Annotated in this window: 60 protein-coding genes, 1 other RNA gene and 3 riboswitches (2 of these 64 running past the window's edge); of the genes, 18 read left to right on the top strand and 43 right to left on the bottom strand. The window is 26.5% G+C overall.

What is annotated here, in order from left to right:
• Positions 1 to 37, top strand: partial view of an amino acid ABC transporter ATP-binding protein gene (locus AC4FQW_RS00870; protein ID WP_491146802.1) — the 3' end only. It extends 701 nt beyond the left edge of the window; 37 of the gene's 738 nt are visible here — the last part of the coding sequence; the start codon falls outside the window, past its left edge; the stop codon is at positions 35 to 37.
• A 42-nt stretch (positions 38 to 79) separates the two neighbouring features.
• Here AC4FQW_RS00870 and AC4FQW_RS00865 read toward each other — a convergent pair whose 3' ends face one another.
• Positions 80 to 895 (bottom strand): MerR family transcriptional regulator, encoded by an 816-nt coding sequence (locus tag AC4FQW_RS00865; RefSeq protein ID WP_491146801.1) that lies wholly within the window; start codon positions 893 to 895, stop codon positions 80 to 82.
• A gap of 100 nt (positions 896 to 995) precedes the next feature.
• On the opposite strand from AC4FQW_RS00865, the gene AC4FQW_RS00860 reads away from it, so the two are divergent.
• Complete coding sequence (locus AC4FQW_RS00860) at positions 996 to 2,339, top strand: MATE family efflux transporter (RefSeq protein ID WP_491146800.1); 1,344 nt, start codon at positions 996 to 998, stop codon at positions 2,337 to 2,339.
• Positions 2,340 to 2,433: 94 nt separating this feature from the next.
• Here the strand turns inward: AC4FQW_RS00860 and add are convergent, their stop codons facing one another.
• The 11 genes from add to hflX form a co-directional block, all read right to left on the bottom strand.
• Complete coding sequence (add, locus tag AC4FQW_RS00855; protein ID WP_491146799.1) at positions 2,434 to 3,432, bottom strand: adenosine deaminase; 999 nt, start codon at positions 3,430 to 3,432, stop codon at positions 2,434 to 2,436.
• A 99-nt stretch (positions 3,433 to 3,531) separates the two neighbouring features.
• A riboswitch (purine riboswitch) is annotated at positions 3,532 to 3,631 on the bottom strand.
• A gap of 289 nt (positions 3,632 to 3,920) precedes the next feature.
• Positions 3,921 to 4,088: a small, acid-soluble spore protein, alpha/beta type gene (locus AC4FQW_RS00850; RefSeq protein ID WP_303128656.1), complete on the bottom strand. Its 168-nt coding sequence runs from the start codon at positions 4,086 to 4,088 to the stop codon at positions 3,921 to 3,923.
• Between the two features lie 119 nt (positions 4,089 to 4,207).
• Positions 4,208 to 4,702 carry a hypothetical protein gene (locus tag AC4FQW_RS00845; RefSeq protein WP_303128659.1) on the bottom strand — a complete coding sequence of 165 codons (495 nt, stop codon included), beginning with the start codon at positions 4,700 to 4,702 and terminating at the stop codon, positions 4,208 to 4,210.
• Complete coding sequence (locus AC4FQW_RS00840) at positions 4,702 to 5,145, bottom strand: hypothetical protein (RefSeq protein WP_303128662.1); 444 nt, start codon at positions 5,143 to 5,145, stop codon at positions 4,702 to 4,704. Before AC4FQW_RS00840 ends, AC4FQW_RS00845 begins: the two co-directional genes overlap by 1 nt.
• Before the next feature lie 130 nt (positions 5,146 to 5,275).
• Entirely contained in the window at positions 5,276 to 5,755 is a 480-nt protein-coding gene (locus tag AC4FQW_RS00835) for a hypothetical protein (RefSeq protein WP_491146798.1), read from the bottom strand.
• Positions 5,756 to 6,410: 655 nt separating this feature from the next.
• Complete coding sequence (locus AC4FQW_RS00830) at positions 6,411 to 6,761, bottom strand: YjgN family protein (RefSeq protein WP_491148129.1); 351 nt, start codon at positions 6,759 to 6,761, stop codon at positions 6,411 to 6,413.
• Between the two features lie 499 nt (positions 6,762 to 7,260).
• Positions 7,261 to 7,998 carry a YebC/PmpR family DNA-binding transcriptional regulator gene (locus tag AC4FQW_RS00825; RefSeq protein ID WP_303128667.1) on the bottom strand — a complete coding sequence of 246 codons (738 nt, stop codon included), beginning with the start codon at positions 7,996 to 7,998 and terminating at the stop codon, positions 7,261 to 7,263.
• A 127-nt stretch (positions 7,999 to 8,125) separates the two neighbouring features.
• On the bottom strand, positions 8,126 to 8,773 hold the full coding sequence (locus AC4FQW_RS00820) for a YigZ family protein (RefSeq protein ID WP_303128670.1): 648 nt from the start codon (positions 8,771 to 8,773) through the stop codon (positions 8,126 to 8,128).
• Positions 8,761 to 10,176 (bottom strand): MocR-like pyridoxine biosynthesis transcription factor PdxR, encoded by a 1,416-nt coding sequence (gene pdxR, locus AC4FQW_RS00815; RefSeq protein ID WP_491146797.1) that lies wholly within the window; start codon positions 10,174 to 10,176, stop codon positions 8,761 to 8,763. The genes AC4FQW_RS00820 and pdxR overlap by 13 nt, the downstream gene beginning before the upstream one ends.
• A gap of 15 nt (positions 10,177 to 10,191) precedes the next feature.
• Positions 10,192 to 11,088 (bottom strand): nucleotidyltransferase domain-containing protein, encoded by an 897-nt coding sequence (locus AC4FQW_RS00810; protein WP_303128675.1) that lies wholly within the window; start codon positions 11,086 to 11,088, stop codon positions 10,192 to 10,194.
• A gap of 126 nt (positions 11,089 to 11,214) precedes the next feature.
• A complete protein-coding gene (gene hflX / locus AC4FQW_RS00805; RefSeq protein ID WP_303128678.1) occupies positions 11,215 to 13,014 on the bottom strand; it encodes a GTPase HflX in 1,800 nt (599 codons plus the stop codon).
• 167 nt (positions 13,015 to 13,181) lie between these two features.
• Between hflX and hpt the strand changes: the two genes are divergently transcribed.
• Positions 13,182 to 13,709 carry a hypoxanthine phosphoribosyltransferase gene (gene hpt, locus AC4FQW_RS00800; protein ID WP_303128681.1) on the top strand — a complete coding sequence of 176 codons (528 nt, stop codon included), beginning with the start codon at positions 13,182 to 13,184 and terminating at the stop codon, positions 13,707 to 13,709.
• Positions 13,710 to 13,753: 44 nt separating this feature from the next.
• Here hpt and yunB read toward each other — a convergent pair whose 3' ends face one another.
• Positions 13,754 to 14,395, bottom strand: coding sequence for a sporulation protein YunB (gene yunB / locus AC4FQW_RS00795; protein ID WP_491146796.1), 642 nt, complete (start codon positions 14,393 to 14,395; stop codon positions 13,754 to 13,756).
• Between the two features lie 100 nt (positions 14,396 to 14,495).
• Here yunB and AC4FQW_RS00790 point away from each other — a divergent pair, with 100 nt between their 5' ends.
• Both AC4FQW_RS00790 and AC4FQW_RS00785 read left to right on the top strand, forming a co-directional pair.
• Complete coding sequence (locus tag AC4FQW_RS00790; protein ID WP_491146795.1) at positions 14,496 to 17,009, top strand: transglycosylase domain-containing protein; 2,514 nt, start codon at positions 14,496 to 14,498, stop codon at positions 17,007 to 17,009.
• Positions 17,010 to 17,235: 226 nt separating this feature from the next.
• Entirely contained in the window at positions 17,236 to 18,639 is a 1,404-nt protein-coding gene (locus AC4FQW_RS00785) for an alanine/glycine:cation symporter family protein (RefSeq protein WP_303128688.1), read from the top strand.
• A gap of 26 nt (positions 18,640 to 18,665) precedes the next feature.
• On the opposite strand, the gene AC4FQW_RS00780 is transcribed toward AC4FQW_RS00785, so the two are convergent.
• On the bottom strand, positions 18,666 to 19,487 hold the full coding sequence (locus AC4FQW_RS00780) for a hypothetical protein (RefSeq protein WP_491146794.1): 822 nt from the start codon (positions 19,485 to 19,487) through the stop codon (positions 18,666 to 18,668).
• A 179-nt stretch (positions 19,488 to 19,666) separates the two neighbouring features.
• On the opposite strand from AC4FQW_RS00780, the gene AC4FQW_RS00775 reads away from it, so the two are divergent.
• Positions 19,667 to 20,041, top strand: coding sequence for a YtxH domain-containing protein (locus tag AC4FQW_RS00775; RefSeq protein ID WP_491146793.1), 375 nt, complete (start codon positions 19,667 to 19,669; stop codon positions 20,039 to 20,041).
• The gene (locus AC4FQW_RS00770) at positions 20,041 to 20,361 is read left to right on the top strand and encodes a hypothetical protein (protein WP_303128692.1); all 321 of its coding nucleotides are present in this window, start codon (positions 20,041 to 20,043) and stop codon (positions 20,359 to 20,361) included. Before AC4FQW_RS00775 ends, AC4FQW_RS00770 begins: the two co-directional genes overlap by 1 nt.
• A 13-nt stretch (positions 20,362 to 20,374) precedes the next feature.
• On the opposite strand, the gene AC4FQW_RS00765 is transcribed toward AC4FQW_RS00770, so the two are convergent.
• Entirely contained in the window at positions 20,375 to 21,460 is a 1,086-nt protein-coding gene (locus tag AC4FQW_RS00765; protein WP_491146792.1) for a GNAT family N-acetyltransferase, read from the bottom strand.
• Between the two features lie 420 nt (positions 21,461 to 21,880).
• Here AC4FQW_RS00765 and AC4FQW_RS00760 point away from each other — a divergent pair, with 420 nt between their 5' ends.
• The 6 genes from AC4FQW_RS00760 to AC4FQW_RS00735 all read left to right on the top strand — a co-directional run bounded on the left by AC4FQW_RS00760 (position 21,881) and on the right by AC4FQW_RS00735 (position 26,518).
• The gene (locus AC4FQW_RS00760) at positions 21,881 to 22,420 is read left to right on the top strand and encodes a helix-turn-helix domain-containing protein (protein WP_303128698.1); all 540 of its coding nucleotides are present in this window, start codon (positions 21,881 to 21,883) and stop codon (positions 22,418 to 22,420) included.
• 37 nt (positions 22,421 to 22,457) lie between these two features.
• A complete protein-coding gene (gene potA, locus AC4FQW_RS00755) occupies positions 22,458 to 23,513 on the top strand; it encodes a spermidine/putrescine ABC transporter ATP-binding protein (RefSeq protein ID WP_303128699.1) in 1,056 nt (351 codons plus the stop codon).
• Positions 23,506 to 24,342: an ABC transporter permease gene (locus tag AC4FQW_RS00750; RefSeq protein ID WP_303128700.1), complete on the top strand. Its 837-nt coding sequence runs from the start codon at positions 23,506 to 23,508 to the stop codon at positions 24,340 to 24,342. The genes potA and AC4FQW_RS00750 overlap by 8 nt, the downstream gene beginning before the upstream one ends.
• Positions 24,336 to 25,118 (top strand): ABC transporter permease, encoded by a 783-nt coding sequence (locus tag AC4FQW_RS00745; protein WP_303128701.1) that lies wholly within the window; start codon positions 24,336 to 24,338, stop codon positions 25,116 to 25,118. Before AC4FQW_RS00750 ends, AC4FQW_RS00745 begins: the two co-directional genes overlap by 7 nt.
• Positions 25,119 to 26,180, top strand: coding sequence for an ABC transporter substrate-binding protein (locus AC4FQW_RS00740; RefSeq protein WP_303128702.1), 1,062 nt, complete (start codon positions 25,119 to 25,121; stop codon positions 26,178 to 26,180).
• Between the two features lie 65 nt (positions 26,181 to 26,245).
• A complete protein-coding gene (locus tag AC4FQW_RS00735) occupies positions 26,246 to 26,518 on the top strand; it encodes an acylphosphatase (protein WP_303128703.1) in 273 nt (90 codons plus the stop codon).
• A gap of 189 nt (positions 26,519 to 26,707) precedes the next feature.
• Here AC4FQW_RS00735 and AC4FQW_RS00730 read toward each other — a convergent pair whose 3' ends face one another.
• On the bottom strand, positions 26,708 to 28,030 hold the full coding sequence (locus tag AC4FQW_RS00730) for an alanine/glycine:cation symporter family protein (protein WP_303128705.1): 1,323 nt from the start codon (positions 28,028 to 28,030) through the stop codon (positions 26,708 to 26,710).
• Between the two features lie 78 nt (positions 28,031 to 28,108).
• A riboswitch (glycine riboswitch) is annotated at positions 28,109 to 28,197 on the bottom strand.
• Positions 28,198 to 28,199: 2 nt separating this feature from the next.
• A riboswitch (glycine riboswitch) is annotated at positions 28,200 to 28,281 on the bottom strand.
• Between the two features lie 165 nt (positions 28,282 to 28,446).
• Between AC4FQW_RS00730 and AC4FQW_RS00725 the strand changes: the two genes are divergently transcribed.
• On the top strand, positions 28,447 to 29,241 hold the full coding sequence (locus AC4FQW_RS00725) for an HAD family hydrolase (protein WP_491146791.1): 795 nt from the start codon (positions 28,447 to 28,449) through the stop codon (positions 29,239 to 29,241).
• A 37-nt stretch (positions 29,242 to 29,278) separates the two neighbouring features.
• Here AC4FQW_RS00725 and AC4FQW_RS00720 read toward each other — a convergent pair whose 3' ends face one another.
• On the bottom strand, positions 29,279 to 30,238 hold the full coding sequence (locus tag AC4FQW_RS00720; RefSeq protein ID WP_491146790.1) for a D-2-hydroxyacid dehydrogenase: 960 nt from the start codon (positions 30,236 to 30,238) through the stop codon (positions 29,279 to 29,281).
• Positions 30,239 to 30,377: 139 nt separating this feature from the next.
• On the opposite strand from AC4FQW_RS00720, the gene AC4FQW_RS00715 reads away from it, so the two are divergent.
• Positions 30,378 to 30,746, top strand: coding sequence for a DUF1667 domain-containing protein (locus tag AC4FQW_RS00715; RefSeq protein WP_303128708.1), 369 nt, complete (start codon positions 30,378 to 30,380; stop codon positions 30,744 to 30,746).
• Positions 30,747 to 30,877: 131 nt separating this feature from the next.
• On the opposite strand, the gene AC4FQW_RS00710 is transcribed toward AC4FQW_RS00715, so the two are convergent.
• Positions 30,878 to 31,738, bottom strand: a complete 861-nt coding sequence (locus tag AC4FQW_RS00710; protein WP_491146789.1) for a TraX family protein — start codon at positions 31,736 to 31,738, stop codon at positions 30,878 to 30,880.
• Between the two features lie 111 nt (positions 31,739 to 31,849).
• Here AC4FQW_RS00710 and AC4FQW_RS00705 point away from each other — a divergent pair, with 111 nt between their 5' ends.
• Positions 31,850 to 32,716 (top strand): 50S ribosomal protein L11 methyltransferase, encoded by an 867-nt coding sequence (locus AC4FQW_RS00705; RefSeq protein WP_491148127.1) that lies wholly within the window; start codon positions 31,850 to 31,852, stop codon positions 32,714 to 32,716.
• Between the two features lie 83 nt (positions 32,717 to 32,799).
• Positions 32,800 to 33,984: a 3D domain-containing protein gene (locus tag AC4FQW_RS00700; RefSeq protein WP_303128710.1), complete on the top strand. Its 1,185-nt coding sequence runs from the start codon at positions 32,800 to 32,802 to the stop codon at positions 33,982 to 33,984.
• 35 nt (positions 33,985 to 34,019) lie between these two features.
• On the opposite strand, the gene AC4FQW_RS00695 is transcribed toward AC4FQW_RS00700, so the two are convergent.
• The 9 genes from AC4FQW_RS00695 to AC4FQW_RS00655 all read right to left on the bottom strand — a co-directional run bounded on the left by AC4FQW_RS00695 (position 34,020) and on the right by AC4FQW_RS00655 (position 42,319).
• Positions 34,020 to 34,919, bottom strand: coding sequence for an N-acetylmuramoyl-L-alanine amidase (locus AC4FQW_RS00695; RefSeq protein WP_491146788.1), 900 nt, complete (start codon positions 34,917 to 34,919; stop codon positions 34,020 to 34,022).
• A gap of 137 nt (positions 34,920 to 35,056) precedes the next feature.
• Positions 35,057 to 35,713, bottom strand: a complete 657-nt coding sequence (locus AC4FQW_RS00690; protein ID WP_491146787.1) for a putative ABC transporter permease — start codon at positions 35,711 to 35,713, stop codon at positions 35,057 to 35,059.
• Positions 35,714 to 35,848: 135 nt separating this feature from the next.
• Positions 35,849 to 36,189: RNase P RNA component class A (gene rnpB / locus AC4FQW_RS00685), an RNA gene on the bottom strand.
• Positions 36,190 to 36,236: 47 nt separating this feature from the next.
• Positions 36,237 to 36,500 carry a hypothetical protein gene (locus tag AC4FQW_RS00680; RefSeq protein ID WP_491146786.1) on the bottom strand — a complete coding sequence of 88 codons (264 nt, stop codon included), beginning with the start codon at positions 36,498 to 36,500 and terminating at the stop codon, positions 36,237 to 36,239.
• A 59-nt stretch (positions 36,501 to 36,559) separates the two neighbouring features.
• Complete coding sequence (locus tag AC4FQW_RS00675; protein WP_491146785.1) at positions 36,560 to 37,354, bottom strand: Nif3-like dinuclear metal center hexameric protein; 795 nt, start codon at positions 37,352 to 37,354, stop codon at positions 36,560 to 36,562.
• A gap of 18 nt (positions 37,355 to 37,372) precedes the next feature.
• A complete protein-coding gene (locus AC4FQW_RS00670; protein WP_491146784.1) occupies positions 37,373 to 38,071 on the bottom strand; it encodes a tRNA (adenine(22)-N(1))-methyltransferase in 699 nt (232 codons plus the stop codon).
• 108 nt (positions 38,072 to 38,179) lie between these two features.
• The gene (gene rpoD / locus AC4FQW_RS00665) at positions 38,180 to 39,283 is read right to left on the bottom strand and encodes an RNA polymerase sigma factor RpoD (RefSeq protein ID WP_303128578.1); all 1,104 of its coding nucleotides are present in this window, start codon (positions 39,281 to 39,283) and stop codon (positions 38,180 to 38,182) included.
• A 29-nt stretch (positions 39,284 to 39,312) separates the two neighbouring features.
• Positions 39,313 to 41,085 carry a DNA primase gene (gene dnaG / locus AC4FQW_RS00660; protein WP_491146783.1) on the bottom strand — a complete coding sequence of 591 codons (1,773 nt, stop codon included), beginning with the start codon at positions 41,083 to 41,085 and terminating at the stop codon, positions 39,313 to 39,315.
• A 202-nt stretch (positions 41,086 to 41,287) separates the two neighbouring features.
• Positions 41,288 to 42,319: a deoxyguanosinetriphosphate triphosphohydrolase gene (locus AC4FQW_RS00655; RefSeq protein ID WP_491146782.1), complete on the bottom strand. Its 1,032-nt coding sequence runs from the start codon at positions 42,317 to 42,319 to the stop codon at positions 41,288 to 41,290.
• A gap of 214 nt (positions 42,320 to 42,533) precedes the next feature.
• On the opposite strand from AC4FQW_RS00655, the gene AC4FQW_RS00650 reads away from it, so the two are divergent.
• Positions 42,534 to 43,598: a CotS family spore coat protein gene (locus tag AC4FQW_RS00650; RefSeq protein WP_303128571.1), complete on the top strand. Its 1,065-nt coding sequence runs from the start codon at positions 42,534 to 42,536 to the stop codon at positions 43,596 to 43,598.
• Between the two features lie 38 nt (positions 43,599 to 43,636).
• Here AC4FQW_RS00650 and ppdK read toward each other — a convergent pair whose 3' ends face one another.
• From ppdK to AC4FQW_RS00570, 16 genes are all read right to left on the bottom strand, one after another.
• Positions 43,637 to 46,264: a pyruvate, phosphate dikinase gene (gene ppdK, locus AC4FQW_RS00645; protein WP_491146781.1), complete on the bottom strand. Its 2,628-nt coding sequence runs from the start codon at positions 46,262 to 46,264 to the stop codon at positions 43,637 to 43,639.
• A gap of 72 nt (positions 46,265 to 46,336) precedes the next feature.
• A complete protein-coding gene (gene ccpN / locus AC4FQW_RS00640; RefSeq protein ID WP_303128565.1) occupies positions 46,337 to 46,969 on the bottom strand; it encodes a transcriptional regulator CcpN in 633 nt (210 codons plus the stop codon).
• A 189-nt stretch (positions 46,970 to 47,158) separates the two neighbouring features.
• Positions 47,159 to 47,755 (bottom strand): DUF4342 domain-containing protein, encoded by a 597-nt coding sequence (locus tag AC4FQW_RS00635; RefSeq protein ID WP_491146780.1) that lies wholly within the window; start codon positions 47,753 to 47,755, stop codon positions 47,159 to 47,161.
• A 6-nt stretch (positions 47,756 to 47,761) separates the two neighbouring features.
• Positions 47,762 to 48,502, bottom strand: coding sequence for a DNA repair protein RecO (gene recO / locus AC4FQW_RS00630; protein WP_491146779.1), 741 nt, complete (start codon positions 48,500 to 48,502; stop codon positions 47,762 to 47,764).
• A gap of 21 nt (positions 48,503 to 48,523) precedes the next feature.
• Positions 48,524 to 49,414, bottom strand: a complete 891-nt coding sequence (gene era / locus AC4FQW_RS00625; protein WP_303128558.1) for a GTPase Era — start codon at positions 49,412 to 49,414, stop codon at positions 48,524 to 48,526.
• Positions 49,415 to 49,425: 11 nt separating this feature from the next.
• Positions 49,426 to 49,824 carry a cytidine deaminase gene (locus tag AC4FQW_RS00620; RefSeq protein ID WP_303128556.1) on the bottom strand — a complete coding sequence of 133 codons (399 nt, stop codon included), beginning with the start codon at positions 49,822 to 49,824 and terminating at the stop codon, positions 49,426 to 49,428.
• 96 nt (positions 49,825 to 49,920) lie between these two features.
• Positions 49,921 to 50,622 (bottom strand): diacylglycerol kinase, encoded by a 702-nt coding sequence (locus tag AC4FQW_RS00615; RefSeq protein WP_491146778.1) that lies wholly within the window; start codon positions 50,620 to 50,622, stop codon positions 49,921 to 49,923.
• 17 nt (positions 50,623 to 50,639) lie between these two features.
• A complete protein-coding gene (gene ybeY / locus AC4FQW_RS00610) occupies positions 50,640 to 51,140 on the bottom strand; it encodes an rRNA maturation RNase YbeY (protein WP_303128551.1) in 501 nt (166 codons plus the stop codon).
• A gap of 77 nt (positions 51,141 to 51,217) precedes the next feature.
• Positions 51,218 to 53,302 carry an HD family phosphohydrolase gene (locus AC4FQW_RS00605; RefSeq protein ID WP_491146777.1) on the bottom strand — a complete coding sequence of 695 codons (2,085 nt, stop codon included), beginning with the start codon at positions 53,300 to 53,302 and terminating at the stop codon, positions 51,218 to 51,220.
• Positions 53,303 to 53,340: 38 nt separating this feature from the next.
• The gene (gene yqfD / locus AC4FQW_RS00600; protein ID WP_491146776.1) at positions 53,341 to 54,459 is read right to left on the bottom strand and encodes a sporulation protein YqfD; all 1,119 of its coding nucleotides are present in this window, start codon (positions 54,457 to 54,459) and stop codon (positions 53,341 to 53,343) included.
• The gene (gene yqfC, locus AC4FQW_RS00595; protein ID WP_491146775.1) at positions 54,456 to 54,743 is read right to left on the bottom strand and encodes a sporulation protein YqfC; all 288 of its coding nucleotides are present in this window, start codon (positions 54,741 to 54,743) and stop codon (positions 54,456 to 54,458) included. Before yqfC ends, yqfD begins: the two co-directional genes overlap by 4 nt.
• Before the next feature lie 142 nt (positions 54,744 to 54,885).
• The gene (locus tag AC4FQW_RS00590) at positions 54,886 to 55,338 is read right to left on the bottom strand and encodes a GatB/YqeY domain-containing protein (protein ID WP_303128541.1); all 453 of its coding nucleotides are present in this window, start codon (positions 55,336 to 55,338) and stop codon (positions 54,886 to 54,888) included.
• Positions 55,339 to 55,360: 22 nt separating this feature from the next.
• Positions 55,361 to 55,537, bottom strand: coding sequence for a 30S ribosomal protein S21 (rpsU, locus tag AC4FQW_RS00585; RefSeq protein ID WP_008429643.1), 177 nt, complete (start codon positions 55,535 to 55,537; stop codon positions 55,361 to 55,363).
• Positions 55,538 to 55,654: 117 nt separating this feature from the next.
• Positions 55,655 to 55,999 (bottom strand): histidine triad nucleotide-binding protein, encoded by a 345-nt coding sequence (locus AC4FQW_RS00580; protein WP_491146774.1) that lies wholly within the window; start codon positions 55,997 to 55,999, stop codon positions 55,655 to 55,657.
• A gap of 32 nt (positions 56,000 to 56,031) precedes the next feature.
• Entirely contained in the window at positions 56,032 to 57,339 is a 1,308-nt protein-coding gene (mtaB, locus tag AC4FQW_RS00575; protein ID WP_303128504.1) for a tRNA (N(6)-L-threonylcarbamoyladenosine(37)-C(2))-methylthiotransferase MtaB, read from the bottom strand.
• Positions 57,339 to 57,671 carry the final stretch of a 16S rRNA (uracil(1498)-N(3))-methyltransferase gene (locus AC4FQW_RS00570; protein WP_491146773.1) on the bottom strand. 417 nt of this gene lie beyond the right edge of the window, so the window shows 333 of its 750 coding nt (coding positions 418-750); its start codon lies beyond the right edge, outside the window — the gene reads right to left on this strand; the stop codon is at positions 57,339 to 57,341. The genes mtaB and AC4FQW_RS00570 overlap by 1 nt, the downstream gene beginning before the upstream one ends.

Here is a 57,671-nt window from a genome sequence, read left to right as displayed (position 1 = left end):
AACAAAACAGTTTTTAAAAAGATACATTAGTTCTTAAAATAAAACTAAAAACCGATATAAAAATTTATATCGGTTTTTTTTATTCCTTTTCTATTCCAATAGATATTTTTGTAATATAATTATTTGGATTTTTACTTGTTAGACTATCTAATACACAATATTCATAAGAATGACTTTTTATAATATATCCCCTTCTATTTATCTCATTTAATAATTTTTTATAGCTTGTACCTATATCTTCATATCTACCTTGATGATATATAATTGCATATAAACCTTCAGGTTTTATTATAACGTTTTTATCAGATATCTTATTATTTAAAGGTACAAAAGTATAATCTGCCGTAGTATAGTTTCCCTTTTTTAAATTTTTAGCTGAAATCATAACTCCTATTTGATAATTATATACATAACAATTTAAAGTCGCCTTTTTTAATAATGTCTTTATAGATATATTAGTTTTTATTAAATCGTATGGACTTTCTACCTCTTGTACTGCTAAAAATTCTTCTTTTAAGTATTTAAAATAAACTTTTTCTTCAAATTCACTTATATGCTCTATAGTTTCTATCTTTTTTTCAATTCTTTTAATTATTAAATTTAAATGTTCTTTTTGTTTTTCTAACTCTCTCTTTTGTTCAACCATCAAATTTAAAGTTGAATTTAAACTACGATGTCCTAAAAACTCTTTTATTTTTTTTAAAGGTACACCTATTTCCTTAAGTATTAAAATACTATCTAAAACTTCTAATTGTTCTGCAGTGTAATATCTATAATTATTAGAAGCATCAACTATTTTAGGTTTAAATAGACCTATTTTATCATAAAATATCAAAGTTTGTTTTGATAAATTATGAAACTTCGCCACTTCACCAATAGTAAATTTTATATCCATATTTCCTCCATAAAACTTTTAATATTCTCTTGACCATATAGTTACTATATCCTTTAAACTAATTATTGTAAATAATTATGTTAGATAAGGAGTACTATATATGAACAGCAATTTTACTAAACACCAAACTTATTTACAATTTATTAAGTATATTCTCCCTTCTGTTGTAGCTATGGTGTTTTTATCATTTTATACTACTATAGATGGATTTTTTGTTTCAAGATTTGTAGGATCTGATGCATTAGCATCAATAAATATTATTATTCCAATAACCTGTGTAATATTTGGGATAGCAGTAATGCTTGCAACTGGATCTGGCGCCTTAGTTTCTATAAAACTCGGTGAAGGTAAAAAAGATGATGCTAATAAGCTATTTTCTTTTATAACATTAACCCTACTTGTAATTTCTTTAATTTTAACTTTTATTGGATTAATTTTTTTAAAACCAATTCTATCATTACTTGGTGCAACTAAAGTTCTTATGCCCTACGCACTAAAGTATGGATTTATAACAATTTTAATGACTATACCTATGATGTTTAAATTGTATTTTGAGTATTATGCTCGTATAGATGGAAAGCCAAAGCTATCCCTTCTAATGTCATCAGTTGGCTTAATTTTAAATATAATATTAGATTATATTTTTATAGTAATTTTAAATCTAGGTATTTTAGGAGCTGCTTTTGGAACATTTTTATCAATAACTATATCTGCATTTATTGGATTATTTCATTTTTTAAGCAATGATTCTCTTTTATCTTTTAAAAAACCTAACATTTATTTAAGGGATTTATGGAATTCTTGTTTTAATGGAAGTTCTGAAATGTTTACTGAATTTTCAACTGGAATAACTACATTCTTATTTAATGTAAGTATACTTAAATTCCATGGTGAAAATGGTATCGCTGCTATGTCTATAATAACTTACATTTATTATTTTTTTATAGCCATGTTTTTTGGAATTTCAGTTGGAGTATCTCCTATTATAAGTTATAATTTTGGAGCAAAAAATAAAAATAAAATAAAAGAAAGCTTAAATTATAGTTTTATAACTATAGCTTGGTCATCGATTTTTATCTTTTTAGTTTCTTTTTTCCTTGGAAAATATATAATTTTATTCTTTACTAATGATTTAAATGTATATAATATAGCATACTTTGGTCTTAAATTGTTTTCTTTTGGATTCTTAATTATAGGTGTTAATGTATTTATGTCAAATCTATTCACTTCAATAGGAAACGGAAAAATATCAGCCATAATATCTATAAGTAGATCATTAGTGTTTGTTAGTATTTGTATAATAATATTACCTTATTTTATTGGTGTAAATGGAATTTGGCTTGCTATACCAATTGCAGAAGCTATAACTATTATATTTTCTTTAGCTTATTACTTTAAATATAAACAATATATATTATTAGAAAATTATGAATTAAAAACATGAAAGAAAATTTAAATTTATTAAAATATATGTTTTAATAAAAACATTTTAAAATACTATATTAGAAGTTAAATCTAATATAGTATTTTTTATAAAATTAACATTCAATAAATGTCTTTAACCACTTTTTTGTTTCCTTATCACAAAAAGCACCTTTTATACTATTTGTATATATTTTTTTACCATCATTTATACTTAATATATGATTTTCATCTACAGCATTAAGTTCTTCTGTAAGTGTTACATTAGATACTGTTCTATTATCTGTACTTAAATTTACTAAAAGGTTATCTTCTAAAAATCTTTTTATCGGATGTTTTTTATAATTTTCTACTGCTTTTGTTTGTACATTACTCTTTGGACACATTTCAAGTATTACTTCTTTTTCTTTAACTAAATTATATATATTAATATCCTTTTCTATTGCAACAGCATGTCCAATTCTTTCTGCTCCTAATAATTCTATAGCTTCTTTAACATTAATTGAATGCCCTGTCTCTCCAGCATGAATTGTAATTTTATATCCATATTCCCTAGCTAAATTAAATGCATCTTTAAACTTTTTACAAAAACCTTTTTCTTCATTTCCCGCTAAATCTACTGCTACAACCCCATTTCCTATAAATTCTTTTCCACTTTCAATTACTTCATAAGCAGTTTTAATATCCATATTTCTTAAAATACTAAGGATTAAATTGCTTTTAACACCAAAATCCTTTTCCCCTTCTTTTAGTCCTATTAAAACACTTTCAATTATTTCTTTAATCTCAAGACCTTTTTCTTTATGTAAAAGTGGTGCGAATCTTATTTCTATATATTTAACATTTTCTTTACTAACATCTTCTATAAGTTCATATGATATTCTTCTCAAATTTTCTTTACTTTGCATAACCTTTACTGGAATATCAAATCTTTTTAAATATACATTTAAGGATGAACAATTATCTGGAACTATTAACTCATTTTCTATATTATTAATATCATATAAATCTAAATTTAAATTTTCTTTAACTATTAATTCCTTTACTGTTTCTGGCCTTAAGCATCCATCTAAATGACAATGCAATTCTATTTTAGGTAAATTTTCAAATTTCATAACGTCCTCCTGTAATAAAAATTTTAAATTTTTAAATTTTCTACCTATAAAAAGATTTATTATAAAAAATTATAAAAAAAATTCTTGGTTACGAAGAAAATAATTAAATATCTTCTCCGTAATCAAGAATTATTGGTTCTTGGTAGAAACTCCTTAACCGTATTTTAAGGATTATACGAATTGTTTTTATTAAATTAAATATATTTTATCATAAAAATTTAATAAATCAATTATTATTTTTATTTATTATCTAATCTTCTAATTTTTCTATTAACCTTTGCTATTAATGCTGAATTATGGTTACCTTTGTTAATTAACGCTTCTTTTCTAGCTTCTAATTCTATTCTCTTATTCATTTTAAAACCCCTCTCACCCTTTATAATAAAAATATTTTCTCCTATATTTTAACATATTATTTATTTTTTTCAATAATATTTTATTATAAAACAACAAAAAACTACACTATAAAATTAGTGTAGTTTTACTAATTATTTTTTATGAGGAGAATTTCTTTCTTTGTCTTTTCCAAGTTTTCTTGATTCTTTTGAATATCCAACTTCATTTGCAGTTTCAATTTTCATTTTTTGAACTTCTTTTTTAGTTTTTTGTGAAACTTTTTTATTGTCTTTACTATTTTTGTTATTTTTATGAGACATTAAAACCTCTCCTTTTCTTTAAAATATCAATAATAGTATTAGACTTAATTAAAGTATGTATACTGTAAAATACTTACTATAAAAATAAAACCTTAGAAGAATTCTTCTAAGGTTTTATTTTACATAATAACTCTATTTAAAACTTTGCTCATAGTTTTATATAAAAATAAAGTAGCTATAAATGTACAGATAGCATTTCCTATTGAAACTTGAAATCCTAAAAGTAAAGTAATCCAAAGAGATTTTGCTCCAAGTCCAGCTGTTAAAAGATATGGAAGATCTATAATAGTTCCCATACAAAAAGATAAGATAGCTCCTACTATTCCATATATATACTCAGATTTTGTCACTCTTGATAAAAGATTATATATAAGTGCATACTGAGGAAGTACTAATAAATACATTATACTCCACGGAGCAATTCCTTTAGTTAACATTACTAAAATACAAAACACAACTATAGAAAACCATGATATTTTTTTAGGAAGTGTAGTTCCATATAACAAAATTACAAAACTTACAAGTTCAAAATACGTTACAAAAGAACCCATAAAGTAAACTATATATAATATAGCTGCTAGCAACGCACATTGAGTTAATTTTCTAGCATTCATTAAAATGTATTAGTAAATACAAATTCTACACTATCTCCATCATGCACATTTATTTTGTCCATAACAGGTGCACTACCTACTTTATAGTCTAAATTTTGTGATGGTGATTTATATCCATAAGTCCACCATGGTCCTTTATTTTTATCTTTTGTTTCTAAACCTTTAAGAGCTAATAAAAATGATCCATATTTACCATTTTCCATCTTTACTCCTAAAGTTTTTGTATTTTCATTTAAAAAATCAGCTAATGTATTTGCATCAGTTTTAAACTTTTCATTTTCAATAATAGTTTTATTATCTACTGCATCTTTTATTGTTACTGTTAAAGTTTTATTTCCTACAGAAGAATTATTTGTAGTTTTATTTATATAACTATAAGCAAATAAACCTACAACAACAATTGCTATAGCAATTATAACTTTTGTCCAAAATGATTTTTTCATCTTAAACTCACCTTTCTTTTTTTATATTGTAATTTTAAATTTAGTACAAACTTAATTATAATAATTTTCATACTATATGTAAAATGTTTTTACTTTATTAAATTAAGAATAAATTATATTCTTTAAAGATTTATTTAATATTTTTAACTATTCCAAAATAACATCCTACAAAAGCTCCCATTGAATAAAGATAAAAAATATGGTCACTTTCTAGTGATTTAAGCTTAACAAGATTTAATATAAAAAACTCCATTAATGCAAAAACTACTGTAAATAAAATTATTTTAAATATATTGTTTACCTCTTTTTGTTTATCTTCTTCATATTCTTCATAAATAATCTCAATTAAAATTGCTTTTAAAATATTTATAACATAACTTGACAAACATCCAATCCATAATATAGACATACATAGTAACCAAAATAAACCGTTAATAATGATTCTATTAAAATCTAATATTTTGTTTATATTATAATGTCCGAAGTAGGATATCACTCCTATATATATTAATATTACTAAATTAAACAAAAGAAAATATTTTTTAAATATCTTATTTCCAAATTTAATCATATTTCTAAACGATAGTTTGTATTTTCTATTTGACTCCAAGACTTCTCCCCCTTAGTATATATTCCTAATTATAATATTGATATCATATTCAGTTGTGTAATTTTTATTTTCAATCTTTAAACTCTTTACTTGATTGTTTTAATTTTTTTAAATATATATATTTATTCATTTTAATATCTATTTAAAAATAATATATTTACCATAAGTAACACATCTTTTATAATTATTTTTAAACTTCATATACATTTCTGTAACTTACTTTACATTCTTTACATAAATTATAATTATAATTTAAAAACATTTTAAAAATATCTATATTTTCTATTTTGTAAACTTATAATATTTTAAATTTATGTTTTATAAAATAAGATACTAAATAACTCACTCTCACATTATTATTTAATAAAAATTTACTTTTAGTTCTCACCTAAAAACATAGTATAAAAATAATCAGTAGGTCTTATTAAGACCTACTGATTATTTTCTGTTTTCATCTTTATTTAAATATAATTTTAATTAATTAACTTAAATAAATTATAATATAAAATAAATTCACTTTCTTTATTTTGTAAATTGAAATAATTATTAATATCTACTTAAATTACAATTGTAAATGTAATTTTTTATCATAAGCCTTTGTTTTATTTATTATTTTTTTATTTAATTTTCTAAAATTTCTATCTTTATAATTACTCTATAAGTATTGATCCTCAAAAATTGTATTAGCAATAGTCCATCGCTCAAATCTAAGTTTTACAACTAACCCATAAAACCCCAATGTTATAATTATTAAAAACCACCATAAAATCCAATAATTTATTAATTCCTTAGGTTTACCTATAAATTTTAATCTTTTACCGCAAATTACTGTATGTTTGCATCTTGCTTCATTTTTCATGCAAATAATCCAAGGATATGCTAATCCTAGTGTTATTACTCCAAGAAGTATTATTTTCAAATGAAATATTATATAATCTTTTAATTTTTTATCAAAAAATGAATTATACTTTTCTTTATTAATTATAATTGAAGATTTAACCATAATTTTAATATCCTTTCTATGTATTATTAATTATTTTATATTAAATTAAATAGCTTTCATCAATTAATTTATAATTTAATTTTTCTTCTTGATTTAATTCTTTTGACCTTCTTTACACATAATTATTTTATACTAATAACATATATATTCTATTTCATATTTTTATTTATACATAAATATTACATTCAAATTATAGCATATTTTAGGGAAATATTGTATATTAAAGTTTCCAAATACCTTATACTATGTTTTAAATAATTATCTAATATTTAATATTCTTCCTTTAACCAATTTAACTTTTTCATAGATTTTTTCTTTCCAAAATATGTTATTATTGCAAATAATACTTTAAAAATTCTTTAAGCATATCATCTAACAATAAAAAAATACACCTCCAATACCGATATAACGTTATTATGTATATCGAAATTAAAAGTGCATTATCTTAATTTTGTATGTCACAATCAATTATTTTTTAATTTTCAAAAATGCTTAAAATGCCCTATTCTTCCCATCCTTCAGGGAATTCAGCATTGTGGTAAACTTCTTGAACATCATCATCATCCTCAAGTAAGTCAAGCATTTTTTGGAATTTTTTAGCATTATCTTCATCTAATTCTGAAGTTGTATCTGGAATCATTTTAACTCCTGCTTCTAAAAATTCTATTCCATTTCCTTCTAAGGCTTCTCTTACTAATCCGAAGTCTTCTGGAGTTGTATAAACTACAAATACTTCATCTTCAGCTTGGAAATCTTCAGCACCAGCATCTAATGCCATCATCATTACTTCTTCTTCATCTAAATCGCCTTTTTCAATAACGATTTCTCCTTTTTCTTGGAACATGAATCCAACACAGCCTGATGTACCCATGTTACCTCCACCTTTAGTAAATGCACTTCTTACATTACCTGCTGATCTATTTTTATTATCTGTTAATGTTTCAACAATTACAGCAACTCCTGATGGACCATATCCTTCGTAGACTATTTTTTCAAAATCTACTGATCCTGATTCACCTGATGCTTTTTTTATTGATCTTTGTATAGTATCATTAGGCATATTTGCTGCCTTTGCTTTTGCTATTACGTCTCTAAGTTTTGCATTAGACTCAGGACTTGGACCACCGCTTTTTACTGCAACCATAATTTCTTTACCGATTTTTGTGAAAATCTTTCCTCTTTTTGCATCCATTTTGCCCTTTTTAGCTTGGATGTTATGCCATTTTGAGTGTCCTGACATGTCTATTCCTCCTTACATTGTGTTAAACTATAAATTTATAAATTATACTTTAAAATTATATCATACTAAATTAGTTTTATTCAATATAGTAACCATTTTATAATGCTTATTTATATTTTCTTTACAATTAAATAACTTTAAACAATCTATTATTTTCTTTAAAATATATTCCTTCTTCTGCTTTTGATATAATAGCTTTACCATTAGTAGCTTCTGTAACTTCTTTTTCTATTAAAGGAATTATACTATTTTCTGCATATATATGTAAAATAACTTTATCTGTATATTCTGAGTCCTCTATATACCAGTTATTTTGTCCACAAAGATACTGTATTTTTCCTATTAAATCATAATCTATTTCAATAGAAATTTTAAATCCATGTACCTTTTCAACAACTCCAGCTGCAGTAACTGCAATACTTGCCCCTTTAGTATATGCACGAGTTAATCCCCCTGCACCTAAAAGTATTCCTCCAAAATATCTAGTTACAACTACAGCACAATCTGTTATTCCTTGTTTTTTCATAACTTCAAGTATAGGAATTCCAGCTGTTCCTTGTGGCTCTCCATCATCTGAGTATCTTTGTATTCCATAATTTTCTCCAATAACATATGCCCAACAATTATGTCTAGCTTGTTTATGCATACTTTTTATTTCATTTACAAAGGCTTTAGCTTCTTCTTCATTTTCTACTCTTTTAGCATATCCTATAAACTCAGACTTTTTTTCTTCAAATCTATCTTCTCCTCTATCTCTAATAGTTATATATGCCATAACCTTAATTCCTCCTTAATTGCTTTAATTCCTTCTTCTATAGATTCACAATTTGTCTGTGAAAAGCCTATTCTAAAAAATCCGTCTCCCTCTCTACTATTTCTAAAAAACAAAACCCCAGGAGTAATATAAACATTTTTCTTTTTTAATTTTAAAAATAACTCTCTAGAAGAAATTTTCTTATTCTTAATTTCTAAATAATAATTAAGTCCACCTTTAGGTTTATTACAATAAACGTAATCTGAAAGTTCTTCTTCTATAAGCTTACCCATAATATCATATCTCTTTTTATATTCATTAGATAATTTTTTAATATTTTCTTTCCAATTTTTATTTGCAATATAATATTCTAAAGCTCTTTGCATTAAAGTTGAAGTTGTAATATCAGTATTTAATTTAGTACTTAAAAACCTCTCCCTAAATATTTCAGGAACTACCATGTATCCTAGTCTTATACCAGGTATAAATATTTTTGAGAAACTTTTAATGTATATTACTCTATCATCTTTATCTAAACTTTTAAATGGTGTATATTCAATATCTTCTTCATAAACAAGTTCTGATAAATAATCATCTTCTATTATATAGAAATCATATTTTTTAGATAATTCTATTAAACGCTTCTTTTTTTCTAAGCTATATGAAATTCCTGTTGGATTTTGAAAATAACTCATTGCATAAAATAAAGTTATTTTATTCTTTTTTAAAATTTCCTCAAACAATTCCATATTTATTCCATCTTTTTCTATTGGAACTTCAAATATATTAGCTCTTCTCCATTTAAAAACTGAAAGAGCACCACCATAAGTTGGTTTTTCAACTATAACATTATCATTTATATTTATCATTGCTTTAGATGCTATATCAATTCCCTGTTGTGCACCTGAAACAATTATTATATCTTCAACATTTAACCTATTATTCCAAAATTCTTTATTTATTGTTTCTCTTAAAGGGTTATACCCTAATGTATTTTGAGAAAGCAAAACTTCTTCTCCGTCTCTATCTAAAACAGTTGTTATTATATCTTTAAAATCTTTTATTGGGAAAAATACTTCCCTAGTTGTTTCACCAGAAAAATCAACATAATTATCTAAATTACAATTTTTAAGAAATTTAAAAGTATTAGAATAAATTTTCATGAAATTAGAGTGTAACTCTTTTTTCTTAGCAAAAGTTCCACTCCCTATTTTTTGATATGCAAACCCTTCATTATTTAATTTTTTATATGCATTTACTACGGTAATTTTATTTACATTAAGTATTTTTGTAAGTTCTCTAATTGGAGGTAATTTTTCGCCGTCCTTTATATTTCCACTATCTATAAGTTCTTTAAATTTATCTGCTATTTGAATATACTTAGGTTTATCTTCTAAATAAACTATATCTTTTATGTTTTCCAAAAAATATCATCACCTTTATAAAATACCATAAACATTTTGAGTAAGTATTAAATTACCTTTTTTATCATAAACGTTTCTTTTTTTATGTTTTATTATTCCTTGTTCTAAAAGCTTTTTAAGTATTTGTTCAACCTTTATATTATATCCTACAAGCATTTCATCTTTTTTAATTTCCGTTGAACTTAAATAATCTTTATTACTCTTTAATATATCAATTATAACTTTTGCTGATATAGCTATATGTTTATCTATGAAATTTTCTATATAGTTTATTATATAAGATATATCTTCTTTATTCATTTTACCAAATAACTTCTCATCAATAATTCTTTTAAATGAATCATCTAAATTTATAACCATTCTAATTGCATCTTTACTAACTGTATATCCATTTAAACTTAAATAAAGTTTTGAAAAACTGTCTAAACTTCTAACCATAACTTCATATGCTGTATACATTCTTCCTAAATTTATATATTTTTTTGCTATCTTTACATCTTTAATTACTTTACTTAAATATTCTAACTTTCCTATTCCTGCATACTCATCAATTCCATATATAATTTTATTATATATAACATTTATATCCTTATCTCTTGAAAATACTAACTTTGAAAAACTAAGTATACTTTTTACTATGCCCCTTTTGCCCTCATTTTCATATGAATACACAAAACTATCTTTGCTTAATAACTTAGTATGCACTGGAATATTATTCACCTCAGAATATACATCTCTTACCTTATTAAACTCATCTTTATATATAACAAAAAAATCTATATCTGATTCATTCCATATATCTCCTGAAACCATACTTCCAAAAGTAAAAACTGCTATAACATTTTCATTACTTTCAAAAGTCTCCATCATAATATTAAATGCTTTTTGATATTCTATTATTATATCTTTCATAAAACTTCGCCCCCACAATTTTATATTGCTATTTTTATTATAACAAAACTGTTTCATATGTTAAAATATTATTTATAATAAATAAAAATTCCTAGAACAAAAGCTATTCTAGGAATTTTAAAATAATTATTGTAATATATTTATCATATAATCTTTAGTTCTATTAAAACTTTCATCATCTACTTCAACTATCATTCTAGTACCTGTTTCTACATATTCTTCTTCTAAAACTCTACCACTTCTATGAAGTAACGATTGAATATCTCCTCTATTATAAGGTACTATATACTCTACTTTCTTTAATTTATATGGAAGTTTTTCTTCTATTTCTTCTAATAAATTATCTAAATTTATTTCTTCTTTAGCTGAAACTTTTATAATGTGGTCATAATAAGAAATTTTTTCTTCTATATTAGCTATTTGTTCTTCTGTTGCTTTATCTATTTTATTTAAAACTAATATTGTATCTTTATCTATAGATCCAAGTTCTGACAACACTTCTTCAACAGCTTTTATTTGCTCTAAAGCATCATCACTTGAAGCATCTACAACATGACATAAAAGATCTGAGTAAATAACTTCTTCTAAGGTTGACTTAAATGCTTCTACTAAATCATGAGGAAGCTTTCTTACAAATCCTACTGTATCAGTTAAAGTTATAAGACCTTTATTTTTAAGTATAATTGCTCTAGTTGTTATATCTAAAGTAGCAAAAAGCATATCTGCTTCAAAAACCTCTTCTTTATTTCTATTATCTTTTGATGCAGCTATTTTACATAGAGCATTTCTAAGTGTTGACTTACCTGCATTTGTATAACCAACTAAAGATACTTTAGGTATACTTTCTTTATTTCTTTTCTCTCTTTGAACTTCTCTTGTTTTCTTTATTTTTTTAAGTTCTCTATTTAAGTCATATATAGTTTCTCTTATATGTCTTCTATCTGTTTCTAATTTCTTTTCTCCAGGTCCCCTAGTACCAATACCACCACCTGTTCTTGAAAGAACTGTACCAAGACCTTGAAGTCTTCCTAATCTGTATTTAAGCTGAGCAAGCTCTACTTGTATTTTAGCTTCTTTACTTTTTGCTCTTCTTGCAAATATTTCAAGTATTAATGTAGTTCTATCAATTACCTTAGCCCCAATTGCATTTTCAAGATTTCTAACTTGTGAACCTGATAATTCATCATCAAATATAATAACATTAGCTCTTTCTGTTTGTCTTAAATGAGCAATTTCAAGAACTTTTCCTCTACCTATAAAAAATGCTGGATCTATTTTATTTCTACCTTGATATACTTTTGTAAGAACTGGTATGTCACAAGCTTTAGTAAGTTCTGCTAATTCATCTAAGCTTTCTCTAGTATCTGATCCTACTAATATAGCTTTTTCTTCATCATTTTCTATAACATCATTTTCTTTTATAAGTTTTTCAACATATCTTATTTTATCTAATATATCTATTCTCATTAACTCTTCAATATTAAGATTATTTTTTTCTTCATATACTAAATCTTTATCTAATACCATTAAATTTGCTATTGAAAAATCAACAATTTCACCATTATTTATTCCAATTGCAACTATTGCATCTAATTTAAGCTTTATAAGAGCCGTTAAATCAAGTGCTGATAAATTGCTGTATCCATTTGGATGTGTGTGAATAACTCTAACTCCTGAAAGTCTTTTTTCATATATATCTAAAATAGGAAGTTCTACTGATGTTGAATCGCCTATTGCTACAGATGTAACTTTTCCTTTTCTATCAATAGCAACACTTACTTCTCTCTCTATTTTTGAAGAAACATTAGTAATTATATCTATAATTTCTACATTACATACTTCTTGTTTTTGAGTTTTTATATTATATAAACTGTCTAATTCTGAAAGAATAGAATTTCTTATTCCTTCTGTATTTCCATGTATCATTAAATCACCCTTTTTATTATCTATATAATTAATTTTGAATATAATTCTATACTAATAAATACTTATTGTAAACTAAATCAATTAAATTTGCACTTGATTTTTCTTCTATAATAAAGTATTTTATTTATTAAGAAATTGATATTTAAAAATACTTGGAGGTTTTATTAATGGATGATAAGAAACGTAATATTTTATTTTCAGAAGAGCAAATTCAAAAAAGAATAGCTGAGCTTGGAAAGGTTATAACAGAAGATTATAAAGATAAAAATCTTTATGTTTTATCTTTATTAAGAGGAAGCTTTATATATGCAGCTGATTTAGTTAGATACATAGATACAAAAGCTAAAATAGGATTTATGACAACTTCAAGCTATGGACATGAAGAAACAAGTTCTGGAACAGTTAAAGTTGTAAATGATATTCCAGATAATATAGAAGGTTATGATGTTTTAATAGTTGATGATATAGTTGACAGTGGTATAACAATGGATTTCGTTGTAAATCACGCAAAAAAACTAGGAGCTAAATCAGTTAAAACTTGTGTTCTTCTAGATAAACCTTCAAGAAGAAAAGTTGATATAACTCCTGATTATTGTTGTTTTGAAATAGAAGATTTATTCGTTGTAGGTTATGGCTTAAATTATGGAGATCATTACAGAAACGTACCTTATGTTTTCAATTGGGAAACTAACTAAAACTATTTTCACTAAAAAGAGACAAGTTAGACTTGTCTCTTTTTTTAATCATTTAATTCTATTGCTGTATCTGGAATTTCACCAACTATTATAGATTCAGATAATGGTATTTGCGCATCAACATTCATTTCTTTGCTATACATAGGTATTATTATTTTTATTCTTGCTTTTACATTTAAATATATTTTATGTCTAGTTTGATTTATTCCAGCACTTTCAAATATAGAATCATAAGATGTTTCTATATTACCAAGTGGTTCCATTTGTATAGTTATCTTAGGGCCTAAATTATAATATATACTTTTATCAGTCATCCATCCAAGAGGAACTTCAATTCCTTTAACACCTAGTTGTTCTAATTTTTCATTACATCTAATTGCAATTTTGCCAGATACTTTATTTATAAGCTGAGTATTAGATTTAATTAGATTTATTCTATTTTTATCGTCCCTTTCTATAATCACTATATCTTCTGATCCAACTATTTCATCAAAAACGTCCATGCTAACTTCATTTATAGCTCTAACAGCTTCTGCTCTCATTAAAGTTTCCGAAATAGCTAATACAGAAGGCATGACTTTTTTATCAAATACTATAACCATAAGATTAAAAAATATAAAAATGGTGATACTAACTGCTATAACTGATTTACGCTTGTTTTTTCGTGTTCTTGTATAATATTTCATAAAACACCTTTTTATTGAGTTATTGGTTTAATAATATTATAATTATGCTATAATGGATAAGAATATTATTTATTAATTTTAAAATAATTGGGAGGATGAGATGGCAAATAAAAAAGACTTAAAAAAAGATAAAGATAATACTAATAGCCAAGCTCCACAAAAGAAAAAATCTACTAAAAAGAACATTTTTAAATGGGTAGGGCTTAGCATATTATTTTTAATATTAGCCGTAGCCGTAATAGGAGTTGGATATGTTGTAGCTGTTGTGAAAAACACTCCACCTATAGATATTAATAAAGTTGTTAATGTCGACCAAACCCTACAAGCATATGATAATAACGGAAAATTTATGGCCTCTTTACATGGAAAAGAAGATTATCAAAAAATAGAATCAAAAAATATACCTAAAAATCTTAAAAATGCATTAGTTGCTATAGAAGATGAAAGGTTTTATGAACATGATGGTATAGATGTTAAAAGAATACTTGGTGCTGCTGTTAATGACGTTGTTTATATAGTTACAGGAAAAGGCGGAATTCAAGGAGCATCTACTTTAACTCAACAATTAGTTAAAAATACTCTTTTGACCAACGAAAGATCAATTGAAAGAAAAGTTCGTGAAATTTATCTTTCACTTCAAATCGAAAAAATGCTATCAAAGGATGAAATACTAACAGCATATCTTAATCATTTCCCCGTAGGTGGTGTAGCATACGGCGCTCAAGCTGGTGCTAAAATGTATTTCAATAAAAATGCTAAAGATTTAAATCTTATAGAATGTGCTTACTTAGCTGGTGTTACTCAAGCACCAACAACTTACAGTGGTTATACACAAAAAAATCCTTCTGTTTATATTAACAGAACAAAACTTGTGTTATCTAAAATGCTTGAGCATAAATATATAACTCAACAAGAATATGATAAAGCAATAAAGGATTTAGATAATGGAAAACTTAAATTTAAGAAATCTAAAGTAGACTACAGATTACCATATGAAGATTTTATTTATGCTTCTGTAGATCAAGTAAAAAAAGATTTAAAGAAAAAATATAAATATAGTGATGAGCAAGTTGAAAGCTTAATTCAAGCTGGTGGACTTAAGGTTTATACAACAATGGATAGAAGCTTACAAGATTATACTCAAAAAGTACTAGATAATTATAATAATTACAATATTCCAGGTTATGATAAATTAAATAAAGATGGTGTTCCACTACTTCAATCATCTGCTACTATAACTGATTATAAAAATGGTGAAGTATTAGTTTTAGTTGGTGGAAGAGGTAGTCAAAGTGCTCGTTCATTAAATAGAGCTTATAGTTCATTAAGATCAATAGGTTCTACTACAAAACCATTTACTGTATATGGACCTGCAATTGACACAAAAAAAGCAACTGCAGCTACTACAATTGATGATTCACCAATTCCTGAATCAGTATCATCATATAGACCTAGTAATGCAGGTAAAACCTATAAAGGATTAATTCCTTTAAGAGAATCTTTAAGAATTTCAAGTAATGTAGGTTCTGCTTTAACTCAAAAAATGGTTGGAGATGAAACTTCACTTTCATATGGAGAAAAATTCGGAATTAAATATTCAAATGGTTCAAAATTCCCTTCCACTTATGCTTTAGGGCAATTTGATAATAGTTCTACTGACCCAGATGGAGCCAACACATTTATAATGGCATCTGCTGTTGGAACTTTTGGTAATGATGGAGTATATGTTGAACCTAGACTTTATACTAAAGTTGTTGATTCTAATGGAAATGTATTATTAGAAAGCAAAAAAGAAGATAAAAGAATATTATCCTCTCAAGCTGCCTATATAATCTATGATATGATGAAAGGACCTTTAACTTACAATGCTACATATGCTCAACTTGGAGCTATGCCTACTGCTGGTAAGACTGGTACTACTACTGATAATAAAGATTATTGGTTTGTTGGATTAACTCCTCATCTTAGTGGTGCAGTTTGGGTTGGTTATGATAATCAAGCTTCCATAAAAGGTGGTGGATCTGGTGCTACTGCATCAAATCTTTGGGGAAAAATTATGAGAAAAGCAAATGAAGGTTTAAGTACAAAAGATATTGATAAACCATCTGGAATTGTAGAAGTTTCTGTATGTAAAGATTCTGGATTACTTCCTACTGATCTTTGTAAAAATGATCCTAGAGGAAATCAAGTTTATACTGAATTATTTATTGAAGGAACTCAACCTTCAAGTTACTGTGAAACTCATGTAAGTGCTCAAATTAATAGTTCTAATGGTTTGTTAGCTACAAATAACACCCCTGCTGGTTTAGCAGCAAGTAGAATTTTTATAACAAAAGATTATAAAAATCCAGTTACTGCCGATTATAAATATATACTTCCAACTTCTTATGATAATTCAACCTATACACCTACGGAAGATAAAAAGGATAAAGATAAGAAAGATAAGGAAGACGAAAAAGATAAAAAACCAAATGAAAATAAAAAGCCTGATTCAAATGAAAATAATAATGAAACCACTAAACCAAATGAAGGAACTACTCCTGAGCAAAACAATAATCAAAATAATAATAAACCATCAAATACTCAAAATAACTCTAATAAACCTAACAATTAACAGTTTAAATAAGCATCTTTTTAAAGATGCTTATTTTTTATATACATATGAATAAAACATCTCTTTTTCTTGCAATACTGTTGTATTTTCAATGATTTTTACTTATTTTTACTGATTATTTTAATCTATATGAAATTTAGTTAATCACTTCTTGCATTTTATGTTTTTTTATTATATACTATAATCAATAATTATTTAGAATATTATTTTAGAAGGGAGATTTTTAATGAATTTACTTAATGATTTCATATTAAAATTCAATGATATTTTGTGGACATATATTTTAATAGCTATGCTATTAATTTTAGGTATTTATTTTTCTTTTAAAACAAAATTTGTACAATTTAGATATATAAAAGAAATGTTTAGACTTCTTGGAGATGGATTTTCAGCAGATAAAAAAAATGGAAGTATATCATCATTCCAAGCATTTTGTATAAGTACGGCTTCAAGAGTTGGTACTGGAAACTTAGCTGGTATCGCTATTGCAATTTCTGTTGGAGGTCCTGGAGCTATATTCTGGATGTGGCTTATAGCACTTATAGGTGCAGCATCAAGCTTTGTTGAATCTACTCTAGCACAAATATATAAAGAAAAAGCTGAAGATGGCTCTTTTAGAGGTGGACCAGCATATTATATGCAAAAAGGTTTAAATAAAAGATGGATGGGTGTTATATTCTCAATACTTATAACTATAGCTTTTGGTTTAATATTTAACTCAGTTCAATCTAATACTATAACATTAGCATTTAAAGATGCCTTTGGCGTAGATAGATTAATTGTTGGTATTATACTAACTTTAATAACACTATTTGTAATATTTGGTGGTGTTCACAGAGTTGCAAAGGTATCAGAAGTTATTGTTCCTATAATGGCTTTAGCATATATTGCAGTTGCTTTATTTATATTAATAATAAATATAACTGAAGTTCCTTCTATATTAAAATTAATAATAGAGAATGCTTTTGGATTTAAAGAATTTGTTGGTGGTACACTTGGTGGAGCGTTGCTTATGGGTATTAAAAGAGGACTTTTCTCAAATGAAGCTGGTATGGGTAGTGCACCAAATGCAGCTGCAACAGCAGATGTAAGCCATCCTGTAAAACAAGGTCTTATCCAAACATTAGGAGTATTTACAGATACAATTATAATTTGTAGTTGTACTGCATTTATAATTCTTTTATCAGGTGTTAATTATTTAGATAAATCAGTTACTGGAATTCAACTTACTCAAAGAGCTTTAAGTACACAAGTAGGCCCTTGGGGGAATACATTTATAGCAATATGTATACTACTTTTTGCCTTCAGTTCAATTGTAGGTAATTATTACTATGGTGAATCTAATATAGAATTCCTAAGTAAAAATAGAGTTATATTATATGTATATAGATTTTTAGTTGTTGGAATGGTATTCTTTGGATCAATAGCAGAAATAAATATAGTTTGGAATTTAGCGGATGTATTTATGGGACTTATGGCTGTAACAAATCTAATAGCAATTACCCTTCTTAGCAAACAAGCCTTCTTAGCATTAAAGGATTATCAAGACCAAAAGAGATCTGGTATAAAAGAACCATTATTTAAAGCATCTAATATACCTGGTTTAAAAAATGTTACTGAATGGAAATAGAAAAAGCAGATCATTTGATCTGCTTTTTATTTAACTTCTATTTTATCTATAACATTACTAATAATATTTATTATTTTACCTGATTTTGCTGATATAAAAAATATTTTATCAGTTTTTTCATTTGAAACTTCTACAACATAAGCCAATTCTAATCTTTCATTTTGTGCGCTATTACAAAAAGCTAAATATGAATTTGTCTTTACATGCCCTTCTTTTTGTACTTTATTAAAAAAGTTTAAAGCGATTTTTTCAGCATTATCTTTTGATATATTTATTTTTATACTTTCATGATCACTATTCTTAGTCTTATTTATATATCCTTGTAATTTTCCAGTATTTTTATTTATATTCAAAATTACCTCTTGCGAAAAATATGGGTATCCTTCTTCATATTTTAAAAATATAACAGAATAAAAATTAGAATCTTTATTTGTATAATTTTTATCTATTTCTTTTAATTTATAATTGCTTCCATCTATTTTATTTATATATTTTTTAGCAATTTTTACACTTTCATCTAATGTTATATTAATTTTATTATCAGTTTTTCTCTTATCAACAAAACTTATAATTTTATTATCTTTATTTATTTCTATCATATAAAGTTTACTTTTTAATAAATAAATCTCTTCATCACTTTTTTCTAAATTTCTTTTTTCTATATTGAATCTTATCTTTTTATTTTCCCTTTTAATAATATTATTTTCACTTAATGTATTAATAAACTCATTTCCATATTCTATTTTTTCATTTCCCTGTCCATGAAAAATATGTAAAATTAATGGAATAATTAATAACAACAAAAATATTATAACTAAATAAACCCATTTACCCTTGATATAACTCATCTTATCCCCCACACAAAATATTACTTTGTATAATTATTTTACACTATAGTTCACTTTTTGAAAATATAATTTAAACCTTTATGAACATTGTTATAATTATGGTTAAATTCTATATTACATAATATTTTTTATAGTATAATTAAGATAATAAAACTATCAAATTTTAGGAGGGTATATATATGAGCTTATCAAAATTAATTGAACAAAAAAGAAAAGAAAAAATTAGACAATCTCAAAAGAAAACAGCTAAAACTTTAGTAACTGGAGTTGCTTTTGGTGCATTAGCTGGAGCTTTAAGCGGTGTATTATTTGCTCCAAAATCAGGTAAGGAAACAAGAAACAATTTAAAGGATACTGCTAAAGATGTTAATGAAAAAGTAAAAATAGCAGCTAACAAAGCATCTAATACTTGTAAAGAAAATGTACTAGAAGCTAAAGCCAAAATAAAAGATTATTTAAATAATAAAAATATTCAAGATTTATCAACTAAAGAAAATAAAGAACATCTAATAGATGAAGTTAAAGAAGAAACAAATTCAGAGGTTAATAACTAATGTATATTAATTTACTTGATTTATTTTGGATAGTTATTGGTATTTTAGGTATAGTTGCATTAGTTTTCTTAATAATTTGTCTAATAAAATTATCTACTATTTTAACTAATGTAGATACTATTTTGACTAATAATAAAAAAAATATAGATACTACACTTAATAATGTAAAAGATTTTTCTGATAATGCAAAAGATATTTCAGATGTTGCAACTGAAGCAACTGCTGATGTTATTGTAGCAAAAGAAAATTTACAAGGACATTTAGAAACAGTAAGAGATATTGCAAACATTGTTTCAGGAGTATTTTTAAAAAATAAGTAGGAAAAATACTTTCCTACTTATTTTTTAGTCCTATATTATAAGCTAATTTTTCTTCTAAATCATTTCCGCCTATTTTTTTAATTAAGTTTAAATATAACTCTATATTTCCCATTACATTTTTACTCAACATTATTTTCCCATTATCTGTATAATTTCTTTTTACTAATCTAAAATCATTTTTTTCTATATCTAGTCCATCTATCCAATCTCCATAAGGAACTAAAACGCCTTTTAGCTCATTACAATTTGCTAAATAATATATTCCTTCATTAATAGCACATATAAAATCACATTCTTTATAATACTTTAATATATAATTTATTATCTTTCCTTTACTACTTTCATCTATTATTTTATTTCCACCTGGTATTATAATTATATTAGGTTTAATATCATTTTTAGTTATACTTAAATTAATATTTTTACTAATATTTATATTATTATCAATTGCTATACCATATACATTAAACATTTTTCTTCCAAGTATAGTATTAGCTTTTGAAAACAATTCCTCTGCCATAGTATAATCTAACATATTCATATTCTTAATCATTAATACTCCTATGTTAGTATTTTTGCTTTTATCAAAATTCAAAAATCCTGATTTACTAATTCTTATAATTGTAGTGTTTCCAAATTTTTTAACTTCCTCAAACCCTATTTTTTGAGCTATCCTTTCCCCTTCTAATGTTGATACTTTATCCATAAGCATGTCCCCACCAAATTCGGTAAAATAATATTCTAGAAGTAATCTAACAGCTTCTTCTCCATATCCATTATTTCTATAATTATAATGTATTTTCACATTAAACCTTGCAATTTTTGTTGCAGAATCATATCCGTGAAAACTAACTTCTCCTATTGGAGTATCGTTATTATCATATACTAAACAATAAAAATTCTTTCCATCAGTTGGGTTAACCATTTTTTTATAAAACATATCCCACTTTTCTTCTGTAAAATAAAAAACTCCTCCAATATCTTTCATAGTTTGTTTATGAGCCCAAAGCTCTTTAACAAACGATAATTCATTATACTCAGGTTGTTTTATATATACCTTTTTACCATTCCTTCTATATAATCCGTCTCTCAGTTTCATTATAATCACCTTTATCTAAAAATTCACCCTTCTCAATTTATAGAACAATACTTATTTTATATTAATTATATCAAACTTTTAATGTTTTTTTGTATATTAATAAATTTTTTATTATTTTAGAAATTGTATTAATTTATTATTATTTTTTAAAGTGACACTATATCAAGTTTTTAATATACAAAGTTAAATGTTTTATCTTAGTATTACTAAACTTTATTTACGTTTTTATTAAACTTATTTTTACAGTAAATGCTGTATCCTTTTATTATCAATGAATCTAAAGAAAAAATTTTTTTATTTTTTTATTAAATATATTGATTTTTAAACATATAATAATTATAATTATTCTTGTTTGTTTAGTAATCTTAAACTTTATGTTTAGTAAAAGTTATATTTTAAAACAGAAATGTGGTGTGAAAAATGGAAATAGGCGATAAAATCAGAAGTCTTAGAATTGCTAAAGGTCTCACACAAGAAGAATTAGCTAATAGATGTGAATTATCTAAAGGATTTATATCTCAAGTTGAAAATGATTTAACTTCACCATCTATTGCTACATTAGTTGATATTTTAGAAATCCTTGGAACTAATTTAACCGAGTTTTTTAGTGAAAAAGGAGAAGAAAGAATAACATATAAAAGTGATGACATGTTTGAAACTGAAGATGAAGACTTAAAGTACAGCTTAAAATGGTTAGTTCCTAGTGCTCAAAAAAATGATATGGAGCCTATTATGCTAACTTTAGAGCCTAATGGCAGATATATAGAGGAAGAACCTCATGAAGGGGAAGAATTTGGATTTGTCTTAAATGGAAGTATAATTTTACACTTAGGTGAAAAAAGATATAAGGTAAAAAAAGGAGAAAGCTTTTATTTTAAACCTAAATTAAATCATTATCTTTCAAATCCAGGTAAAACTACTGCAAAAGTTATTTGGATAAGTACTCCCCCATCATTTTAGATTATTTATTAAGACTATATAGAAAGAGGTGTTTATTGTGAAAGATAACATTCTAGAATTAAAAGGTATAAGTAAAAAATATGAAGATAACGAGGTTCTAAAGAAACTTGATCTTAATATAAAGAAAAATGAATTTTTAACACTTTTAGGTCCTAGCGGTTGTGGTAAAACTACTACCCTAAAAATAATTGCAGGATTTGAAACAGCAGATAGTGGTAAAGTTATTTTTGATGATAAAGATATGGCAAGCCTTCCATCTTATAAAAGACCTGTAAATACAGTGTTCCAAAAATATGCTTTATTTCCTCATATGAATGTGTTTGATAATATAGCCTTTGGTTTAAAAATAAAAAAATTACCAAAGGATGAAATAAAAGAAAAAGTTACTGAAATGCTTAAATTAGTTGCTCTTAGTGGTTTTGAAAATAGAAAAATAGACTCTTTAAGTGGTGGACAACAGCAAAGAGTAGCAATTGCAAGAGCATTAGTTAATGAACCTGAAGTTTTACTTCTTGATGAGCCTTTAGGTGCATTAGACTTAAAACTTAGAAAAGAAATGCAAATAGAGCTTAAAAAAATTCAACAAAGACTTGGTATTACATTTATATTTGTAACTCATGACCAAGAAGAAGCTCTTACAATGTCAGATACTATAGTTGTAATGAATAAAGGTGTTATTCAACAAATGGGAACACCTCAAGATATATATAATGAACCTGCTAATGCATTTGTTGCTGATTTCATAGGTGAAAGTAATATAGTTGATGGTGTTATGCTTTGTGACTATAAAACTGAATTTTTAGGAAAAATATTTGAAAGTGTTGATTTTGGATTTGATAAAAATGAAGAAGTTGATATAGTTATAAGACCTGAAGATATTAAAATGGTTAAAGCTTCAGAAGGTATGCTTAAAGCAAAAGTTATATCTGTTATTTTTAAAGGAGTTCATTACGAAATAGAAATAGAAGTTGAAAATTGTAATGATAAATGGATTATTCATAATACAAAATCAGCTGAAGTTGGATCAACTATTGGAATAGATATATATCCAGAAGATATTCATGTAATGAAAAAGGTGAGAGAATATGAATAAAAGAAGTAGATTAGCAGCTTATCCTTACATAGTATGGAGCGTATTATTTATTGTTGTTCCTTTAATTATGATTTTATTTTTTAGTTTTACTATAGATACAGGTTCTGGCTATAAATTTTCACTTGAAAATTTTGAGAGGCTTATGAATCCTATATATATTAGAATATTTGGTCGTTCAATGTATTTGGCATTTATTTCTACTGTATTATGTTTAGTTATAGGTTATCCTGTTGCTTATATAATATCAAAAATGCCTGAATCAAAGAGAAACCTAGTAATAATGTTATTTATTCTTCCTATGTGGATGAATTTCTTACTTAGAACTTATGCTTGGATGCCTATATTAAGCAGAAATGGTATAGTAAATAACTTTTTAGGGTTATTTGGAATTGAACCAATTCAATTTTTATATACTAATGGTGCTATTTTACTTGGTATGGTTTATAACTTCTTACCATTTATGATATTACCAATATATACAGTATTATCTAAGCTTGATCAAAATTTAATAAATGCTGCATATGACCTTGGAGCAAACAAAAAGCAAATCTTTACTAAAGTAATATTGCCTTTAAGTATGCCAGGAATTATTTCTGGAATAACTATGGTATTTATGCCGGCTGTATCAACTTTTGTTATTCCAAGACTACTTGGTGGTGGAAAAGATATGTTAATTGGTAATGTTATAGAACAACAATTTACAACATTAAGCGATTGGCACTTTGGATCAGCACTTGCAATTATACTTATGATTCTAATATTAATATCAATGGCTTTAATGTCTAAATTTGATAGTGAAGAAGCTGAAGGCGGTGGTCGTTTATGGTAAATAGATTACACAATTTTATAAAAAGATTTTATTTAATTATAATTTTTATATTTTTATATGCTCCAATAGTTACTTTAATGGTGTTCTCATTTAATGATTCTAAATCAATGGGACATTGGAGTGGTTTTACATTAAAGTGGTATAAATCACTTTTTCAAAATGATGCATTAATGGAAGCTTTATACTATACAGTTTTAATTGCTTTAATTGCCTCTATTATTGCTACTATTGTAGGAACTATAACAGCTATTGGAATTAGTAGAATGCGTGGAAAAAGCAAAGCTTTATTACTTAATATAAATAACCTTCCTATTATAAATCCAGATATAGTTACTGGTATAGCTTTAATGAGTTTATTTATATTCTTAAAATTTGATTTTGGATTTAATACAATGCTTCTTGCTCATATATCTTTTGATATACCATTTGTAATATTATCAGTTCTTCCTAAAATAAAACAACTTCCTGATAATACTATAGAAGCAGCAATGGATCTTGGTGCTACTCCTTGGTATGCACTTAGAAAGGTTATAATACCTCAAATTAAGCCAGGAATATTTGCTGGATTTTTAATGGCATTTACTATGTCAATTGATGACTTTGTTATAAGTTTCTTTACAACAGGTCCTGGGGTTACAAATCTTTCAATAGAAATTTACTCTATGGCAAGACGTGGTATTAAACCAGAAATTAATGCACTTTCTACACTAATGTTTGTTACAGTTCTTATACTACTTCTTATAGTTAATAAAAAGAAAAAAGTAGAGGTGAATTAAATGAAAAGAAAAAAGATTTTATGCACTACTATTGCCCTACTTGGAATAATAGCTACTACTCTTTTTACTGGGTGTAGCAATTCTAGTGCTAGCACTAATTCAGAAAACTCAAAAATATTAAATATATATAACTGGGGAGATTATATAGACCCTGATTTAGTTGATAAATTCCAAGAAGAAACTGGAATAAAAGTAAACTATAATACTTTTGATACAAATGAAACTATGTATTCTAAAATAAAAGATGGATCTAGTAATTATGACCTAATTGTTCCATCTGATTATATGATTGAAAAAATGAGAAAAGAAAATCTTTTAGAAAAAATTGATTATAAATATATTCCTAATTATAAATATGTAGGTAAACAGTTTAAAGACTTGCCTTATGATCCACACAATGAATATTCAGTTCCTTATATGTGGGGTACAGTAGGAATTGCTTATAATAGTAAAATAATAAAAAAACCAGTAGATAGCTGGAATATACTTTGGGATAAAGATTATAAAAATCAAATTGTTATGGTTGATTCAGTTAGAGATGCTATGGCAGTTGCATTAAAAAAACTAGGATATTCCTTAAATACTACAAATCCAAAGGAAATTGATAAAGCAGCTGAAGAACTTAGAAATGAAAAGCCTTTAGTTCAAGCTTATATGGTAGATGAAGTTAAAGATGCTTTAATAAGTGGTGAAGTAGCTGTTGCACCAGTTTGGTCTGGAGATGCTATGTATATAATGGATGAAAATCCTGATATTAAATATGTAATTCCAAAAGAGGGTTCTAATCTTTGGTATGATGCTTTAGCAATTCCAAAAGGAGCTAAGCATAAAAAAGAAGCTGAAGAATTTATAAACTTTTTATGTGAACCTGAAAATGCATTAAAAAATGTTGAATATATTGGATACCAAACACCTATTACTAAAGCTTATGAAATGCTTCCTCAAGATGTAAAAGATAAATATCCTACTGAAGAAGAACTTAAAAGATGTGAAGTATTTAATGATTTAAGTCCTAAAGCGTTAAGAAATTATAATGATGCATGGATTAAAGTTAGGTCATAATAAAAAAGCAATCAGAAATATGATTGCTTTTTTACAATTATATATTAATTAGGAGGTACTTTATAATGATTAGAATAAAAGTTTTAGTTAGTGGTCATGTTCAAGGTGTAGGCTTTAGATTTTTTACTCAATATGAAGCATCTTTACTTAATCTAACTGGATTTGTTAAAAACTTATCTGATGGAAATGTTTATTTAGAAGCTCAAGGAGATAAAAATAATATTTTAAAATTCATAAATAAAATAAAAAAAGGTAATGGCTTCTGCAAAGTTAAATCTATTTCTATTGATGAATTAACTCCTATTGATTCTGATAAAAAATTTAAAGTCTTATATTAAATTTTATATAGTATTTTCTTTAAATCTATATAAAGGTTAATACATATAATTAATTTTAAATGCTTATTTAATTCTGTTTCTTTTAAATATTTTAATTATAATTTGAAAACATTATATTCTAATATATTATGTATATAAAATTTATACTTTTATAAAATAAAAAGAGTCAATTTTAAATTGACTCTTTTTTTAATCCAAAAATTTATTTGTTTCATCAAAAATTACTTTTCTAAGTGCTATTATAGCAATAAGGTTTGGTATTGCCATAAGACCATTTACTATATCTGCTGATATAAATATAATATCTAATGATATAAATGCTCCAATAGCAACTAAAATTATGTAAATTATTTTAAATGGAATTATCGCTTTTTCACCTAATAAATACTCTATACATTTTTCACCATAATAATTCCATCCAAGTATTGTTGTAAATGCAAAAAATACCAATCCTATATTAACTATATATTTTCCAACATAAGCAATTGGTAACCCAACCTCAAATGCAGCAGTAGTTAAACTTGCTCCATCAATTGAAGAATTAAATGTTCCAGTTAATACAATTACAAGTCCTGTCATTGTACATATGATTATTGTATCAAAAAATGTTCCTGTCATTGATATTAATCCTTGTCTTGCTGGTGAGTTTGTTTTTGCAGCAGCTGCTGCAATTGGTGCACTTCCAAGTCCAGCCTCATTTGAAAATACTCCTCTACTAATGCCTTTTTGCATAACTATAATTATTGATAGTCCAGTTACTCCTCCCATAGCTGCTTTTGGATTAAATGCACTTTCAAATATAATATGTAAAGCTTCTGGAATACTTTTAAAATTAAATATTATTACTAATATAACTCCTAAAATATAAAACAATGCCATAAATGGAACAACAGCTTCTGATACTTTGGATATTCTCTTAATTCCACCTAATGTTACTAAAGTAACAAGAACAGTAACTATAATAGCTGTTATAATAATTGGTACATTAAAACTATTTTTTAATCCTTCTGATATTGAATTTACTTGAGCAAAAGTCCCTATTCCAAATAAAGCCACTAAAACTCCAAATAAAGCAAAAAGTTTTGCAAGCCACTTTATACCCATACCATTTTGTATATAGTACATAGGGCCTCCTTTTACTACTCCATTTTCATCAAATTCCCTATACTTTATAGCAAGCACTCCTTCAGCATATTTAGTAGCCATTCCAAAAAATGCTGCAATCCACATCCAAAGTAAAGCTCCAGGTCCTCCTGCCTTTATAGCAGTTGCAACACCAACTATATTTCCTGTTCCAATAGTTGCTGAAAGTGCTGTACATAAAGCTCCAAAACTAGATACATCACCTTTTGCTCCTTCTTCTTTTTGAAATATAAACTTTATAGCTTGTGGAAGTTTTCTAATTTGTATAAACTTAAGTTTATATGTTAAATAAATTCCTGTACCTAATAATAACACTAAAAGTGGTGGACCCCATACAATAGAGTCAATTGTTCTTAATATTTTTTCCATAATAAAAAAATCCCCCTAATTTATCATTTTGGAGGAGATTAAATAAAGCTAAAATATATAAAATTAGCTTCAAAAAATCCCCTGTCCTTTTACCTGAGAGTTTCAGCATAGAAATTTATGCCTTGCTCCTTCGGTGCTCAAAAGAAACTTTTGAGTCTCTCCAGAGGCTCGTCCAGTAGCGGTCCTACAACCTGAAAGATTTTTCCTCTTCGGTGGACTAATTAAATCAGTCTCTCTCCCACTACCTTCATCCGAACGTATTTAATTTTATTTAATTATATATATAACTTATAAATAAATCAAGTTTTTTTAAAATAAATTATCATATTGATATTTATAACAACATCCTACTATTATTAAATAATAATTTATGATATTATAATAATTATTATTTACATAAAGAAAAGGTGGTATACATGATAAAATTAATCGCATCTGATATGGATGGAACTTTATTAACTCCAGAAGGAAATGTTCCTAGTGAGTTTTTTGATATATTAAAGAAATTAAAAGAAAAAAATATAGAATTTGTTGTAGCTAGCGGAAGACCTTACAAAACTTTATATGAAAATTTTAAACCTATTTCTGATGAAATATCCTATGTATCAGATAATGGTGCAATGGTAGTTGAAAATGGAAAAATTAAATCTATAGAAGTTATGGATAAATCATCTGTAATAAAAATTGTAGATGCTTGTAAAAAGCTTAAAAATTCTGTAGCTATATTTTGTGGCGTTAAAAATTTTTATCATATTGATTGTTCTGAAAAATTTACTGATGAAATAAATAAATATTATTTAGATAATACTATAATAGATTCTTATGATTACATAAAAACTGTTGATGATGAAATATTTAAAATTTCTATATGTGATATGGATAATGCAATGACAAATTCATTTAAACTAATGAATGATATTTTAGGAAATGAATTTAAAATAGTTGTTGCCGGTAAATATTGGACTGATATAACTAATAAAAATGTTAATAAAGGCAATGCCATAAAAAAAATTCAATCTATAAATTCTATATCTCCTAAAGAAACCATGGTATTTGGAGATTATTTTAATGATATTGAAATGCTTAAGAGAGCACATTATAGTTATGTTATGGAAGACGCTTTAGATGAAGTTAAAAAACATGGTAATTTTATAGCTAAAAGTAATAAAGAAAATGGTGTAATTCAAGTGATTAATGAACTAATAAATTAAACTTAAAAAGGTTGCAATTAAATTGCAACCTTTTTATTTAAAGTTCTACTCTATTTCTAATTTCACCTTTATTAAAAGCTCTTATATTTTCTATTAAATCATTAAATAATCTCTCTCTAGCCTCAACACTCGCCCAAGCAATATGTGGTGTTAACACTAATCTATCCTTATTTTTTACTGATAATAAAGGATTTTTACTTAATATAGGCTCTACTGAAAATACATCTAATGCAGCTCCTGCAATTTTTTCCTCATCAATTGCTCTTGCTAGATCTTCTTCTACAATAATTGGTCCTCTTCCCATATTAACTAGAAAAGCTTCTCTTTTCATTTTTGATATATTTTCATAATTTATTAATCCTTTTGTGTTTTCATTTAATGGTGCATGTATTGAAATTATATCTGAAGTTTTCAAAAGTTCCTCAAACTCCACTCTTTTATAAGATGAATTATTATTTTTACCTGATGTTGAATAATAAATTACATTCATTCCAAAAGCTTCACAAACTTTTGCAACTCCTCTTCCTATTGCTCCAAGCCCTATTATTCCCCATGTCTTTCCTGATAAATCATTATATGGTTTATCTAGATTTGTAAACATTCCTGAATTTGAGTAATTGCCTGACTTTACAAATTCATCATAATAATTTATTTTATCGTATAAATGCAACAATGTAGCAAATGTATGTTGAACAACAGTATTAGTTGAGTAACCAGCTACATTTGTAACCGCTATATTTGTATTTTTAGCATATTCAATATCTATATTATTAAACCCTGTTGCCATTTCACATATAAGTTCTAAATTTTTACATACTTTCAAATTATCTTCATTCAAAACTACCTTATTAGTAAGAATTATATTAGCGTCTTTAATTCTTTCTAATACTTCATCCTCTTTAGTCATTCCATATACTTTAAGGCTACCAAATTCCTCAAGCAAGCTGTAGTTCATATTTCCTAAAGTATTCCCATCTAAAACTACTATACTCTTCAAAAATTATCACTCCAATTCATTTATGAATTTTAACTTTATTTTACCATATTTTTTTGAATAAATTTCAAACATATGTGTAAAAAAATAAATTTTTGACAAAAATCATAATATAAATCAAATAGAAAGGAGCAATATTTTCATGGAAAATAAAGAATTAGTTTGTTTAGCATGTGATTATTCTTGTACTCTATTACTAACTTTAGAAAACTCTAAATTAATAGGTATAGAAGGCAATAAATGTAATAAAGGAGTGTTATATGCTAGTAAAAGATGTATAGTGCCCTCTAGCATAGTAAAAACTATTATTAAAGTTAATAACGGCTCTTCAAAAACATTGACAGTCAAAAGTGAACTAGGAGTTCCAAAATCTCTTATTTTTTCTATTTTAAATGAATTAAAAGATTTAACTGTAAATGCTCCTATAAATAATGGAGATATAATAAAAGAAAATATTTGTAATACAGGAATAAATATAATAGCCGAAGGTAACGTAAAATTATATTCATAATTTTAAAGTTTAAACGTATACTTAGTAATAACAATACCTCTCTAAAAAATTATAAAATATTTCTAATAGCTAATGTTTAATTAAAAGCCCAATTAAAATTTTTAATTGGGCTTTTAATATTTATTTTAATTTTAAATTAATACTGATAATAAATATAGAATCCATAGTTGCAATGGATAAAATACGTAAAAAAACCATCTAAAGTCTTTTCCTTTTTTTCCATTATATATGTATATAAACGGTATAGTAAATATAATCATCCACTGAGGATATTTTAATAAAGCTTCAATATTAAATCCTGGGAAAAATAATGCCGAAAAAACAAAAATCGCAAGATACATATCTCTTCTATTATTAAAACATTTATAAAAAATGAAAACAAAAGCAGGTCCTAATATTAAAGACTCAGTAAATATTCCAAGTGATGTACCAACTAAAACTTTTACAAAAGCCTTCTTAAAATCCTTACCTCTAAATTCTACTAATCCATTTAACATTATAAATCCAGCTGATAAAGCTAAAAACATATTATTTGGCATAATATATACTTTATTATAGAATGCATACCTTAAAATATATCCTCCACATACTATTAAAAAAATAATTATAGATGTCATTTTATCTGATATTATTTTAGATTTTAAAGTTATTACTAAAATAGTCACCATAAAAATTAAAACTAATAAACTAACTACATATGATAGTAAATTAAAATTACTATACATTAGATTGTTTCCATCTACCCCTTTTAATATTAAAACAGATAATATTAAATTTCCTATAAACATTATTTCAGCTGCTACTAATAATCTTTTTTGATAATTATTTTTTGAAGACGTTTTAAAATATCCTTCTACTAAAAGATAAAAAAATATTGGCATAACAACTCTTCCTACATAAGTGAACCAAAAAGGTGCTCCATCAAAGAAAAATCTTATACTATCCAATACCATAAATAGTACCATTAATAATTTTAGTTTAAATCTGTCCATCTCTTTCTCCTTTGTATTTATTCCACATTAATAAATTATACATCTTTAACCTTTACATTAAAAGTCTTTTGTAATACTATAACTAATATATAATATTAAAGAGGTGACATGATGAAAATTTTATCTTATAAAGTTAAATATAATGAGGTAGATGACATAATTACAAAATTACAAATAAACGATATTTTTAATGTATTTTATGAAAATCCATTAGAAATAACAACAGATGAATTTGGATATGGTTATATTGAAAAAGATAATGAACCTATAATTTTAAAAGTAGCATATGATGAAGAACTTAATAAATTTGATGAATTTTTGAAAAGAATAAATTTAATATTAGATAAAGAACCATCATCAATCGAAGAAGTAAATTATGAATATGAAGAATTTAGTATACCACCTATTGTTATAAATGATAATTGGGTTTTAGCAAGTCCAGAAGAAGAAGTTCAAGGAAAAAATAAAATAAACTTTATATCTCAAGGGGCCTTTGGAACAGGACTTCATGAAACAACTCAAGACTTATTATCTGTAATACTTGAGAAAGACTTTTCTAATAAAAGAGTTTTAGATATTGGTACTGGATCTGGAATTCTTTCTCTAGCAACTGCTATAAAAGGTGCAAGTGAAGTTGTAGCACTAGATATTAGAGATGTTTATGATGAAGTTATGTTAAATGCATCATTAAATAATATAAATACTATAAAAGTTTTAGTTGGAGATGCTATATCAAATGAAGTAAAAATTGATGGATTATTTGATTGGATTTATATAAACATAGGAGGAGCTGAAACCGAAATGTTTATGCCTATTATAAATAAACATTTAAAACCATCAGGTAAACTGTTAGTTTCTGGGCTTGTAGAATGGAGTTTTGACTCTGTAAAATCTATTGTAGAAGCTAATGGTTTTGTTATGAATGAAAAGTTACAAAGCCAAGAATGGTGTACAGCAATATTTTCAAACATTAGATAATAATTGAAATTAATTTCCTCATTTTTTATTATTGTGCTATAATACTACTTAATATCGGGTTTTCTTCTAAAGGAGGTATTCATATGAAAAAAATATTGATATGTTTTTTTGCTATGTTAGCTTTAACTATAAATTTGGCACTTCCTGCATTTGCCGATCCAAAAGATAACATAGAAAAAAGTAAAGCTGAGTACAAACAACTAAGTGAGGAAATTAAAAATTTAGATAATAAAATAGCAAATTTAGATTCAGAAATAAATAAAATAAATACGAGCATTGATAACAATAAAGTAAAAATTAATTCAATCGAAAAAGAAATTGATACTACAAAAGGTAAAATAGATGAAACAAAAGAAGATATAGCTAAAGGACAAGCTATCTTATCACAAAGATTGCGTTCCGCTTATAAATCTGGTAGCTACTCCATTTCATCATATATTACTTTTCTATTTCAGTCAAAAGGGCTAAGTGATTTAGTTGGTAGAATTGAAGCAGTTGAAAAACTTGTAAGTGCTGATAATGATACAATTAATGAACTAAAAACTAATGAAAACAACTTACAAAATGATATAAAAAATTTGATAAACCAAAAAAGTGAAATATTAAAACTTAATGATGAAAACTCTAAAAATTTAAAAACCGTTGTTTCTAAACAAAGTGAACTTAAAGAAGCTAAGGCTAAATTTGATTCTCAAAAAGCACAAGTTGAATCAGTTATAAAAGAAAATGAATTAAAACTTATTTCTTATCCAATAAATACTATAAATTCATCTTCTTCATCAATTAACGATTTACAAAATGCAGTTGAAACATTAAAACAATTATTACCTCAAATATCTACATCATCAGTTATAGATGAAGCTAAATCTTATATTTCAAAAGGAAATGACTTAATTAGCAAAAAGAAAGAAGCAGAAAAAACACCTGCTACTCCAAATAATAATTCTAATACACCTAGCAAACCATCTAGCGGTAAAAAAACTTTATCAATGGAAGCTACAGCCTATTCGGGTCATACTACTACTGCTATGGGGTTAAAGCCAGTTAGAGATCCAAATGGTATAAGTACAGTAGCCGTAGATCCAAATGTTATTCCTTTAGGAAGTAAAGTTTATGTAAGTGGTTATGGATATGCAATTGCATCAGATACTGGTGGTGCCATTAAAGGAAATATAATTGATTTATTTATGAATTCAGAAGCCGAATGTACTCAGTTTGGTAGACAACAAGTTACAGTAACTATAATAGCTTATCCAAATGAATGGTAAAAAAATAGCCAAGCTAATAAAAGCTTGGCTATTTTTTATTTCTTATATAAAGCCTTCCAAGTATTCTTTCCAACTATTCCATCAACTAATAATCCATTATTTTTCTGAAATAATCTTATTTCCCTTTCTGTAACATCTCCAAAATATCCATCTACCCCATAAGGACTTAAACTATATTTATTAGCTAAAAGCCTTTTTTGAATCAACTTAGTTATATTACCACTGCTATATTTTCTTAATATTATACAAGCATCTAATGTTTTCTCTCCAAAATACCCATCTACATTAAGACCCCTATTAAATTGTTTGTTTAACTCTAATTGAAGTTTTTTAACTTCTTCTCCACTTATAGATTCTTGCCATAAATGTTTAGTTATACTTATATTAGACTTATTTTCTTCTACTACTATTTCTTTTCCTATTAATCCTTCTGCTATATTTTTACCTATTTTATCATAACCTAAAGCTTTATATAGTTGTACATCTTTAACAGCTTCTACAAAACAAACCTCTATTATCATAGCCTTCATAATTGTATGCTTAAGTTCATAAAGATTTTTATTATTTTTAATTCCTCTATTTTTAAATCCAAGTTTCCCTAAATTATCTACTACTCTTTTTGCCTCTATAAAATTATCATTATAAGTGAGCACTTCTGATCCTATAGCACCATCATATTTATTATATGCTTTATTAAAATGACAACTCACAAATAAATCTACTTTTAACTCATTAGCCTTATTTACTCCATAGGCTAATTCTTCTCCGACAGTTTTATAATAATCACTTGGAGTTAAATCTACAACATCTATTTTTGCAATTTTTAAATATTTAATAATTGAATCTTTTATATTTCTATTTTCTTTTGTTTCATCTAATATTCCTTTAGAACCTGGTACTGAAAAAGTGTGCCCTGCCCTTATTGCTATTTTCATATAAACCCTCCTTTTTAACTTTAGTAAATACTTAAATTAATAAAATATTTATCTATATATAAGATATGCATAGTTTATATTTTTTCAACAAATAAACAAAAAAACATTAATATATAAAATATTAATGCTTTTTAAAATTACTTATTTTTCTGTTTTGGAAAAATCATATTTGGATATACTTTCTTTAAATATGAATTTGGATAATGCTCATCTAAAAATCTATCTATTGCATTATTAGCTTTAACGTGATTTATTCTTGCAACTTCTCTTCTTACAGCAAGTGCAGATAATATTATATTAGGTACCATAATTATTATAAAAATATAAGTCCAAATTTTTATTGTTTTATTTGAAAAATGATTAATAATTTTATTAAATAAAGGATATATTTCTTTTATAAAAAATAATCCTAATATTCCCCAAAATACACAATATTCAATACTTGTTCTTCCATTAATGCTAAGTGCTTTACTTGTATAATCCCATGATATTGTTCCTACCATCTTTTGCTGTACCCATGAACAAGTATACTCAAAAAAACCACCTAAAACTGCACTTATTAAAAATATTATAAATCCATCCCATTTTGCAATTTTATATAAAAGTATTGTACAAAGAACACAACCTATACCATATACAGGACTAAATGGACCATATAATAACCCTTGTCTACTTTCAAAATACCCATTTCTTATGAAACACCAAATCATTTCCACAGCATATCCTAAAACCGAACCTATCATAAATATCCAAATTAATTTATAAAAATTTATTTCTTTTTTTGAATTAAACATATACTCTTCTCCTTCCATAATATCAATATAAAAATAATATCATTATATTAAATATTTAAAGAAAATTTCCTTTTAAATTTTTTTTAATTTTAAACATAAAAAGAAAAACACTAGGTAATACCCTAGTGTTTTTCATATATGAGATAAGCCATAAGCGGAGTTCTGTATTAAGCAATCATCTATCTAGGCTTACTATTGCTAGTAAGCTCAAGCGACACACCACGAAACGGGACGGGCAGCCCCAAAATGTTTCTTTCTCGGTCTTGCTCCAAGTGGGGTTTACATAGCCATAATGTCTCCATTATGCTGGTGAGCTCTTACCTCGCCTTTCCATCCTTACCTAAAAATAGGCGGTATATTTCTGTTGCACTATCCTTCGAGTCGCCTCGACTGGCCGTTAGCCAGCACCCTGCCCTATGGAGCTCCGACTTTCCTCTCCTAGCTCTAAGGCTAGCAGCGATTGCACGTCTTACTCACATTGTATATACTATCATATATTTTTTCATTTTACAAATGAAATTTTTTACAACTCACAAAGTAAAAGTAATATTATAAGCAATAATGCCATTATAACTACTCCAGTTAATCCAACTCCAAATAATAATAATGCACAAACCATTGCACCACAAACACAACATTTTGCTGGAGTAAACCAACAAAAAAAGATTGATTTTTTAAATTCATTAAAAGGAGATTTCCCCCTTGATCCTAAATTTCTAAATCCGCTCATAAATTTATTAAAGCCATTACTTTCACTATTCATCTTATACTTTGACTTCTTACCCATAGCACCATCCATTAAACATTATTATTATTTAATATATGATGATATAACTCATTTGTTAACTAAACAAATGTATATGGATCTTTATTAACTTTAGATTCTATAAACTTTATTTCCATAAATTTATCTTTTAATGGTTTTATTGCCTCTAAAAAAGCTAACCATTCAGTCCCAAAATGTCCTGCATCTATTATAGTTATTCCAAGTTCTTTATAATCAGATGCAAAATGATATGTAGTATCTCCTGTTATTATACAATCTGCTCCTAAATTTACTGATTCACTTATAAAATCTTGTCCACTACCATTTATTATAGCTAATTTTTTTACATATTCATTTCCTGTAACAACTCTTAAACTTTGAATACCAAGTTTTTCTTTTATTAAAGCAACTAAATCTTCTACTTTTAAATTATCTTTTAAACTTACGATTCTACCAAGTCCAGCTTCAGAAAACTCACTATTTTTTGATTTTTCTATTATCATATCAGAATCAAACCCTAATATTTTTACTATCTTATCATTTATTCCATTTTGAACTGAATCTAAATTAGTATGACTTGAATAAAGAGATATATCATTTTTTATAAGTTCAATTATTTTATTTCCAAGCAAATCATTTTTAACTATTCTATTTGGTTTTCTAAATATTAATGGATGATGTGTTATTATCATATCACATTTATTTTCAATAGCCTCTTTTATTACATTATTTGTACAATCAAGAGCTAATAAAATCTTAGAAACTTCTTTTTCTTCATCCCCAACCATAAGACCTACATTATCAAAATCTTCTTTAAGTACTTCTGGAGCTATTTCATTCATAAATTTTTTTATATCTTTAACTTTTATACTCATAAATCTCATCTCCAAATATTAATTATTTATATATTGAGCTAAATTATTTAATATATCTACCTTTTCTTTTAATTCTTTTTTTCTTTCTATAGCACTTTCTGTATCATCATCTATGAAATTTAAAATTTTATTATACTTTTCAATTTTAGAATTTATGTATTCTTTCATTACTGGATGCTTATCTCTTAATAACTTAGGGCTAATTTCATAATATATTTTATCTAATTCTGTAACTTCCCCATCTTTAACCCTAACTTTAAATAACTCATAATATTTTTCTTCATCTATACATAAATCTTCTTCAATTACCTCATAACCATTTGTATAAAGGTATTCTCTTAATACTTCTGGATTTTGAGCTGGTTGAAGTATTATAAATTCAAAACCTTTAGCTTTTTCTTTATCAGCTTCAAGTATATCTCTTATTAAATTCCCTCCCATTCCAGCTATAACTAATCCTTGTGCTTCTCCTTTTTTTATAGGATCAAGACCGCCTCCTAGTCTAACCTCAACATTTTCATCTACTCCTTCAAATATTGAATTTAGCTTTGCTTTATCTAAAGGATCTTTATTTATATCTGTGGCAATAGACTTTTGGCATATATTTTTTGATACTGCATATATAGGAATATATCCGTGGTCAGTTCCAACATCTACTAAAGTTTCGCACTTATCAATATAATTAGCTATTAAATTTAATCTTTTACTTAATTCCATATGTATTCTCCTATTTCCTAATGATGATTTATTTTCTTTTGTTTTAAGTATATATTATATCATAAATTTAAAATTAAAATAGCACCACATTTTGGTGCTATTTTAAGACTAATCTAAATAGTCCTTAAGTTTTTTACTTCTTGATGGATGTCTTAATTTTCTTAAAGCTTTTGCTTCTATTTGTCTAATTCTTTCTCTAGTTACGTTGAACTCTTTACCAACTTCTTCTAGAGTTCTTGCTCTTCCATCATCTAAACCAAATCTAAGTCTTAATACTTTTTCTTCTCTTGGAGTTAAAGTATCTAATACATTTATAAGTTGTTCTTTTAGCATTGTAAACGCAGCTGCTTCAGCTGGAGCTAAAGCATCATCATCTGGTATAAAATCTCCTAAATGGCTATCTTCTTCTTCTCCTATTGGTGTTTCAAGTGAAACTGGCTCTTGAGCTATTTTTTGAATTTCTCTGACCTTTTCAACAGGTAAATCCATAACTTTTGAAATTTCTTCTGGGAATGGATCTCTACCTAATTCTTGAAGTAATTGTCTTTGAACTCTTATAAGTTTATTTATAGTTTCAACCATATGAACTGGTATTCTTATAGTTCTTGCTTGATCTGCAATAGCTCTTGTAATCGCCTGTCTTATCCACCAAGTAGCATAAGTTGAAAATTTAAATCCTTTTCTATAATCGAATTTTTCTACAGCTTTTATAAGACCTAAATTACCTTCTTGTATAAGATCTAGGAAAAGCATACCTCTTCCTACATATCTTTTAGCAATACTTACAACAAGTCTAAGGTTTGCTTCTGCAAGCTTTTTCTTAGCATATTGACTTCCTTCTTCAATTTGATTTGCAAGTTTAATTTCTTCTTCTGAAGATAATAAAGGTACTTTTCCAATTTCTTTTAAATACATTCTAACAGGGTCATCTATAGCTATACCTTCTGGTACACTTAAATCTAATTCTTCTTCAGCCTCTTCAACTTCTGCATGTGGTTCCCCAGTTACTTCTATTCCCATTGATTCTAATACTTCATATATTTTTTCTATTTGTTCTGGACTTAATTCAATATTGTCTATTTCATCCATAATTTCTTTATAAGTTAAGGAACCATTCTTTTTCCCTTTATCTATTAAATTTTTAACTACAACCATTTTTTGATTTCTATCTTTTTTTTCTTCTTTACCTTTAACTTTTGTTTTTCCTGCCATAATTTGTTACCTCCTTCCGTCATGACCATTTAATCTCTCTCGCCCTTTTTTAATTCACTATTTAATTTATTTAATTCTAGTGCAATTTTTATTGAATCTTCTATTAATCCTTTTTCAGCTAATTCTTTTTGCTTCTTTTTAAGCTTATCAATTTCTCTCTTTAATTTAAAACTCTTAACCTCTTTTATGTAATCTAATATTAGTCTTTGTTTATCCGTAGCTTTTAAAACTTGGAATTCTTTTATTTTTACCCATTCCTTAGAAGATTCTATATCATCACACCCAGCTTCAACATGTAAAGTAATATCTTTTAATCCTTTTTCTTTTCCATCTTTAATAAGATTAAAAATTTTAGAGTAAGAATTAGAAATTAGATCCTCAGAGGAAATATTATTAACTATTTCTCCATAAAAATCTTCATCTAACATTAATTTTATTAATGCTTTTTCAGCTTTTAAATAACCAGGTTCTACATATAATTTTGTTCCAAATTCTTCCTTTTTATTCACTAAATCATCAGTTTTCGTATTTCTATTTATAGCAATTAAATCATATAAGGATTGCTCCTTTATTCCTGTATCTTCTGATATACTTTTTACGTAAATATCTTTTTCTACAGGATTTAACTTTGCTAGTATTTCAGTAACTCTATCACCATATTCTATAAGAGAAGTTTTTTCTTTAAAGTTTATTCCCTCTTTTGCTCTTTTTAGCTTATAAGATATTAAATCTTCAGCATTATTAACAAGTTTTAAGAAAGCATCCTTTCCATTGCTTCTTACAAACTCATCTGGATCTTTTCCCTGAGGTATTTGTAATACCCTAACATCAAATCCTGCTTCCCTTAGTATATCAAGTCCTCTAATTGTAGCTGTTTGACCTGCAACATCTGCATCATAAGAGATAATCACTTTATCTGCATATCTTTTAAGAAGACGTGCTTGATTTACAGTTAATGCAGTTCCTAAAGATGCAACTACATTAGTTATTCCATATTGATGAAGAGATATTAAATCCATATACCCTTCAACTATTATAAAATACCTATCTTCTAACTTATTTTTTATAGCAAAGTTTAATCCATATAAATTAGTTCCTTTTTGAAATACTAAGGTCTCTGGAGAATTTAAATATTTGGGTTTAGAGTCATCTAAAACTCTCCCACCAAAACCTATAACATCTCCTTTTATATTAAATACTGGAAACATTACTCTATTTCTGAACCTATCATATAATGTTCCTTTTTGACTTCTTATAATAAGACCTGCCTCAAGAATTAATTCATCACTAAATCCTTGCTTATTTAGATAATATCTTAGATTTTGCCATCCATCTTTTGAATAACCAAGCCCAAACCTCTTTATAGTTAAATCTTTAATTCCCCTATTACTGAAATATTCTTTAGCTTTTGAATCTCTTTGAAGGTTAGAAAAAAAATATCTAGCTGCTGCTACATTAACCTTATATAAAAGATTTTTCTTTTTAACAACCTTACTTTCTTCACCATTTCCAAGACTTAAAGGAATATTAGCTCTCTCTGCAAGTAACTTACACGCTTCAATAAAATTTAGATTTTTTTGTTTCATAACAAATGTAAGTACATTGCCAGCTTCTCCACATCCAAAACATTTGTAGATTTGTTTATCTTGAGAAACACTAAAGGAAGGTGATTTTTCATTATGGAACGGACAAAGTCCCATGTAATTTCTACCTGATCTTTTAAGTTTTACTACATCTGAAATAACATCAACAATATCATTCTCTTGTTTAATTCTTTCAATAGTTTCTTCTGTAATACGCAAGGAGCTCTCTCCCTCCTCAGCTTTTTTATGCAACTTATTTTATATTCGACATTTTTTTGCTTATCCCTTCTTTTATTATAAACATTTTTTGTAGAATATTATATTTTGTTGCTCTTTTTATACATATTCTTCTTAAATATTCAAATTCCTTCTTTTGTATACAAATTTATTTTTCCTTAATTTGTATTTTTTATTCCTTTTTTTAGTATATAACTAGTTTTGGAACATAAATTTCATTAAATTTATTTAAACAATAATCATCACTCATACCAGCTATATAATCACAAACTCCTCTTTCTAATCCTTCCCTTTCAACAATTTCTGAATAAAGCTTAGGCATTTTATTTGGATTTTTCATATAATAATTTATTATATGTTCTAATATAAATTTAGCTTTATCCCTCTCTATCTTTAAAATTTCACCTAAATAAATATTTTTAAACATAAATTTTCTAAGTTCTATCATAGCTTCATCTTTTTCTTTGCTAAGACCTACTTTTAAAATTCCATTTTCTAAGTTTTTATTAGATTCATTTATAAAATCTGTTACTAAACTTTCAATTCTAGTAGAATGATTATTACCTAAAACTTTAATAACTTCTTTTGGAAGTTCCTCTTCCCTTAACATATTTGCTCTTATAGAATCATCTATATCATGATTTAAATATGCAATTTTATCAGAATATTTAACAACTATCCCTTCTAAAGTAAATGCATTATTTTTTTTATTTTTTGAAAGACCACTATGATTTATAATTCCATCTAAAACTTCTTTAGTTAAATTTAAACCTCTTCCATCCCTTTCTAACTTTTCAACAACTCTAACGCTTTGCTCATTGTGTCTAAATCCACCCTTTAAAAAATCATTTAAAACTTCTTCTCCATTATGCGCAAATGCAACATGGCCTAAATCATGCCCTAATGCTATAGCTTCTATTAAATACTCATTAAGACCTATCCCTATTCCTATAGTTCTTGCAATTTGTGAAACTTCTAAAGTGTGTGTTAACCTTCTTCTGTAATGATCCCCATTAGTTCTTATATATACTTGTGTTTTATCTTTAAGTCTTCTAAACGCTTTAGAATGTATTATTCTATCTCTATCTACCATAAAACAAGTTCTTATGCTGTCATTTTTTTCATTGATTTTTCTTCCTAGACTTTCTGAAGAATACTTCGCCTCTTTTCTTAATGTCAACCTTTCAAAATTCTCAATTTTTTCTCTTATATACACATAATTCACCTCTAATTAAATAATTCTATATATATCTTTAAAATCCTTTATTTATTAATTCACCTTAGTATTTGCAAAAATTTTAAATTTATTATTATTCTATTTAGATAAACTTTATAATAAATATAGTAATAACAAATACAAAAAATAAAAATTAAATGTTGACAAGTAAAATAAATTTAATAATAAGCAATGTATTTAAGGAGATTATTTAATGAGCAAAAAGTATAAAAATAAATGTAAAGATATATTTTCAGAAGAAAATATAAAAAAAAATATTTTGATTCATTATGGATTAGATGATGCTAATATTGAAATAATAAAATTTAAAGATACAGATAAACAAAGAGCAGTTTATAAAATAAATAAGTCTGGTATTTCCTACTGCTTAAAAAAAGTTTATTTTGATGAAAAAAATTTACTTTTTGTTTATTCTGCTTTAGAGTGGTTATGGAAAAATGGAATAAAAACACCAACTCTTTTAAATACTTTATCTAAAGAGAAATATGTTAAATTTAAAAATATGTTTTTCATTCTCACCCCTTGGATAGATGGTGTTAAATGTGATTTTGACAATTTAGATCATTTAGTAATCTCAATAAGACAACTTGCTGGAATTCATTCTTACTCAAGAAAATTTAAACCTATACCTGGAAGTGAAAATCGCATAGGCCTTTCTGATTATTACATATCTACAACAAAGCATTTTGAACAGTTATTATCATTTTATAACTTAGCTTCTAAATCATCAGATAAATTTTCTAATGAATATATAAAAACCTTTGATGATAACTTAGAACTTGCTAAAGCTTCATTATATTTAACATCAAATATAAATAATAATGAATTATCTAAATCTTTATGCCACGGTGATTATGTAAATAAAAATATTATATTTGATTACAATTCTAATATATGGGTAATAGATTTAGATAAATGTAGATTTGATTATTCTGCTAGAGATTTTGGATATTTTCTTAGAAGGCTTTTAAGACGAGATACAACCTGTTTTGATATAGAACTTACCTTATCACTATTAAGAGAATACAATAATATAACTAATCTTACCCCTTCTGATTTAAGATATATTTTAGCATATGTTGCCTTTCCGCAAAAATTTTGGAAAATATCAAGAGATTATTATAAAAACTTAAATAAATGCAATAAAGATGCATTTTTTGCTCTTCTACAAAAATCTAATGATAAAACTTATTTTCATCTTAAATTCATTAATGAAATAATACCTAGAATAGAATCTGAATATGGATTTAAACTTTAAAAAAGTCCTAGAGAATAAATTCTCTAGGACTTTTTTACTTATCTTTTATTCTTTACTTGTGCTTGAGCTGCTGCAAGTCTTGCAAGTGGAACCCTAAATGGTGAACAAGATACATAATCTAAACCTATATTATGGAAGAATTCAACAGATGAAGGATCTCCACCATGTTCTCCACATATACCAAGTTTTATATTTTCTCTTGTTGATTTACCTTTATCTACTGCCATTTTAACTAATTGTCCAACTCCATTTTGATCAAGTTTTGCAAATGGATCTTGCTCATAAATTCCTTTTTCATAATATGAACCTAAGAATTTAGCTGCATCATCTCTTGAAAATCCGAAAGTCATTTGAGTTAAATCGTTTGTACCAAATGAGAAGAATTCTGCTTCTTTTGCTATTTCATCAGCAGTAATACAAGCTCTTGGAATTTCTATCATAGTTCCAACTTTGTATTCTATCTTAGTTCCTTTTTCATCCATAACTAATTCTGCTGTTTTAACAACTACATCTTTAACATATTTTAATTCTTTAAGTTCTCCAACTAATGGAATCATAATTTCTGGTATTACATTATATCCTCTTTCAACATTAACAGCTATTGCAGCTTCAATAATTGCTCTTGTTTGCATTTCTGCAATTTCAGGATAAGTTACTGCAAGACGACAACCTCTATGTCCCATCATTGGATTAAATTCATGTTTACTCTCTACAGCATTTTTTATTTCTGATACATCAATATTTAATTCTTTAGCTAATGCTTTCATATCTTCATCAGTATGAGGTAAGAATTCATGTAGTGGTGGATCCAAAAGTCTTATTGTAGCTGGCATACCTTTAAGAGCTTCATATATTCCTATAAAATCTGCTCTTTGCATTGGAAGTATTTTATTAAGTGCTTTTCTTCTTTCTTCTACTGTTTTAGCTATTATCATTTCTCTAACAGCTAAAATTCTATCTTCAGCAAAGAACATATGCTCTGTTCTACAAAGACCTATTCCTTCTGCTCCAAATTCTACAGCTTGTTTAGCATCTCTTGGAGTATCAGCATTAGTTCTAACCTTTAATGCTCTTATTTCATCAACCCACTCCATGAAAGTTTTAAAGTGTCCTGTTATTTCTGGAGTAACTGTTTTTATTTTTTCTCCATATACATTTCCAGTAGTTCCATCTATTGAAATATAATCTTTATCAGTATAAACTTTTCCATTAACTTCTAAAGTCTTATTTTCTTCATTTACTTTTAAATCTCCGCATCCTGCAACACAACAAGTTCCCATTCCTCTAGCTACAACAGCTGCATGTGAAGTCATACCTCCTCTAACAGTAAGTATTCCTTCTGCTGCTATCATACCTTCTATATCTTCTGGTGATGTTTCAAGTCTAACTAAAACTACTTGTTCTCCATTTGCTGCTCTCTCTTTTGCTTCTTCTGCAGTAAATGCTATTTTACCACATGCAGCACCTGGTGATGCAGGTAATCCTTTTGCTATAGGATTTGCTTTCTTTAAATCATCATCATAAAACGTTGGATGAAGAAGTGTATCTAATTGTTTTGGCTCAACTTTAAGTATTGCCTCTTCTTTTGAAATCATACCTTCATCTACTAAGTCAACTGCAATCTTAAGTGCTGATTGAGCTGTTCTTTTACCATTTCTAGTTTGAAGGAAATATAATTTTCCTTCTTCAATTGTTATTTCCATATCTTGCATATCTTTATAATGCTTTTCTAATATGTTAACTATGTCAACAAATTCTTTATATATTTTAGGATTTTGTTCTTCTAGTTTCTTTATAGGAAGAGGTGTTCTTATTCCTGCAACAACATCTTCTCCTTGGGCATTCATTAAATATTCTCCATAAATTTCATTTTCTCCATTTGCTGGATTTCTTGAGAATACAACTCCTGTTCCTGAAGTTTCTCCTTTATTACCAAATACCATTTCTTGAACATTTACTGCTGTTCCCCATTCACCTGGTATATCATTTAATCTTCTATATACTATAGCTCTTGGATTATTCCATGATCTAAATACAGCAGTTACCGCTTCAATTAATTGTGTTTTTGGATCTTGAGGGAATTCTTCCCCTTTTTCTTTTACATATATTTGTTTATACATTGAAACAAGCTCTTTTAAATCCTCTGCAGTTAACTCTGTATCAAATTCAACTCCATTACGCTCTTTCATTTCATCAATTTTATTTTCAAATAATCTCTTTTCAATTCCCATAACAACATCTGAGAACATTTGAATAAATCTTCTATATGAATCATAAGCAAATCTAGGATTATTTGTAGCCTTTGCCATAGCCTCAACAGAAGCATCATTTAACCCAAGATTTAATATGGTATCCATCATACCAGGCATTGAAACCCTAGCCCCTGATCTTACTGAAACAAGAAGTGGATTTTCAGTACTTCCAAACTCCTTTCCAGTAACTTTTTCTAATTCCTTCATAGATTTTTCTATTTCTTCTATTATTGAAGACGCAATTATTTTCCCATCTTCATAATATTTATTACAAGCCTCTGTTGTAACTGTAAATCCTTGTGGAACTGGTACTCCAAGACTTGACATTTCCGCTAGATTGGCACCCTTTCCACCTAGCAAATTTTTCATTGACGCATTTCCTTCCTTAAAAAGATAAACGTACTTTTTTTCCATCTCAATACTCCTCCGTTCAATACTAATGTTATCTATACTATCGGCAATATTACCGTAGTTAGCTAAGTTTAATTATTTATTATTCCCTAGTTTAACAAATAACCTTGTAACGTTAGTTTTTGACACTTTACCCACTATTTTGTATTGTTCTTTATCTTCTACCATAATTTTTTCAACAATTGGAATACTATCAATTTCATGTTCTATTATTTTTTTTGCTATATCATAAGCTGGATCATCAACTGTGCCACATACTATGTTAGGCATTCTAGTCATTATCACACCTACAGGTACTCTATGAATATCCGTGCCTCCTATTGCAATTTTAAGAAAATCTTTTCTTGAAACTGCACCAGTTAAAACTCCTGCATTTTCAACAAATAAAGTTCCTACATCATTCAAAAACAAGTATACGATTGCATCGTAAACTGTTGTACTTTCATTCACTATAGAAGGTTTGGACATAATATCTTTAACCTTTATTTCATTTATATATTCATTTACTAAACTACTCTTTGGTTTATTTGAGTATACATATCCAACCTTAGGTCTTGCATCTAATGTACCTATCATCGTCAATATTGCAAGATCAGCTCTTAAGGCAGCTCTCGTTACCCCTAGTTTCTCTGCTAAAGCTTCGCTAGTTATAGGCTGTCCTTCTTTTACTAGCTTAATTATCTCCTCTTGTCTTTCTGACAATTTCAAAATCGATCCCTCTTTCTAATACAAGGAATATTGAATAAATTGTTATTTTTTGAAATTATAATATAATTATACCACTCAATTCCATTTTTGTCATAACTTTTCCCATTTTTTGTAATTAATTTATAAAATATTCCTTGTTAATTGATTTTATCTTAAAAATTTTATAGTTTTGATTATTTTGTATTTTAATTATTCTTTATCATCAAAATTTACTGTATATGTATATACAGTATCTTCTCCACTATAAACATTAGTTTTGTTCTTTTTGTTTTTTGTACTATTTATTTTATCTTTAACCATTTCAGTAAAATTTAATGCCTTACCCTTAACTTCTTTGGCTGCACTTTCAACATACTTATTTACAACTTCAATACTTCCATCAGATTTTATTATTTCAATAGTTAACTTAGTTGCAACAGCTGCAATTACTCCAAAAGCTAGTATAGGCGGAATAATAACAGCTATAACTGTTGCTGCTATTCCAGCATTTACTGGGACATCTACAATTAACTCATTATCTTTTTTTACCCTTATTCTACTTACATTTCCTTTTTCTATAATATCCTTTAACCATGTTTTAAGCTCATCAATAGTTAATGATTTTTTTTCATTATCATTTTTACTTGAATTTTCTTCAGCAAATGGTACTACAACACTATTTTCTATATATATTAAAGCTTCTAAAACATCCCCATCATTAAGTTCTAATGCTTTTTTTGCAGCTTCATAAGTAACTCCTGTTCTTTCTCTTATTTGGTCTACTTTTTCTAAAGTAATTTCTTTCATAAATTATCACTCCTTTAAGTAATTTAGCATCTCTAAACTTTTAGGTTTTTTTGAATAATTTGATGATATTATAAAGCTTGTAACTCTCTCAATTTCTTTTTTTATATCTTTTGATAAATTAAGTCTAAAAATTTTATCTGCAGTAGTATTAGATAAAAATTTTAATGAATTATAGCATCCCTTTGAAACATAAAGTCCATGAGTTTTTTCGCATTCATCACAAACTCCTCCAAAATTAGAAAGACTTATATAATTTGATACATTTATTTTTTTTCTACAATTTACACAATAGTCTAATACCACTCCATATCCAGTAGCTTTTAAAAGTTTTAATTCAAAGGACCTTATAAGCAACTCATAATCTATAGCATCAGTATCTAAAAGATATAGTGTAGTTATAAACTCTTTGTAAAGATATAAGTTCCTCTCTCCCTCTACTAATGCTATATCAATAAGCTCACATAAATATGATGAATATGTAAGCTTATCTAAGTTACTCATAAGGCCTTGAAACGAATTAATTATTTTACCTTCTTGAATATTAGATAAATTTTTACCTTTAAATATTGTATAATCTCCATAGCAAAGTGGAAGTGTAATTGCAAATAAACCACTCTTACTTTTTTTTGCTCCCCTAGCTACAGCTGTAATTTTACCTAACCCTTCAGTGTAAATCCAGATTAACTTATCATTTTCTTTATAATCAAGAGCTTTAATAATAACACCTCTTGTATTTATTAAAGACAATTAAAATCAACCTCCAAATATTTACTTAAGCTTTTTATATCCAAGTTCCTTAAGCAATATTTGGTTGTCTCTCCATTCTTTTCTTACTTTAACCCATATTTTTATATTAACTTTGCTTCTTAAAAATCTTTCTAATTCATATCTTGAAGATTCACCTATTCTTTTTAAACATTGCCCATTTTTCCCTATTATTATTCCTTTATGAGAATCTTTTTCGCATATTAAGTCAACTTCAATATGATAAGTTCCATTTTCTTTTTGTTTCATTTGTATTACATCTACTGCTATACCATGTGGAACTTCATCTCTTAATGTTCTAAGAGCCTTTTCTCTTACTATTTCTGATACTACAAATCTTTCTTGAACATCAGTTATCATATCTTCCGGATAATATTTAGGACCTTCTGGTAATTCTGCTACCATAAGTTCTAATAATTTATCAACATTTTTTCCTTTCATTGCTGATATAGGAATTATTTCTTTAAAATCAAACTCTTTTGAAAACTCTACTAATGTTTTAGCTACAGTTTCTTTACTAAATTCATCAACTTTATTTATAACTAAAAAAACTGGAGCTTTTTTATCTCTTAATGATTCTAGTATAAATTTATCTCCTCTTCCAATCTCCTCACCTGGATTAGTTAAGAAAAGAATTAAATCAACATCTTTAGTTGATTCCTTTGCTGAATTAACCATGTATTCTCCAAGCTTATGTTTAGGCTTATGAATACCTGGTGTATCAACGAAAATCATTTGATAATCATCTGTTGTTAATATTGTCTGTATATTATTTCTTGTTGTTTGTGGTTTATTAGAAACTATTGAAAGCTTCTCACCCATTATATAATTCATTAATGTAGATTTTCCAACATTTGGTCTTCCTACAATTGAAACAAATCCTGATTTAAACATTTTTCCTCCTGTTACTCTAGATCCTTCTTTGTAAAGGAACCTGGCATTAACTCTTCTAAAGTTTTTTCTATATAGTCATTTTCATTTTTTATTATATAAATTTTTATATTTTCGTCTTCTGCAAATTCAGTTATAACCTGTCTGCAAATTCCACAAGGATAAGTATAGCTATTTGTATCTCCTATAAGTGCAAGAGCTTTAAGAACTCTATTTCCTTTAGAAACTCCATTAAAGATAGCACTACGTTCTGCACAATTTGTAGCTCCATATGATGCATTTTCTATATTGCATCCTGTATATATATTTCCATCTTCAAAAAGAGCTGCTGCTCCAACTTTAAAGTTTGAATATGGACAATATGCTTTTTCTCTTACATTTATAGCTTCTTTTATTAAATTTTCATTAACCATATAAAATCCCTCGCTTTAAATTGTATAATCTATTTAACTATATGTGCTATATATTATATCACTAATAATGAAATTTAAAAAGTTATATATATATGTTTACCCATTAAATATCGTAAATATAAGTAGTGTAACTAATATACCAAAAATAGCTCCAACTAAAACTTCTAATGAAGAATGTACTTCAGAATCAACCCTGCTTTGCGCTGTAATAAGTGCCATAATAAAACTCAAAACTATACATATAGGTTCTTCTGTTATTAAAGAGATAGCAGTAGCTATAGAAAAAGCTAAAGCACTATGTCCACTTGGCATACCACCTTTAAGAGGTGTTCCTTCTCCAAATATAGCTTTTACTATTATCGTTAAGATACAAACTACAACTAATACTATAAATATTGTATAAGGCTCTGAACTCTTTATTTTATGAAGCAATATAAATGAAAAATTAGATAATTTATCCCAAAAGATAACATAACCAACTACAACAGCATTTATGGCTGTAATTATTACAGCTCCTGCCGCAACATTTTTTGCTATCTTAGCTAAAGGATGATAATAATTTGTATTCATATCAACAACTGATTCTATAGCTGTATTAAAAAGCTCTGCACTTATTACCATAGATATAGTTATTGCTAAAATTAAAAATTCTATTTTTGAAACATCAAAAAATAAACATGCTATAAGAACTAATACAGAAACTACCATATGAATTTTCATATTCCTTTGAGTTCTAACAGTATAAATAACCCCATCTATAGCATTATTAAAACTATCAACCATCTTTTTTAATCTCATAAAATCACCCTTATTTATTATCTACTAATATTTAATTTGCCAAGTATTTCTTCTTCCCTTTTTCTCATTATTTTTTTCTCATCTTCTTCCATGTGATCATAACCTAAAAGATGTAAAACTGAATGAACTACTAAATAGCATGCTTCTCTTTCAAAGGAATGATTGTATTCTTCACTTTGCTCTAAAGCTCTCTCTAAAGATAAAACTATATCACCTAAAACTAATTCTTCTCCATCTAAAAATGTTTCATCAAATTCCTTATTTAAATATATTTCTTTAAATACCTTTTTATCTTCATAATCTAACATTGGAAATGATAAAACATCTGTTGCTCTATCTATTCCTCTTGTATCATTATTTATTTCTTTTATTTCATTATTATCAACAAATAACATAGATATTTCACAATCTACATTAACTTCTTCTTCTTTTAGAGCAAAATTTATTACTCTTTCTAACTTATTAATAAATTCTTCTGTTACATTTATTTTATCTTGTCTATTATCTACATATATCATATTTTTTCTCCCTTTATATTTATTTTATATTTATATTATAAACTAAATTATGGGGAGTTTAATACTCCCCATAACAATTAATTATTTTTCTCTTTTTTTTCACTTGGATATTCTATACGCTGATGGTATATGCCATATAAAGCCTTTAAGAAACATTTTCTAATAGTTTCTAAATCTTTAAGTGTCAAATCACAATTATCTAACTGTCCTGAATAAAGTTTATCCTTTATTATATTATTTACCATTTCCTCAATTTTACCTTTAGTTGGTTCAGATATTGATCTAACCGCTGCCTCTGTACTATCTGCTAACATTATTATTCCAGCTTCTTTACTACTTGGTATTGGACCTGGATATCTAAAATCTTCTTCATTTACCTCTTCTGGATTTTCAGAACTATTTTTCATTTTATAATAAAAGTATTTTACTAATGTTGTTCCATGATGTTGTTCTATTATATCTTTTATAACATCAGGTATATTATATTCTTTTGCAAGTTCAACACCATCTTTAACATGAGAAGTTATTATTAATGTACTCAAATTAGCTGTAATTTTGTCATGAGGATTCTCTTTTCCAAATTGATTTTCACCAAAAAAATATGGTCTTTTTGTCTTACCAACATCATGGAAATAAGCACCTACTCTAGCTATTACAGGATTAGCATTAACTTCTTCTGCAGCCATTTCTGCTAAATTAGCAACTAACATACTATGATGATAAGTTCCAGGAGCTTCCATCAAAAGCTTTTTAAGTAACGGATTATTAGGATTTGAAAGTTCTAAAAGCTTAAGTGTTGTTACAACATCAAAACTTGATTCCAAAAACGGTAATACACCTATAGAAAGTATTGCCGAAAAAATAACTCCTACTGCTGATAATCCACTAAAAATAAATATTTCTTTAAAGTTGTTTGATAATAATACCCCTGTTGTAAATGTAATTATAGCACTTATTATCATGAGCCATATTGATGAATAAAAAATATCATTTCTTTGTTGCATCTTTCTAAAGCTTATAGCTCCTAAAATAGCATTTAATATTCCAAGAATCATTATTTGTGGATTAAAATTAACTAATGCACTTATAATTATTACATTAATACTACAAACTATAAGAGATAACTTATAATCAATAAGTAAAGTAATAAGTATTGGTGCGCATGCTAGAGGAATAACAAAGGGAGAAATTTCTCCAATAACTCTAGCTAATATAAAACTAAATATATTTATTATATTTATAAGTACAACAAGCTTAGTATTTTTATATACATTTTTATGATATTTATATATATAAAAATATTGAATAAAGAATGTTACAACAGTAAATATAGCAAGCATTGAATAAAGAAGTAAAAAGCTTCCCCCTCCATTTTGATCTAAAATACCTAAATCTTTTAATATTTCTATCTGTTCTGCTGTTACAGGTTCTCCCTCACTTACTATTGTTTGATTTTTCTTAATTATTACTTTAGGTACATTCTTTTGAACCTCTTTTATTAACTCTTCTGTTTTTTCTTTATCATAAAAGAAATTTGGTTTTATTTCAGGTATAACTAACTTTTTAAGAACCTTTTTAACAGAAGGCTTAGTATCTGTTGCTTCAATTTGTTTGTTTGCAAGATCTATTGCATTATTTAAACTTTCAGCATTTCCATCCTCTATATTCGTTTGATAAACTTCATTTATTATTGTATTTAATTCAAACTTTATATCATTAAGTTTAGAATCAGAAAGTGAAATTAATACTTTATAATCATTTTCATTTAAATATTTGTTATCTAACTTCAATAATTCTTTTAATTTATCATTTTCATTTTCCACTGTTGCTTTTAAATTTATAACTTTGTTTAAAACATTATCTATATTTTTTAAGGCTTCCGTCCTAATTTCACCCTTTGAAGTATAAGGCTTATCTATTTTTTCAGTTGCTTCTTTTATTCTTTCATTTGTAGCTATTTCATTTACAGTATCTCTTGGTGCCTTTATATCAACTCTAGCTATTTCACCTTCCTTTAAATCATACTGTTTAGGTGCTATTGCCGTTATAAGCAATATATATGTTATAAGTATTGTAACTATATTAACTAATGTTTTAATATATAATTTTTTAGACTTTTTTGATAGACTTTTATTTAAAAATAACTTTTCTTTTATATTCAATGTTTATCACCTTCTTATCAATTACATATTACTTAAATTTACGCTATGTTTTCTTCAACTACAAATTGTGCAATTATTTGTATCTTTCCATCTTTTATACTTTTAACTTTATGATTTCTCTTTATTATTTTAGCTTCATTACTAAGATCCTTTAATAGAAGGTTTTCTAACTTATTTAAAGAGTCATTCACTACGCTATCTTCATCTAAATTCATTTCCCTTTCTGCCATTTCACAATAAGTAATAGACTTAACAAATCCAGTATTATCTACTATTTTATCATAATTTCCAAATGAATTTGTAGCCTTTTTTAAGTAAATTTTCTTTCCCCATAAGTTTAAATATAAATCTTTATCCTCTCTTCCTGTTTTCTCTAACTTTTTACCTTTTATTTGAACTTCTAAACTTCTCTCGTAAAAAACATTAGCTATAACGCTTCCTTTAGGTTCAACTTCATATTTTTCTTCTAAAAGGCCATCATATGGATATATTAAAACATCACCCTTTTTAACCATATCTCCTGGATTTACTGCTGCTGTACCAAATTGAGTATATACTCTTTTTACTTCTCCATCCTTTTTAGCTAATATTTCTTTATTATAATTTTCTAAAAAATCTGGTGGATTTACTTTTTCTTCTATTTTAACTTTTAAAGTAGAACCTTCAATTCTTGCCCTAACCCATAATATTTCATCATGTATATCTTCAAGTTTTTTCTCTAAGCTATAAACATCAACTTCACTTTTCCCAATACCTTGCTTTATTCCAAATTCATTTAATATTTTTCTTATTTCAAATGGAGTAACATTTTTTTCTGTATATATATCTATTGCCCATATTCTTGTTGATAATATAAACAATATAAAAAAGAATAAAACTCCACCTATAGTAAATGTTATCTTTCTTTTTAATTTCGATATATTTATTATTTTTCCTTTTCTTTTTAAAATTTTAGTTTTTCCATTACACCTTTTAACTATTGTCTTTAAATCTTCATAATCATCTCCATATATATCCATATTTAAAGTAACAGCATCTATTCTCTTTATTTTATTAACCTTTATACCACTTTTCCATAGTCCATTTAATATTTGTTCTGTATTCATACAAGTAACTTCAACTGTTATTATAGATATTTTTTTTGCATAGTACCTCATATTTCAATACCTTCATATGATATTGCTTTAAACCTTCCACTTAAAACTATTGTTTCAGATGCTATATATAATATTTCAAAATTTTCACCCTCAATTTTTACAAGACCTATATTAGTTTTTACTTTTATAAACTCTTTATCAAAAGAATCTATTCCCTTATGATTTTCTATACTTATTTCTTCTCTACCTACAACAGTTATCTTAGGTAAATTCAAAATAACATCTTTAGGTAAATCTATTTTTTCTATAATGTTATTCTTTTTTTTATTTATACTCTCTCTCAAAATAAAACCTCCCTTTACAAATACTCCTATCATAGTAATTTATGATTTCTAAATAATTTTAATTACAAAAAAGGAGAGTTTTTAAACTCTCCTTTTTTAATAAATAACAAAAAGAGCTCCATAAGAGCTCTTTTGCTATTTATTATTTATTATTTAAATAATTTTTAACTAATTGACTTACAAGCTTGCCATCAGCTTTACCAACTGTCTTAGGTCTAACTAACGCCATAACTTTTCCCATGTCTTTTATGCTACATGCACCCGCTTCTGTAGCTGATTCTTCTACTATCTTTAAAATTTCGTCTTCGCTTAATTGCTGAGGAAGGTAATCTAGCAAGATACTGATTTCAGCATTAGCTTCATCTACTAAATCTTGTCTGTTACCTTTTTCAAACTCAAGCACAGCTTCTCTTCTTTGCTTGACTTCTTTTGCTAATATTTCAATTATTTCGCTTTCTTCTACTGGTTTACCAGTTGTTTTTTCAGCTAATAAAATAGCAGATTTAGCGGTACTTAATACATTAGCTTTAAACTTGTCTTTTGCCTTTAAAGCAGTTTTCCAATCTTCTTGAAGTCTCTCTTTAATTCCTGGCATTTTTATACCTTCTTTCAAAATACTACTTGAACTTTCTCTTTCTAGCAGCTTCTGATTTCTTTTTCTTCTTTACGCTTGGTTTTTCGTAGTGTTCTCTCTTTCTTACTTCTGAAAGAACTCCAGCTCTAGCGCATTTTCTCTTGAATCTTCTTAATGCACTTTCAAGTGTTTCGTTTTCTCCAACTTTTATTTCTGACATCTATTATCCCTCCCTCCGCTAGCTTAAATTATAAATTCAATCAGCTACGGGCTTAATAACACAAGCTATATTATACATTAGTTTTGTTATTTATGTCAACATTTTACGTAAACATTTTTAACCTGGTGGCCATTTTAATTCTCTTCCACCTAAAACATGGAAATGCATATGATCTACTGTTTGCCCACCTAACACTCCACAGTTATTTACTATTCTATATCCATCCTCAGCAATACCTAACTCACTTGTTATTTTATTTATAACTTCAAAAATATGTGCTATTATATGAGAATTTTCGTTTGAAATCATATTAGCACTTTTTATATGTTCCTTTGGTATTACTAAAAAATGAACCGGTGCCTCTGGACTTATATCATAAAATGCATAAACTAAATCATCTTCGTATATTTTCTTTGAAGGAATTTCACCTTTTACTATTTTACAAAAAATACAATCTGTCATAAGTTCACCCCCTTTACAGAGTAGTTACCTTATTATTTTACCACTTTTCCTTCTGCATAGTCACCCTTTGATTCAAAAAGTTTTACTTTTATTATATTTCCAATATCATCTTTAGATGCACCATGAACATGAACCTTAACATAATTTCTAGTATACCCTTCAAATATTCCATCTAAGCCTTTAACTTCCTGCTCAATTAAAACTCCCATTTCTCTTCCCATTAAACTATCAGTATAAGCTTTTTCATTTATATTATTAAGTTCTATTAATCTTTTGCTTCTCTCTTCTTTTATATTTCCATCTATTTGGTTTTCCATTGTAGCTGCTTTAGTTCCAGTTCTTGGGCTAAATTTAAATATATGAGTTTTAGTTAATTTATTTCTTTTTAAAAATTCATATGTTTCTTCAAACTCTTCATTAGTTTCTCCTGGAAATCCGACAATTACATCAGTTGTTATTGAAGCATCCTTTAAATTTTCTCTTAAAACATTAACTATTCTTTCATATTCTTCTGCTGAATATCTTCTATTCATTCTTTTTAATGTGGAATTACAACCACTTTGAAGTGATAAATGGAATTGTGGGCATAATTTTTTCATGTTTTTTATTTTTTCTACAACTTCATCAGTAAAGAATGCTGGCTCTATTGAACCTATTCTAACTCTTTCTATTCCATCTATCTTTTCTATTTCTTCTAATAACGTTACTAAATCAACATTACCTTCTAAATCTAATCCATATGATGCTGTATGTATACCAGATAAAATTACTTCTTTAAAACCATGATTTGCAAGTTCTCTTACTTCATTTAATACATTATTGAAATCTTTTGAGCAAACTGCGCCTCTAGTATATGGTATTAAACAATATGCACAAAACCTATTACATCCATCTTGTATTTTTAAAAACGCTCTAGTTTTATCTCTATAATCTTCTATTTTTAATTCCTCAAATTGTTTATTTCTAAGTACTGCCCCAACTTTAACTTGAGGTTTCTTTTCATCCCTAGCTTTATTTACATAGTATACTATGTCTCCTTTATTTCTAGTACCAAGAACTACATCTACACCTTCTATTCCTGAAACTTCTTTTGGCGCTATTTGTGAATAACAACCTACAACTGCTATTATAGCTTCAGGATTTAATCTTCTAGCTCTACCTATAATTTGTCTTGATTTTTTATCTCCCATATTAGTAACAGAACATGTATTTACAACATATACATCTGAAACTTCTGAAAAATCTACAACTTCATATCCTTCTCTTACAAATTTTTCAGTCATAGCTTCTGATTCATACATATTTACTCTACATCCTAATGTAGCAAATGCAACCTTCATTAAATCTTTCCTCCTAAGTCACCTAATTCATATTGAATCAATGAGGTAGCAACAAAACCTGCTGTTTCTGTTCTAAGAATTCTTTTTCCTAGAGTTATAATATATGCTCCCTCTGTCTTTAACTTTTCTATTTCTGCTTCTTCAAATCCACCTTCTGGCCCTACAACAATTCCAATTCTCTTTATAGAATTTTTATCTAAATCCTTCATCAAAGATTTTATACCAAAATCTTCTTTATTTTCATAAGGTACTATAAGTAAATCAAATTCTTTTATTTCTTTTATTAAATCATTAATTTTTATAGGTTCTAAAACCCTTGGAATTATACTTCT

This window comes from Clostridium sp. TJA085, assembly GCF_058310235.1.
This window is presented reverse-complemented; position numbering and strand designations above follow the sequence as displayed.

Excerpts from the sequence above, each read along its gene's own strand:
- AC4FQW_RS00730 (WP_303128705.1), bottom strand. The coding sequence starts at position 28,030 with ATGGAAAAAATATTAAGAACAATTGACTCTATTGTATGGGGTCCACCA.
- AC4FQW_RS00865 (WP_491146801.1), bottom strand. The coding sequence starts at position 895 with ATGGATATAAAATTTACTATTGGTGAAGTGGCGAAGTTTCATAATTTA.
- era (WP_303128558.1), bottom strand. The coding sequence starts at position 49,414 with ATGTTTAAATCAGGATTTGTTTCAATTGTAGGAAGACCAAATGTTGGA.
- AC4FQW_RS00705 (WP_491148127.1), top strand. The coding sequence starts at position 31,850 with ATGAAAATTTTATCTTATAAAGTTAAATATAATGAGGTAGATGACATA.
- AC4FQW_RS00580 (WP_491146774.1), bottom strand. The coding sequence starts at position 55,999 with ATGACAGATTGTATTTTTTGTAAAATAGTAAAAGGTGAAATTCCTTCA.
- AC4FQW_RS00775 (WP_491146793.1), top strand. The coding sequence starts at position 19,667 with ATGAGCTTATCAAAATTAATTGAACAAAAAAGAAAAGAAAAAATTAGA.
- AC4FQW_RS00695 (WP_491146788.1), bottom strand. The coding sequence starts at position 34,919 with ATGAAAATAGCAATAAGGGCAGGGCACACTTTTTCAGTACCAGGTTCT.
- AC4FQW_RS00760 (WP_303128698.1), top strand. The coding sequence starts at position 21,881 with ATGGAAATAGGCGATAAAATCAGAAGTCTTAGAATTGCTAAAGGTCTC.
- AC4FQW_RS00735 (WP_303128703.1), top strand. The coding sequence starts at position 26,246 with ATGATTAGAATAAAAGTTTTAGTTAGTGGTCATGTTCAAGGTGTAGGC.
- AC4FQW_RS00725 (WP_491146791.1), top strand. The coding sequence starts at position 28,447 with ATGATAAAATTAATCGCATCTGATATGGATGGAACTTTATTAACTCCA.
- ppdK (WP_491146781.1), bottom strand. The coding sequence starts at position 46,264 with ATGGAAAAAAAGTACGTTTATCTTTTTAAGGAAGGAAATGCGTCAATG.
- AC4FQW_RS00825 (WP_303128667.1), bottom strand. The coding sequence starts at position 7,998 with ATGTCAGGACACTCAAAATGGCATAACATCCAAGCTAAAAAGGGCAAA.
- mtaB (WP_303128504.1), bottom strand. The coding sequence starts at position 57,339 with ATGAAGGTTGCATTTGCTACATTAGGATGTAGAGTAAATATGTATGAA.
- AC4FQW_RS00650 (WP_303128571.1), top strand. The coding sequence starts at position 42,534 with ATGAGCAAAAAGTATAAAAATAAATGTAAAGATATATTTTCAGAAGAA.
- AC4FQW_RS00670 (WP_491146784.1), bottom strand. The coding sequence starts at position 38,071 with ATGGAATTAAGTAAAAGATTAAATTTAATAGCTAATTATATTGATAAG.
- AC4FQW_RS00750 (WP_303128700.1), top strand. The coding sequence starts at position 23,506 with ATGAATAAAAGAAGTAGATTAGCAGCTTATCCTTACATAGTATGGAGC.
- AC4FQW_RS00850 (WP_303128656.1), bottom strand. The coding sequence starts at position 4,088 with ATGTCTCATAAAAATAACAAAAATAGTAAAGACAATAAAAAAGTTTCA.
- AC4FQW_RS00780 (WP_491146794.1), bottom strand. The coding sequence starts at position 19,487 with ATGAGTTATATCAAGGGTAAATGGGTTTATTTAGTTATAATATTTTTG.
- AC4FQW_RS00690 (WP_491146787.1), bottom strand. The coding sequence starts at position 35,713 with ATGTTTAATTCAAAAAAAGAAATAAATTTTTATAAATTAATTTGGATA.
- AC4FQW_RS00715 (WP_303128708.1), top strand. The coding sequence starts at position 30,378 with ATGGAAAATAAAGAATTAGTTTGTTTAGCATGTGATTATTCTTGTACT.
- yqfD (WP_491146776.1), bottom strand. The coding sequence starts at position 54,459 with ATGAGGTACTATGCAAAAAAAATATCTATAATAACAGTTGAAGTTACT.
- AC4FQW_RS00845 (WP_303128659.1), bottom strand. The coding sequence starts at position 4,702 with ATGAATGCTAGAAAATTAACTCAATGTGCGTTGCTAGCAGCTATATTA.
- AC4FQW_RS00770 (WP_303128692.1), top strand. The coding sequence starts at position 20,041 with ATGTATATTAATTTACTTGATTTATTTTGGATAGTTATTGGTATTTTA.
- AC4FQW_RS00710 (WP_491146789.1), bottom strand. The coding sequence starts at position 31,738 with ATGGACAGATTTAAACTAAAATTATTAATGGTACTATTTATGGTATTG.
- AC4FQW_RS00745 (WP_303128701.1), top strand. The coding sequence starts at position 24,336 with ATGGTAAATAGATTACACAATTTTATAAAAAGATTTTATTTAATTATA.
- rpoD (WP_303128578.1), bottom strand. The coding sequence starts at position 39,283 with ATGGCAGGAAAAACAAAAGTTAAAGGTAAAGAAGAAAAAAAAGATAGA.
- AC4FQW_RS00615 (WP_491146778.1), bottom strand. The coding sequence starts at position 50,622 with ATGAGATTAAAAAAGATGGTTGATAGTTTTAATAATGCTATAGATGGG.
- AC4FQW_RS00785 (WP_303128688.1), top strand. The coding sequence starts at position 17,236 with ATGAATTTACTTAATGATTTCATATTAAAATTCAATGATATTTTGTGG.
- AC4FQW_RS00680 (WP_491146786.1), bottom strand. The coding sequence starts at position 36,500 with ATGGGTAAGAAGTCAAAGTATAAGATGAATAGTGAAAGTAATGGCTTT.
- hflX (WP_303128678.1), bottom strand. The coding sequence starts at position 13,014 with ATGATACATGGAAATACAGAAGGAATAAGAAATTCTATTCTTTCAGAA.
- AC4FQW_RS00700 (WP_303128710.1), top strand. The coding sequence starts at position 32,800 with ATGAAAAAAATATTGATATGTTTTTTTGCTATGTTAGCTTTAACTATA.
- AC4FQW_RS00810 (WP_303128675.1), bottom strand. The coding sequence starts at position 11,088 with ATGAAAGATATAATAATAGAATATCAAAAAGCATTTAATATTATGATG.
- yunB (WP_491146796.1), bottom strand. The coding sequence starts at position 14,395 with ATGAAATATTATACAAGAACACGAAAAAACAAGCGTAAATCAGTTATA.
- hpt (WP_303128681.1), top strand. The coding sequence starts at position 13,182 with ATGGATGATAAGAAACGTAATATTTTATTTTCAGAAGAGCAAATTCAA.
- AC4FQW_RS00820 (WP_303128670.1), bottom strand. The coding sequence starts at position 8,773 with ATGGCATATATAACTATTAGAGATAGAGGAGAAGATAGATTTGAAGAA.
- AC4FQW_RS00790 (WP_491146795.1), top strand. The coding sequence starts at position 14,496 with ATGGCAAATAAAAAAGACTTAAAAAAAGATAAAGATAATACTAATAGC.
- rpsU (WP_008429643.1), bottom strand. The coding sequence starts at position 55,537 with ATGTCAGAAATAAAAGTTGGAGAAAACGAAACACTTGAAAGTGCATTA.
- AC4FQW_RS00620 (WP_303128556.1), bottom strand. The coding sequence starts at position 49,824 with ATGGTTAATGAAAATTTAATAAAAGAAGCTATAAATGTAAGAGAAAAA.
- ybeY (WP_303128551.1), bottom strand. The coding sequence starts at position 51,140 with ATGATATATGTAGATAATAGACAAGATAAAATAAATGTAACAGAAGAA.
- add (WP_491146799.1), bottom strand. The coding sequence starts at position 3,432 with ATGAAATTTGAAAATTTACCTAAAATAGAATTGCATTGTCATTTAGAT.
- AC4FQW_RS00635 (WP_491146780.1), bottom strand. The coding sequence starts at position 47,755 with ATGAAAGAAATTACTTTAGAAAAAGTAGACCAAATAAGAGAAAGAACA.
- AC4FQW_RS00590 (WP_303128541.1), bottom strand. The coding sequence starts at position 55,338 with ATGCCAGGAATTAAAGAGAGACTTCAAGAAGATTGGAAAACTGCTTTA.
- AC4FQW_RS00740 (WP_303128702.1), top strand. The coding sequence starts at position 25,119 with ATGAAAAGAAAAAAGATTTTATGCACTACTATTGCCCTACTTGGAATA.
- AC4FQW_RS00840 (WP_303128662.1), bottom strand. The coding sequence starts at position 5,145 with ATGAAAAAATCATTTTGGACAAAAGTTATAATTGCTATAGCAATTGTT.
- AC4FQW_RS00675 (WP_491146785.1), bottom strand. The coding sequence starts at position 37,354 with ATGAGTATAAAAGTTAAAGATATAAAAAAATTTATGAATGAAATAGCT.
- AC4FQW_RS00860 (WP_491146800.1), top strand. The coding sequence starts at position 996 with ATGAACAGCAATTTTACTAAACACCAAACTTATTTACAATTTATTAAG.
- AC4FQW_RS00765 (WP_491146792.1), bottom strand. The coding sequence starts at position 21,460 with ATGAAACTGAGAGACGGATTATATAGAAGGAATGGTAAAAAGGTATAT.